The organism is Streptomyces sp. SX-6, assembly GCF_059089585.1.
This window is the reverse complement of sequence record NZ_JBTHHU010000005.1, coordinates 169,739-224,023: the sequence shown is the minus strand read 5'-3', so window position 1 is coordinate 224,023 and position 54,285 is coordinate 169,739. Positions and strand designations below refer to the sequence as shown.

At 69.4% G+C, this 54,285-nt stretch carries 60 protein-coding genes, 2 tRNA genes and 2 pseudogenes (1 of these 64 running past the window's edge); 35 read left to right on the top strand and 29 right to left on the bottom strand.

The window, feature by feature from the left end; genetic code table 11:
* The 3 genes from ACV530_RS08650 to ACV530_RS08640 form a co-directional block, all read right to left on the bottom strand.
* A protein-coding gene (locus ACV530_RS08650; RefSeq protein ID WP_494331696.1) for a HAMP domain-containing sensor histidine kinase crosses the window boundary here: on the bottom strand, positions 1 to 1,053 show its 5' portion. The gene continues 45 nt to the left of window position 1, outside the view; 1,053 of the gene's 1,098 nt are visible here — the first part of the coding sequence; it begins with the start codon at positions 1,051 to 1,053; the stop codon falls past the left edge of the window.
* Complete coding sequence (locus ACV530_RS08645; protein ID WP_494331695.1) at positions 1,050 to 1,787, bottom strand: response regulator transcription factor; 738 nt, start codon at positions 1,785 to 1,787, stop codon at positions 1,050 to 1,052. Before ACV530_RS08645 ends, ACV530_RS08650 begins: the two co-directional genes overlap by 4 nt.
* Positions 1,788 to 1,876: 89 nt before the next feature.
* Positions 1,877 to 2,554 carry a spermidine synthase family protein gene (locus tag ACV530_RS08640; protein ID WP_494331694.1) on the bottom strand — a complete coding sequence of 226 codons (678 nt, stop codon included), beginning with the start codon at positions 2,552 to 2,554 and terminating at the stop codon, positions 1,877 to 1,879.
* Between the two features lie 180 nt (positions 2,555 to 2,734).
* On the opposite strand from ACV530_RS08640, the gene ACV530_RS08635 reads away from it, so the two are divergent.
* Positions 2,735 to 3,502, top strand: a complete 768-nt coding sequence (locus tag ACV530_RS08635) for a rhomboid-like protein (protein ID WP_494331693.1) — start codon at positions 2,735 to 2,737, stop codon at positions 3,500 to 3,502.
* Between the two features lie 472 nt (positions 3,503 to 3,974).
* Here the strand turns inward: ACV530_RS08635 and ACV530_RS08630 are convergent, their stop codons facing one another.
* Positions 3,975 to 4,838 (bottom strand): NAD(P)-dependent oxidoreductase, encoded by an 864-nt coding sequence (locus tag ACV530_RS08630; protein ID WP_494331692.1) that lies wholly within the window; start codon positions 4,836 to 4,838, stop codon positions 3,975 to 3,977.
* 137 nt (positions 4,839 to 4,975) lie between these two features.
* Here ACV530_RS08630 and ACV530_RS08625 point away from each other — a divergent pair, with 137 nt between their 5' ends.
* Entirely contained in the window at positions 4,976 to 6,007 is a 1,032-nt protein-coding gene (locus tag ACV530_RS08625) for a helix-turn-helix domain-containing protein (protein ID WP_494331790.1), read from the top strand.
* A gap of 37 nt (positions 6,008 to 6,044) precedes the next feature.
* Positions 6,045 to 8,441, top strand: coding sequence for an endopeptidase La (lon, locus tag ACV530_RS08620; protein ID WP_494331691.1), 2,397 nt, complete (start codon positions 6,045 to 6,047; stop codon positions 8,439 to 8,441).
* A 64-nt stretch (positions 8,442 to 8,505) separates the two neighbouring features.
* On the opposite strand, the gene ACV530_RS08615 is transcribed toward lon, so the two are convergent.
* A complete protein-coding gene (locus ACV530_RS08615) occupies positions 8,506 to 8,949 on the bottom strand; it encodes a hypothetical protein (protein ID WP_494331690.1) in 444 nt (147 codons plus the stop codon).
* Positions 8,950 to 9,218: 269 nt separating this feature from the next.
* Between ACV530_RS08615 and ACV530_RS08610 the strand changes: the two genes are divergently transcribed.
* Entirely contained in the window at positions 9,219 to 10,460 is a 1,242-nt protein-coding gene (locus ACV530_RS08610) for a TolB family protein (RefSeq protein ID WP_494331689.1), read from the top strand.
* A 160-nt stretch (positions 10,461 to 10,620) separates the two neighbouring features.
* Positions 10,621 to 10,863: a cupredoxin domain-containing protein gene (locus ACV530_RS08605; protein ID WP_494331688.1), complete on the top strand. Its 243-nt coding sequence runs from the start codon at positions 10,621 to 10,623 to the stop codon at positions 10,861 to 10,863.
* Between the two features lie 9 nt (positions 10,864 to 10,872).
* Here the strand turns inward: ACV530_RS08605 and ACV530_RS08600 are convergent, their stop codons facing one another.
* The gene (locus tag ACV530_RS08600) at positions 10,873 to 11,298 is read right to left on the bottom strand and encodes a LysM peptidoglycan-binding domain-containing protein (protein WP_494331687.1); all 426 of its coding nucleotides are present in this window, start codon (positions 11,296 to 11,298) and stop codon (positions 10,873 to 10,875) included.
* Between the two features lie 259 nt (positions 11,299 to 11,557).
* Here ACV530_RS08600 and ACV530_RS08595 point away from each other — a divergent pair, with 259 nt between their 5' ends.
* The 3 genes from ACV530_RS08595 to ACV530_RS08585 all read left to right on the top strand — a co-directional run bounded on the left by ACV530_RS08595 (position 11,558) and on the right by ACV530_RS08585 (position 13,245).
* On the top strand, positions 11,558 to 12,061 hold the full coding sequence (locus tag ACV530_RS08595; protein WP_494331686.1) for a cupin domain-containing protein: 504 nt from the start codon (positions 11,558 to 11,560) through the stop codon (positions 12,059 to 12,061).
* A gap of 134 nt (positions 12,062 to 12,195) precedes the next feature.
* Positions 12,196 to 12,819 (top strand): hypothetical protein, encoded by a 624-nt coding sequence (locus ACV530_RS08590; RefSeq protein ID WP_494331685.1) that lies wholly within the window; start codon positions 12,196 to 12,198, stop codon positions 12,817 to 12,819.
* A 27-nt stretch (positions 12,820 to 12,846) separates the two neighbouring features.
* Complete coding sequence (locus ACV530_RS08585; RefSeq protein ID WP_494331684.1) at positions 12,847 to 13,245, top strand: hypothetical protein; 399 nt, start codon at positions 12,847 to 12,849, stop codon at positions 13,243 to 13,245.
* A gap of 12 nt (positions 13,246 to 13,257) precedes the next feature.
* On the opposite strand, the gene ACV530_RS08580 is transcribed toward ACV530_RS08585, so the two are convergent.
* Both ACV530_RS08580 and ACV530_RS08575 read right to left on the bottom strand, forming a co-directional pair.
* Entirely contained in the window at positions 13,258 to 13,473 is a 216-nt protein-coding gene (locus ACV530_RS08580) for a DUF7848 domain-containing protein (RefSeq protein WP_494331683.1), read from the bottom strand.
* A complete protein-coding gene (locus ACV530_RS08575) occupies positions 13,470 to 13,643 on the bottom strand; it encodes a hypothetical protein (protein WP_494331682.1) in 174 nt (57 codons plus the stop codon). The genes ACV530_RS08580 and ACV530_RS08575 overlap by 4 nt, the downstream gene beginning before the upstream one ends.
* Before the next feature lie 101 nt (positions 13,644 to 13,744).
* On the opposite strand from ACV530_RS08575, the gene ACV530_RS08570 reads away from it, so the two are divergent.
* The 7 genes and pseudogenes from ACV530_RS08570 (at position 13,745) to ACV530_RS08540 (ending at position 18,004) form a co-directional block, all read left to right on the top strand.
* On the top strand, positions 13,745 to 13,996 hold the full coding sequence (locus ACV530_RS08570) for a GntR family transcriptional regulator (protein WP_494331789.1): 252 nt from the start codon (positions 13,745 to 13,747) through the stop codon (positions 13,994 to 13,996).
* Between the two features lie 207 nt (positions 13,997 to 14,203).
* On the top strand, positions 14,204 to 14,431 hold the full coding sequence (locus ACV530_RS08565) for a hypothetical protein (RefSeq protein WP_494331788.1): 228 nt from the start codon (positions 14,204 to 14,206) through the stop codon (positions 14,429 to 14,431).
* Positions 14,409 to 14,933, top strand: a complete 525-nt coding sequence (locus tag ACV530_RS08560; protein WP_494331681.1) for a DUF6879 family protein — start codon at positions 14,409 to 14,411, stop codon at positions 14,931 to 14,933. Before ACV530_RS08565 ends, ACV530_RS08560 begins: the two co-directional genes overlap by 23 nt.
* Positions 14,891 to 15,160, top strand: a pseudogene (locus ACV530_RS08555) (helix-turn-helix domain-containing protein); the annotation flags it as partial. The gene ACV530_RS08560 and the pseudogene ACV530_RS08555, both read left to right, overlap by 43 nt.
* A 3-nt stretch (positions 15,161 to 15,163) precedes the next feature.
* On the top strand, positions 15,164 to 15,808 hold the full coding sequence (locus ACV530_RS08550; protein WP_494331787.1) for a DUF5753 domain-containing protein: 645 nt from the start codon (positions 15,164 to 15,166) through the stop codon (positions 15,806 to 15,808).
* A gap of 235 nt (positions 15,809 to 16,043) precedes the next feature.
* On the top strand, positions 16,044 to 17,219 hold the full coding sequence (locus tag ACV530_RS08545) for a methyltransferase domain-containing protein (RefSeq protein WP_494331786.1): 1,176 nt from the start codon (positions 16,044 to 16,046) through the stop codon (positions 17,217 to 17,219).
* A 14-nt stretch (positions 17,220 to 17,233) separates the two neighbouring features.
* Positions 17,234 to 18,004, top strand: coding sequence for a GNAT family N-acetyltransferase (locus ACV530_RS08540; protein WP_494331680.1), 771 nt, complete (start codon positions 17,234 to 17,236; stop codon positions 18,002 to 18,004).
* Here the strand turns inward: ACV530_RS08540 and ACV530_RS08535 are convergent.
* The gene (locus tag ACV530_RS08535) at positions 17,986 to 18,570 is read right to left on the bottom strand and encodes a nucleoside deaminase (RefSeq protein ID WP_494331679.1); all 585 of its coding nucleotides are present in this window, start codon (positions 18,568 to 18,570) and stop codon (positions 17,986 to 17,988) included. The two genes, ACV530_RS08540 and ACV530_RS08535, sit on opposite strands and share 19 nt — an antisense overlap.
* A 276-nt stretch (positions 18,571 to 18,846) precedes the next feature.
* Positions 18,847 to 19,170, bottom strand: a complete 324-nt coding sequence (locus ACV530_RS08530) for a hypothetical protein (protein WP_494331678.1) — start codon at positions 19,168 to 19,170, stop codon at positions 18,847 to 18,849.
* Between the two features lie 94 nt (positions 19,171 to 19,264).
* Here ACV530_RS08530 and ACV530_RS08525 point away from each other — a divergent pair, with 94 nt between their 5' ends.
* The 3 genes from ACV530_RS08525 (at position 19,265) to ACV530_RS08515 (ending at position 21,985) form a co-directional block, all read left to right on the top strand.
* Positions 19,265 to 19,759 (top strand): hypothetical protein, encoded by a 495-nt coding sequence (locus tag ACV530_RS08525; protein ID WP_494331677.1) that lies wholly within the window; start codon positions 19,265 to 19,267, stop codon positions 19,757 to 19,759.
* A 90-nt stretch (positions 19,760 to 19,849) separates the two neighbouring features.
* Positions 19,850 to 21,109 carry a M20 metallopeptidase family protein gene (locus ACV530_RS08520; protein ID WP_494331676.1) on the top strand — a complete coding sequence of 420 codons (1,260 nt, stop codon included), beginning with the start codon at positions 19,850 to 19,852 and terminating at the stop codon, positions 21,107 to 21,109.
* 42 nt (positions 21,110 to 21,151) lie between these two features.
* Positions 21,152 to 21,985 carry an SCO4651 family lipoprotein gene (locus ACV530_RS08515; protein ID WP_494331675.1) on the top strand — a complete coding sequence of 278 codons (834 nt, stop codon included), beginning with the start codon at positions 21,152 to 21,154 and terminating at the stop codon, positions 21,983 to 21,985.
* On the opposite strand, the gene ACV530_RS08510 is transcribed toward ACV530_RS08515, so the two are convergent.
* Positions 21,982 to 22,467, bottom strand: coding sequence for a cupin domain-containing protein (locus ACV530_RS08510; protein ID WP_494331674.1), 486 nt, complete (start codon positions 22,465 to 22,467; stop codon positions 21,982 to 21,984). The two genes, ACV530_RS08515 and ACV530_RS08510, sit on opposite strands and share 4 nt — an antisense overlap.
* A gap of 108 nt (positions 22,468 to 22,575) precedes the next feature.
* Between ACV530_RS08510 and ACV530_RS08505 the strand changes: the two genes are divergently transcribed.
* Entirely contained in the window at positions 22,576 to 23,205 is a 630-nt protein-coding gene (locus ACV530_RS08505) for a TetR/AcrR family transcriptional regulator (protein ID WP_494331673.1), read from the top strand.
* Positions 23,206 to 23,263: 58 nt separating this feature from the next.
* On the opposite strand, the gene ACV530_RS08500 is transcribed toward ACV530_RS08505, so the two are convergent.
* The 5 genes from ACV530_RS08500 to ACV530_RS08480 all read right to left on the bottom strand — a co-directional run bounded on the left by ACV530_RS08500 (position 23,264) and on the right by ACV530_RS08480 (position 26,877).
* Positions 23,264 to 24,337 (bottom strand): class I SAM-dependent methyltransferase, encoded by a 1,074-nt coding sequence (locus ACV530_RS08500; protein ID WP_494331672.1) that lies wholly within the window; start codon positions 24,335 to 24,337, stop codon positions 23,264 to 23,266.
* A gap of 7 nt (positions 24,338 to 24,344) precedes the next feature.
* A complete protein-coding gene (locus ACV530_RS08495; RefSeq protein WP_494331671.1) occupies positions 24,345 to 25,238 on the bottom strand; it encodes an RNA polymerase sigma-70 factor in 894 nt (297 codons plus the stop codon).
* A complete protein-coding gene (locus ACV530_RS08490; RefSeq protein ID WP_494331670.1) occupies positions 25,235 to 25,795 on the bottom strand; it encodes a carboxymuconolactone decarboxylase family protein in 561 nt (186 codons plus the stop codon). The genes ACV530_RS08495 and ACV530_RS08490 overlap by 4 nt, the downstream gene beginning before the upstream one ends.
* A 75-nt stretch (positions 25,796 to 25,870) precedes the next feature.
* Positions 25,871 to 26,500, bottom strand: coding sequence for a LysE family translocator (locus ACV530_RS08485; protein WP_494331669.1), 630 nt, complete (start codon positions 26,498 to 26,500; stop codon positions 25,871 to 25,873).
* Entirely contained in the window at positions 26,494 to 26,877 is a 384-nt protein-coding gene (locus ACV530_RS08480; protein WP_494331785.1) for a MerR family transcriptional regulator, read from the bottom strand. Before ACV530_RS08480 ends, ACV530_RS08485 begins: the two co-directional genes overlap by 7 nt.
* Positions 26,878 to 26,937: 60 nt before the next feature.
* Here ACV530_RS08480 and ACV530_RS08475 point away from each other — a divergent pair, with 60 nt between their 5' ends.
* Positions 26,938 to 27,837: an NAD(P)-dependent oxidoreductase gene (locus ACV530_RS08475; protein ID WP_494331668.1), complete on the top strand. Its 900-nt coding sequence runs from the start codon at positions 26,938 to 26,940 to the stop codon at positions 27,835 to 27,837.
* 121 nt (positions 27,838 to 27,958) lie between these two features.
* Positions 27,959 to 30,769 carry a M4 family metallopeptidase gene (locus ACV530_RS08470; RefSeq protein ID WP_494331667.1) on the top strand — a complete coding sequence of 937 codons (2,811 nt, stop codon included), beginning with the start codon at positions 27,959 to 27,961 and terminating at the stop codon, positions 30,767 to 30,769.
* A gap of 56 nt (positions 30,770 to 30,825) precedes the next feature.
* Here ACV530_RS08470 and ACV530_RS08465 read toward each other — a convergent pair whose 3' ends face one another.
* Entirely contained in the window at positions 30,826 to 31,620 is a 795-nt protein-coding gene (locus ACV530_RS08465; protein ID WP_494331666.1) for a lysozyme, read from the bottom strand.
* Between the two features lie 154 nt (positions 31,621 to 31,774).
* Here ACV530_RS08465 and ACV530_RS08460 point away from each other — a divergent pair, with 154 nt between their 5' ends.
* On the top strand, positions 31,775 to 32,239 hold the full coding sequence (locus ACV530_RS08460) for a MarR family winged helix-turn-helix transcriptional regulator (RefSeq protein ID WP_494331665.1): 465 nt from the start codon (positions 31,775 to 31,777) through the stop codon (positions 32,237 to 32,239).
* Between the two features lie 239 nt (positions 32,240 to 32,478).
* Here ACV530_RS08460 and ACV530_RS08455 read toward each other — a convergent pair whose 3' ends face one another.
* Positions 32,479 to 33,261 carry a hypothetical protein gene (locus ACV530_RS08455; RefSeq protein ID WP_494331664.1) on the bottom strand — a complete coding sequence of 261 codons (783 nt, stop codon included), beginning with the start codon at positions 33,259 to 33,261 and terminating at the stop codon, positions 32,479 to 32,481.
* Positions 33,262 to 33,478: 217 nt separating this feature from the next.
* Between ACV530_RS08455 and ACV530_RS08450 the strand changes: the two genes are divergently transcribed.
* Genes ACV530_RS08450 through ACV530_RS08430 form a run of 5 tightly spaced genes read left to right on the top strand, consistent with a single transcriptional unit; the run spans position 33,479 to position 39,080 of the window.
* Positions 33,479 to 36,265 carry a sensor histidine kinase gene (locus tag ACV530_RS08450; RefSeq protein ID WP_494331663.1) on the top strand — a complete coding sequence of 929 codons (2,787 nt, stop codon included), beginning with the start codon at positions 33,479 to 33,481 and terminating at the stop codon, positions 36,263 to 36,265.
* Between the two features lie 35 nt (positions 36,266 to 36,300).
* Positions 36,301 to 36,798 carry a roadblock/LC7 domain-containing protein gene (locus ACV530_RS08445; RefSeq protein WP_494331784.1) on the top strand — a complete coding sequence of 166 codons (498 nt, stop codon included), beginning with the start codon at positions 36,301 to 36,303 and terminating at the stop codon, positions 36,796 to 36,798.
* Complete coding sequence (locus tag ACV530_RS08440) at positions 36,795 to 37,187, top strand: DUF742 domain-containing protein (RefSeq protein WP_494331662.1); 393 nt, start codon at positions 36,795 to 36,797, stop codon at positions 37,185 to 37,187. The genes ACV530_RS08445 and ACV530_RS08440 overlap by 4 nt, the downstream gene beginning before the upstream one ends.
* A complete protein-coding gene (locus ACV530_RS08435; RefSeq protein WP_494331661.1) occupies positions 37,168 to 37,839 on the top strand; it encodes a GTP-binding protein in 672 nt (223 codons plus the stop codon). Before ACV530_RS08440 ends, ACV530_RS08435 begins: the two co-directional genes overlap by 20 nt.
* Positions 37,821 to 39,080, top strand: a complete 1,260-nt coding sequence (locus ACV530_RS08430; RefSeq protein ID WP_494331660.1) for a styrene monooxygenase/indole monooxygenase family protein — start codon at positions 37,821 to 37,823, stop codon at positions 39,078 to 39,080. The genes ACV530_RS08435 and ACV530_RS08430 overlap by 19 nt, the downstream gene beginning before the upstream one ends.
* Here ACV530_RS08430 and ACV530_RS08425 read toward each other — a convergent pair.
* From ACV530_RS08425 to ACV530_RS08410, 4 genes are all read right to left on the bottom strand, one after another.
* The gene (locus ACV530_RS08425) at positions 39,077 to 40,129 is read right to left on the bottom strand and encodes a C40 family peptidase (RefSeq protein ID WP_494331659.1); all 1,053 of its coding nucleotides are present in this window, start codon (positions 40,127 to 40,129) and stop codon (positions 39,077 to 39,079) included. The two genes, ACV530_RS08430 and ACV530_RS08425, sit on opposite strands and share 4 nt — an antisense overlap.
* 105 nt (positions 40,130 to 40,234) lie before the next feature.
* On the bottom strand, positions 40,235 to 40,522 hold the full coding sequence (locus ACV530_RS08420; RefSeq protein ID WP_494331658.1) for a DUF8847 domain-containing protein: 288 nt from the start codon (positions 40,520 to 40,522) through the stop codon (positions 40,235 to 40,237).
* 14 nt (positions 40,523 to 40,536) lie between these two features.
* The gene (locus ACV530_RS08415) at positions 40,537 to 41,307 is read right to left on the bottom strand and encodes a TetR/AcrR family transcriptional regulator (protein ID WP_494331657.1); all 771 of its coding nucleotides are present in this window, start codon (positions 41,305 to 41,307) and stop codon (positions 40,537 to 40,539) included.
* A 43-nt stretch (positions 41,308 to 41,350) separates the two neighbouring features.
* Positions 41,351 to 42,286 carry an AurF N-oxygenase family protein gene (locus tag ACV530_RS08410; protein WP_494331656.1) on the bottom strand — a complete coding sequence of 312 codons (936 nt, stop codon included), beginning with the start codon at positions 42,284 to 42,286 and terminating at the stop codon, positions 41,351 to 41,353.
* A gap of 233 nt (positions 42,287 to 42,519) precedes the next feature.
* On the opposite strand from ACV530_RS08410, the gene ACV530_RS08405 reads away from it, so the two are divergent.
* On the top strand, positions 42,520 to 43,629 hold the full coding sequence (locus tag ACV530_RS08405) for a ferritin-like domain-containing protein (RefSeq protein ID WP_494331655.1): 1,110 nt from the start codon (positions 42,520 to 42,522) through the stop codon (positions 43,627 to 43,629).
* Positions 43,630 to 43,780: 151 nt separating this feature from the next.
* The gene (locus ACV530_RS08400) at positions 43,781 to 44,599 is read left to right on the top strand and encodes a polysaccharide deacetylase family protein (RefSeq protein WP_494331654.1); all 819 of its coding nucleotides are present in this window, start codon (positions 43,781 to 43,783) and stop codon (positions 44,597 to 44,599) included.
* Here the strand turns inward: ACV530_RS08400 and ACV530_RS08395 are convergent.
* The 5 genes from ACV530_RS08395 to ACV530_RS08375 form a co-directional block, all read right to left on the bottom strand.
* The gene (locus tag ACV530_RS08395; RefSeq protein WP_494331653.1) at positions 44,580 to 45,431 is read right to left on the bottom strand and encodes an SAM-dependent methyltransferase; all 852 of its coding nucleotides are present in this window, start codon (positions 45,429 to 45,431) and stop codon (positions 44,580 to 44,582) included. The genes ACV530_RS08400 and ACV530_RS08395 overlap by 20 nt on opposite strands.
* Positions 45,432 to 45,469: 38 nt before the next feature.
* Positions 45,470 to 46,003 (bottom strand): AAA family ATPase, encoded by a 534-nt coding sequence (locus tag ACV530_RS08390; RefSeq protein WP_494331652.1) that lies wholly within the window; start codon positions 46,001 to 46,003, stop codon positions 45,470 to 45,472.
* A gap of 106 nt (positions 46,004 to 46,109) precedes the next feature.
* Positions 46,110 to 46,182, bottom strand: a tRNA-Arg gene (locus tag ACV530_RS08385).
* A 675-nt stretch (positions 46,183 to 46,857) separates the two neighbouring features.
* Positions 46,858 to 47,205, bottom strand: a complete 348-nt coding sequence (locus ACV530_RS08380) for a hypothetical protein (RefSeq protein ID WP_494331651.1) — start codon at positions 47,203 to 47,205, stop codon at positions 46,858 to 46,860.
* A gap of 91 nt (positions 47,206 to 47,296) precedes the next feature.
* A tRNA-Arg gene (locus tag ACV530_RS08375) sits at positions 47,297 to 47,366 on the bottom strand.
* 109 nt (positions 47,367 to 47,475) lie between these two features.
* Between ACV530_RS08375 and ACV530_RS08370 the strand changes: the two genes are divergently transcribed.
* Positions 47,476 to 48,402 carry a phosphotransferase family protein gene (locus ACV530_RS08370; protein ID WP_494331650.1) on the top strand — a complete coding sequence of 309 codons (927 nt, stop codon included), beginning with the start codon at positions 47,476 to 47,478 and terminating at the stop codon, positions 48,400 to 48,402.
* A gap of 24 nt (positions 48,403 to 48,426) precedes the next feature.
* Here ACV530_RS08370 and ACV530_RS08365 read toward each other — a convergent pair whose 3' ends face one another.
* Positions 48,427 to 49,812, bottom strand: a complete 1,386-nt coding sequence (locus ACV530_RS08365; protein WP_494331649.1) for a helix-turn-helix domain-containing protein — start codon at positions 49,810 to 49,812, stop codon at positions 48,427 to 48,429.
* Positions 49,813 to 50,067: 255 nt separating this feature from the next.
* Here ACV530_RS08365 and ACV530_RS08360 point away from each other — a divergent pair, with 255 nt between their 5' ends.
* Genes ACV530_RS08360 through ACV530_RS08350 form a run of 3 tightly spaced genes read left to right on the top strand, consistent with a single transcriptional unit; the run spans position 50,068 to position 51,269 of the window.
* On the top strand, positions 50,068 to 50,622 hold the full coding sequence (locus ACV530_RS08360; RefSeq protein WP_494331783.1) for a bifunctional DNA primase/polymerase: 555 nt from the start codon (positions 50,068 to 50,070) through the stop codon (positions 50,620 to 50,622).
* Positions 50,623 to 50,635: 13 nt separating this feature from the next.
* Positions 50,636 to 50,932, top strand: coding sequence for a hypothetical protein (locus ACV530_RS08355; RefSeq protein WP_494331648.1), 297 nt, complete (start codon positions 50,636 to 50,638; stop codon positions 50,930 to 50,932).
* Between the two features lies 1 nt (position 50,933).
* Positions 50,934 to 51,269, top strand: a complete 336-nt coding sequence (locus ACV530_RS08350) for a hypothetical protein (protein WP_494331647.1) — start codon at positions 50,934 to 50,936, stop codon at positions 51,267 to 51,269.
* Between the two features lie 194 nt (positions 51,270 to 51,463).
* Here ACV530_RS08350 and ACV530_RS08345 read toward each other — a convergent pair.
* Positions 51,464 to 51,690, bottom strand: a pseudogene (locus ACV530_RS08345) (winged helix-turn-helix domain-containing protein); the annotation flags it as partial.
* Between the two features lie 258 nt (positions 51,691 to 51,948).
* Between ACV530_RS08345 and ACV530_RS08340 the strand changes: the two are divergent.
* Positions 51,949 to 53,244, top strand: coding sequence for an AAA family ATPase (locus ACV530_RS08340; protein WP_494331646.1), 1,296 nt, complete (start codon positions 51,949 to 51,951; stop codon positions 53,242 to 53,244).
* The gene (locus tag ACV530_RS08335) at positions 53,241 to 54,086 is read left to right on the top strand and encodes a hypothetical protein (RefSeq protein ID WP_494331645.1); all 846 of its coding nucleotides are present in this window, start codon (positions 53,241 to 53,243) and stop codon (positions 54,084 to 54,086) included. Before ACV530_RS08340 ends, ACV530_RS08335 begins: the two co-directional genes overlap by 4 nt.
* Positions 54,087 to 54,285 lie beyond the last annotated feature (199 nt).

Below are 54,285 nucleotides of genomic sequence, written 5' to 3'. Positions count from 1 at the left end.
ACGGCAGCCCCGCGGGGATTCGGCCACCCCGATGCTCCCGCCGTGCAGACCGACCGCCCAGCGGGCGATCGCCAGGCCCAGGCCCGTACCGCCGTCGCTGCCCGGCCCCTGCTGTCCCGCCGAGCCCCGGTTGAAGCGCTCGAAGACCCGGTGCCGCTCGGACTCGGGGATGCCGGGCCCCTCGTCCAGCACCTCCAGCGCCAGCGACTGGGGGCCCTCGCCCCGGCGCGCGCGGATGGTGACCCGGCCGTGCGGGGGGCTGTGCCGGACGGCGTTCTCCACCAGATTCGCCACGACCTGGTGCAGCCGCTCCGCGTCCGCGTGCGCGGTCAGCTCCGGCGGCGAGACGTCCAGATGCAGATGGACGTCCTTGCGGACACGCGGCGAGCTGCTGGTGTCGCGGGCGATGCTCGTCTCCTTGAGCACCCCGGCCAGGTACGGCCACACCTCGAAGCGCCGCGCGCGCAGCGTCACCACGCCGTTGTCCAGCCGGGACAGGTCGAGCAACTGCTCCACCAGCCGCCCCAGCCGTTCCGTCTGCCGGAGCGCGGTGCGCATGGTCTCCGGGTCGGCGGCCGAGACCCCGTCCACCACGTTCTCCAGCACGGCCCGCAGCCCCGCGATGGGGGTGCGCAGCTCGTGCGAGACATTGGCGACCAGCTCCTTGCGGTGGGTGTCCACCGCCTCCAGGTCCGCCGCCATCCGGTTGAAGGCGTCGGCCAGGGCACCGAACTCGTCCCGCCGCCCGGCGCTCACCCGCCGGGTGTAGTCGCCGTGCGCCATGGTCCGGGTGACCTCGGTCATCTCGTCCAGCGGCGCGGTCAGGCCGTGCGCGACGAACTGGGTGATCAGCAGCGAGGCGATGATCGAGAAGACCGTGATCACCCGTAAACCGGTCGCCGAGTGCATCGCCACGAAGACCAGGAACGTCGTGATGACCACCGAGCCGATCACCAGCGCGCCCAGCGCGGCCTTCACCGACCGGTAGGGGTCCAGGGGGCGCAGCGCCTCCCAGACCCTGCTCCACAGGCCCGCCGCGCGTGCGTCGTTCACGTGGTCGGCGTCTCCAGCGCGTATCCCACCCCGTGCACCGTACGGATCCGCTCCGCCCCGATCTTGCGCCGCAGCGCCTTGATGTGGCTGTCCACGGTCCGGGTGCCGGAGGCGTCCGCCCAGTCCCACACCTCCGCGAGCAGCTGCTCGCGGGAGAGGACGGCGCGCGGGGTGTTGGCCAGGCAGACGAGCAGGTCGAACTCGGTCGGGGTCAGGTGCACGTCCCCGCCGCGCACCCGCACCCGCCGCTGGGCGTGGTCGATCTCCAGCTCGCCCAGGCGCAGGATGCCGCTGCGCGGCGTATGGGCGGCCAGCGTCGCCCGTTCCACCCGGCGCAGCAGCACGTGCACCCGCGCGGCCAGCTCGCGCATGGAGAACGGTTTGGTCATGTAGTCGTCCGCGCCGACGCCCAGCCCGACCAGCATGTCGGTCTCGTCGTCCCGCGCGGTCAGCATCAGCACCGGCACCGGCCGCTGTGCCTGCACCCGGCGGCATACCTCGAGGCCGTCGTAGCCCGGCAGCATCACGTCCAGTACCAGCAGGTCCGGCTGCCATGCCTCGTTCGTGTCGACCGCCGCGGGCCCGTCGCCCGCGGTCCGTACCTGAAAACCCTCGGCCCGCAACCGTGCCGCGATGGCCTCGGCGATGGTCCGGTCGTCCTCGACGATCAGTACCCGCCGCTGTGCTCCGGCAGAGGCCGTCGCGCCACTTGGGCCGATGTGTGTCTGCTCCATGCGCCCGCCCCCAGCGTCTTTCCATGCCGTGATCGCTGCCAGCCCTCCGGCCGGTGGCAAGCAGGGTACGGGCAGGTGGAGGGGCACGGCTACGCGGCGCGGACCGCGAGGTGGACGACGTCCGGGACGCCTCGGGCAACGGCGATCTCTTCGGTGGTTACCCCGGCGAACCCGGCATTCCGGAGGGCGTTCTCGAACTCCGGGGACGGCTGCGCGGACCACACGGCGAGCACTCCGCCGGGCGTGAGCCGCTCCCGGCACGCCGCCAGTCCGGCGGGGGAGTACAGGCCCTCGTTGTCCTCGGTGACGGTCCAGCCGGGGCCGTTGTCGATGTCGAGGCAGAGCGCGTCGTGGCGCTCGGGCGCGGTACGGACGTACGCGACCAGGTCCGCGGGCACGACCTCGGTACGCGGATCGGCCAGCGCCTCCCCGGAGATCGCGGCGAGCGGGCCCGCCCGGTGCCAGTCGACGACCGCCTGCTCGCGCTCGACCACCGTGATCCGCCCCCACCGGGGCTCCGCCGCGGCCCGCGCCAGCGAGAAGCCCACGCCCAGGCCGCCGATCAGCACGGACGGCTCCCGGCGCCCCGGCGGCAGCGCGGCGAGCGCGGCGTCGACCAGCAGCCGCTCGGAGCGGCCGTCCGAAGTGTCCATCAGGAAGCAGCCGTTGGCGATGATCTCGTAGCGGTCACCGCGCTGTCTGAGGACCACCTCTCCGTGGGGACCGTGACGGCGGTCCAGGGTGACGGGATCGTGCGGAATGGTCATGCAGGCCTCCGGAGATCATTGATGTTCGACGGACGCACCTGAAGGTTAAGAGGTTGACAAGGGTGGCCCGAGTCACGGCAAGAAGGTGATTCACCGGGGGCCCGTGCCCCGTAATCTTCGTAGTGCGCGGCCCTTCCGGCCGGTCCGCACCGAGAAATCCCGGCGGAAGGGGTTGCCCGAGTGACCGCGGTTGACCCCGCCCCCGGCCGCCGGTGGCTGCGCAGCCTGTGGCGACTGGTCCCCACCCCCAGGGCGACCCCCTTCACCTTCTGCTACGGCCTGGTGCTGCTGGCCACCGCCGGCTACGCCGAGTTCGGCGACGAGGCCACCGTCAACCAGCTGCTGCGCGACTCCAGTACGGACGCCGCGCACCTCGCCGACCGTCCGCTCGTCGTCCTCGTCGCCAGCGCGCTGTGGATAGCCGGCGGGCTCTTCTCCTTCTACGGCCTCGCGTTCGCCCCCGTCCTCGGGGCACTCGAGCGCCGCGTCGGCGGGGTGCGCACCGCCGCGGTCTTCCTCTTCGGCCATGTACTGGCCACCCTGGCCACCGAACTGCCGGTCGCGGGCGCGGTCGCGGCGGGCGGCCTCCCGGTGGCCTCCCTCCACCGCCTCGACTACGGCATCAGCTTCGGCTTCATGGCCTGCCTGGGCACGCTCGCGGGGCTGCTCCCGCGTGTGTGGAAGTGGGGCGTGCTGGGCGCCGCCGGGCTGATGTGCGCCCAGGATCTCGTCGAGTTCGCGGATCCGCTGGCCAGTTGGGGGCATCCGATCGCGCTGCTGACGGGCATCGCGTGCCAGGTGCTCGTCCGGGACCGGGTACGGCCGGTCGCGGTTCCGGCTCATACGGAGCCGGAGCCCGAGCCGGAGCCCGTTCCCGGGGAGGACGCGGTGGTGACGGCACTCACGCCGCGCCCCCGCCCCGACGAGCCCCGCTCTCGCGCGGGGTAGGCCGCCTGGTGGCCTTGGGGGGTGACTGCCCCGGTCCCGCCCTCTCGCCGTCTCCTGGGGCTGCGCCCCAGACCCCGCTGTCGCGGCTCCGCCGCTCGTCCTCAATCGCCGGACAGGCTTGATAGTGCCGGGCCAGGCTGGATGGTGCGGCTCGCACGCCGCGTGGTCCGCGCCGCGCTGGATTTCGCGCTTGCGTTGAAATCCCAGCGCTGGGCGCGAAAATCCAGCCCGGCCCAGTACCTTTCCAGCCTGTCCCGGTACCTTCCGGCGCGGCCCGGCGCTATTCAGCCCGTCCGGCGTTTGAGGACCAACGCGGCGAAGCCGCGTTGCGGGGGCCAGGGGGCTTCGCCCCCGGACACTGCGCGTCAGCGCGGTTCGGGGCCCGGGGCGGAGCCCCGGAGGAGACGGTGAGAGGGCGGGGCAGGGGCGAACTCGACGGCCAGGGCAGCCCAGCCGGTGGAGGCGAGGGCGCTCAGGCCGCTCCCCCGTCCCGGACGAACTCGATCAGACGCGCCCAGCTGTCGCGGCCGTGGCCGGCCTCGGTCCCGCGCCGGACGAGGCCCGCGAAGACCTCCGGCAGACCAGTGGTCACCCCGCGCGCCGAGCTGGCATGGACCAGGTGCCCGATGGCCGCGAGGTGGACGTCCAGGGAGGCGTCGTCGCCCGGGTACTCGCCCGAATCCACCTGTGGGGCATAGGTGTTCATGAAGAAGCCGACGGCCTGCATCCACCGGCTCGCGACCTCGGTGAAGGCCACCGCCTCGCCCCGGCCGCCGGCCAGTGCCGTCCCGTGCAGCCAGCCGGTCAGGGTGGACCACATCAGGCCGAGCAGCGCGGTGTCGTACAGCGAGGCCAGCGCGGTGTCGGTGCCCAGGTGCAGCGGGTCGCCCAGAGCGGCGAGCGTGTCGCGGTGGGCGTCGAAGGCGTCACGCGCACCGCTGTAGAGCAGCATGAAGTCGGGGTTCCCGACGCCGGGCGGGGTGGTCATGATCGCACCGTCGAGGTAGCCCGCGCCGTGCCGCTCCGCCCAGGCCGCCATCGCACGCGCCTCCTCCGGCGAGCCGGAGGTGAGGTTGACGAGCGTACGGCCCGTCAGACGGCCGGCCTGCGGGTCGAGGACCTCGTGCACGGTCTCGTACGTCGCCAGGCAGACCACCACGAGCGGGCTCGCGGCCACCGCGTCGGCGGCTGTCGCCACGGGCACCGCGCCCTTCGTGGCCAGGGCGTCCGCCTTGCCGGGTGTCCGGTTCCATACGGTCGTGCGGTGACCGGCGTCCAGCAGCGCACCGGCGAGGGCACTGCCCATCGAACCCAGGCCGAGAACGGTCACATCCATCGGAAGCTCCTTGCGTGGTAAGGCGGTTGATCAAGCAAGATCAACGGTCGCAGGGCGCCTCCGCCGGAAACAGTGGCAGGACTGACCGCCTTCGCAAAATTCCTGCCACTAGGGTGGTGATCATGAGCGCTGGATCCGTGGCCGTGGCCGTGATCGACGACGACGTCCCCTTCTGGGACCTGTACGAACTGGGCGTGGTCTGCACGGTGTTCGGCATCCCGCACCCCGACCTGGCCGACCCCTGGTACGACCTGCGCCTGTGCGCCGCCGGGCCGGCACCGCGGGAGCCCGCACCCTTCGGCTTCACCCTGCACACCCCGTACGGCCTGGACGCGCTCGCGGAGGCGGACACCGTGATCGTCCCGTCCGTGCCCGAGGCGTGCATCGACGGTGAACGCGAGCTGCCCGGCGAGCTCCTCGCGGCACTGCGCGAGGCCGCCGCCCGCGGCGCCCGTATGGTCTCGCTGTGCGCCGGGGCCTTCGCGCTCGCCGCCGCGGGCATCCTCGACGGCCGCCGGGCCACCGCGCACTGGATGCACACCGAGGCCCTGGCCCGCCGTCACCCGGAGGTCGAGGTCGACGACTCGGTGCTGTACGTCGACGACGGCTCCGTGCTCACCAGCGCCGGGGTCACCGCGGGCCTCGACCTGTGCCTCCACCTCGTCCGCCGGGACCTGGGCGCGACTGTCGCCAACCAGCTCGCCCGGCGCCTCGTCGTGCCTGCGCACCGGCCCGGCGGCCAGGCCCAGTTCGTCGACGTCTCCGTCCCGGCGGCGGACGACGACGGCCTGGCGCCCGTGCTCCAGTGGGCCACCGAGCGCCTCGATGCGCCGCTGACCGTCGACGAGCTGGCCGCCCGCGCCGGGATGAGCCCGCGCACCTTCTTCCGCAGGCTCCAGGCCGCCACCGGGACCACGCCCCTCCAGTGGCTGCTCGCCCAGCGCCTGGCCCGCGCCCAGTCCCTGCTGGAGTCGACCCGGCTCTCCGTCGAGCGGGTCGGGCAGCTCAGCGGCCTGGGCACGGCGGCCAACCTGCGCCGCCACTTCACGCTGCACTTCGGCGTCACCCCGACGGACTACCGCCGTTCCTTCCCGGCCGCGCGAGGCGCCCATGGTGATCGCTCACAGCGAACACGGCGCCGGGAACATTCGCACCCTCCCAAGCATTGAGTCGGCATAGCTCAACTTGCCTGCCGAAGGGGAGATCATGGCTTCGACGTCCGTACCGCTCACCCTGCCCGTGCTGCCGCTCGACGACGAGGTGGTGCTGCCCGGCATGGTCGTGCCCCTGGACCTGACCGACACGGAGGTCCGCGCCGCGGTCGAGGCCGCACAGGCCGCGGCACCCCCCGGCACCAAACCCCGCGTGCTGTTCGTTCCGCGCATCGATGGCACCTACGTCGGCGTCGGCACCCTCGGCAGCGTCGAGCAGGTGGGCCGCCTCTCCGACGGCGACCCCGGCGCGCTCATCCGCGGCGTCCGCCGCGTGCGGATCGGGGCGGGCACGACAGGCCCCGGCGCCGCCCTGTGGGTCGAGGGCACGGAGATGCAAGAGCTCACCCCCGACCCCCTCCCCGGCTCCGTCATCGAGCTGATGACGGAGTACAAGGCCCTCGCCACCACCTGGCTGCGCAAGCGCGGAGCCTGGCAGGTCGTGGACCGCGTCCAGCAGATCGACGACGTCTCCCAGCTCGCCGACAACTCCGGCTACTCGCCGTTCCTCACCGTCGCGCAGCGCGTCGAACTCCTCGAGACCGCCGACCCGGTGGCCCGGCTCAAGCTCGCCACCACCTGGCTGAGCGAGCACATCGCCGAGCAGGACGTCGCCGAGTCCATCGCCAAGGACGTCCAGGAGGGCGTCGACAAGCAGCAGCGCGAGTTCCTGCTCCGCCGCCAGCTCGAGGCCGTCCGCAAGGAGCTCGCCGAGCTCAACGGCGACCCGGCCGACGAGACCGACGACTACCGCGCCCGCGTCGAGGCCGCCGACCTCCCCGAGAAGGTCCGCGAGGCCGCCCTCAAGGAGGTCGACAAGCTCGAGCGCGCCTCCGACCAGAGCCCCGAGGGCGGCTGGATCCGCACCTGGCTGGACACGGTCCTCGAACTCCCGTGGACCGAGCACACCGAGGACTCCTACGACATCGCGGGCGCCCGCGCCGTCCTCGACGCCGACCACGCGGGGCTCGACGACGTCAAGGAACGGATCACCGAGTACCTGGCCGTGCGCAAGCGCCGCGCCGACCGGGGACTGGGCGTGGTCGGAGGGCGGCGCGGGGGCGCGGTGCTCGCGCTCGTCGGCCCGCCCGGCGTCGGCAAGACCTCGCTCGGCGAGTCCGTCGCCCGGGCCATGGGCCGTAAATTCGTCCGCGTCGCGCTCGGCGGCGTGCGCGACGAGGCGGAGATCCGCGGCCACCGCCGCACGTACGTCGGCGCCCTGCCCGGCCGCATCGTGCGGGCCGTCAAGGAGGCCGGTTCCATGAACCCGGTCGTCCTCCTCGACGAGATCGACAAGGTCGGCTCCGACTTCCGCGGCGACCCGGCGGCGGCCCTGCTCGAGGTACTCGACCCGGCGCAGAACCACACGTTCCGCGACCACTACCTCGAGGTCGAACTCGACCTGTCCGACGTGGTGTTCCTCGCCACGGCCAACGTCCTGGAAGCCATCCCCGAGGCCCTGCTCGACCGCATGGAGCTCGTCCGCCTCGACGGCTACACCGAGGACGAGAAGGTCACCATCGCCCGCGACCACCTGCTGCCCCGGCAGCTCGAGCGCGCGGGCATGGAGCCCGGCGAGGTCGTCCTGACCGACGACGCCCTGCGCAGGCTCGCCGGCGAGTACACCCGCGAAGCGGGCGTCCGTACCCTGGAGCGCGCCGTCGCGCGCCTGCTCCGCAAGGTCGCGGCCCGGTCCGAACTCGGCGAGCAGGAACTCCCGTTCACCATCGGCGCGGAGCAGCTGCGCCCGCTCATCGGCCGCCCGCGCTACACGCCCGAGTCCGCCCAGGACCCGGCCGAGCGCCGTACGGCCGTCCCCGGTGTCGCCACCGGCCTGGCCGTGACGGGCGCGGGCGGCGACGTCCTGTTCGTCGAGGCCTCGCTCGCCGACCCCGAGACGGGCGGCGCGGGCCTGACCCTCACCGGCCAGCTGGGCGACGTGATGAAGGAGTCCGCGCGGATCGCCCTCTCCTACCTCCGCTCCCACGGCGCCGAACTCGAGCTCCCGGCCGGTGACTTCAAGGAGCGCGGCGTCCACCTCCACCTCCCGGCGGGCGCCATCCCCAAGGACGGCCCCAGCGCCGGCATCACCATGATCACCGCCCTGGCGTCCCTGCTCTCCGGCCGCCAGGTCCGCCCGGACGTCGCCATGACCGGCGAGGTCTCCCTCACCGGCCGCGTCCTGCCCATCGGCGGCGTCAAGCAGAAGCTGCTCGCCGCGCACCGCGCGGGCATCACGACGGTGATCATCCCCAAGCGCAACGAGCCCGACCTCGACGACGTCCCCGCGGAGGTGCTCGAGAAGCTGGACGTCCGCCCGGTGTCGGACGTACGGCAGGTGCTGGAACTCGCCCTTCAGCCCGCCGCCGTGGAGGTCGCGGTCGCGGCGTGACGGACGCGACCGCAGTACGGCGCCCCGGCCCCCGCCCTTCCGGCGGAGCCGGGGCGCCGGCGTGTCAGGTGCAGGACCCGTTGCCGTTGGTCAGGTGGCAGGTGAGGATCTTGGTCACGGTGACGTTCTCGGCGGTCTGGTTGGACTGCCTGTCGTTCACCGAGACATCCGCGGTGTCGTTGTTGCCGACGGTGCCGTTGTTGAGGCTGATGGGGATCGTGTAGGACTCCGTCCCGCCGTTGCCGGTCTCGCTGGTGGTGCCTTCGGAGAAGTCGGTGTCTACGGTCACCGCCACTCCGTTCAGGGATTCGCGGTCTCCGGACGCGGTGTTGGTGAGGGTGCCCGTGATGTCGGTCGGGATGCCGTTGGTGACGTCGAGCCGCGTGATGGTGAGGCCGAGCGCGTCCGCGGCGTGGGCGGAGGCGGGCTGGGTGAGGCCGAGCCCGGCGGCGGCCAGGCCGAGGGCCAGGGCGGCGAGTCCGGCGAGGCTGGAGCGTACGGTGCGCATGGCACGGTCCTTTCCTGCCTGCGGTGCCGGGGTTCGAGGTGCTGCGAATGGCACCGCAGTGCTCGGAGTGTTGCGCCGGTGCCCGGTTGCCGGACAGGGCGGTTCCGGTAGCTATGGGGGCATATATCAGGATGGCGGATATGTATGCGCGCCCGGTGGGCCACGGGTACCGACGGAGTGCGACAACCGGCTGCGGCCGGAAAAGGACACCGGACGGCCGGCCTCAGCCCGTAACGTCCTGCCTGACAACAGGACTTGGGGGCCGGACCATGAGAAGACCGAAGCGGGGCCAGCTGTCCGCCATCGCCGCCCTGGCAGCGGCGGCCGCACTCCTGGCCCCGGGCGGCCAGGCATCCGCGCAAGCCGATGCGCAGCGGCAACCGCGCACGGAGCTCGTCAGCGTCGCCGCCGACGGCACGCTGAGCAACAACCTCTCGGGAGAACCGCAGATCAGCGCGGACGGCCGCATCGTCGCGTTCTACTCCGAGGCCACCAACCTGGTTCCGGGCGGCGGCGAGCCGTACCAGAAGAACGTCTATGTACGTGACATGCGCGGCCGCAAGCTCACCAAGGTGAACGCCCGCGCCCAGGGAGCCCCGGCGGACGCCGAGGCCCACGAACCCGCGCTCAGCGCGAACGGCCGCCAACTCGCCTTCACCTCCTCGTGGCACGACGCCGCGCCCCAGAAACTGAGGGCCGACGTCTACGCCCGCGACCTGCGCACCGGCCGCACCGAGAAGCTGAACGTGGGCCTCGAGGGCACCGACCGCGACGCCGAGACGCCGTCGATCAGCGCCGACGGCCGATACGTCGCCTTCGCCGCGGGCAAGGACCTGTACGGGGAGGGCCGGCACATCTACGTACGCGACCGCTGGACCCGCACCACCCGGCGGATCAACGCCCAGCCCGCGTACTACGGTTCCGCGCTGTACCCGCGGATCAGCGCCGACGGCCGCGGAGTCGCCTACTGGGGCGTCAGCCGCGACACGGCAGGCGGCCCCTTCCGCGCCAGCGCCGCCTTCGTATGGCACCGCGCCAACGGCCGCACGGAACAAGTCGATCTCCCGTACAACGGCCCCGCGAAGAAGCACTACACCTCCCCGCCGTCCCTCAGCCCGGACGGCCGGTACGCGGTCTTCGGCGCGTTCCCGCTGGCCACCCCGCAGTGCCCGGGCGACGACTTCCGGAAGTTCTACATCCGTGACCTGAAGCGACGGACCACACAGTGCGGCCCCACCGGCGTGCTCGGGGGCCAGTACACCGCCGACGACCGCTACTTGCTGTACACGGCCCCGGAAGCGGTCCACCTCTACGACCTCCGCACCGGCAACGACCGCCCGGCGAGCCTCCGCCACGACGGGACCCCGGTGGACACGTACGACTCACCGGCCGCCGATGCCCACGGCCGCACCGTCGCGTTTGTCGCCGGGAGGCCGGACGTGGTGCCGGGCAACCCGGGCCGCACGACGGACGTCTACATCACCCACCTGCCTCCCCAGCGCGACCAGTAGCGCATCAAGTGCCCCAAAAATAACTGGCGTTACTCGGTTCTCGCTCGTTCGAGTGAGTCCGGGGATATGTCACCTCATGGTGGGGATTTCATCTGTAGTCGGCGTATTGGCCGGTCTCCGCGGAGCCAAGGGGGGCGGATCAATGAACACAGTTTCCATCGTGAACTTCGCGTTCCAGCCACAGGTGTTGAACATTCTGCCGGGCGATGTGGTCACTTGGGTCAACAATGACACCGTCGACCACACCGCAACGTCCAACACCGGTGTATGGGATTCTGGCGTGATCAGTCCGGGCCAGAGTTTCCAGTTCGGTTTCACGGAGGGTGGGCAGTACGACTACCACTGCACCATCCACCCGGTGATGACGGGGACCATCAACGCCGGCCTTCCCGCTGACGGGTAGCCGCCTCGCTCACCCGGGAATGGTCAGCACCATGCCCGGCTGAATCAGATCGGGATCGCCGCCGATCACCTCACGGTTGGCCTCGTAGAGCTCGTCCCAGCGGTCTGCGTCGCCGAGTTCGCGCTCCGCGATGTCGGACAGGCAGTCGCCGCTCCGGATCGTGTAGGTGCGGGGTTCGGGGTCCGGCTCCGGCTCTGGCGACGAGGAGTCGTCTGCCGAGGAGTCGTCTGCCGAGGAGTCGTCTGCCGAGGAGTCGTCTGCGGACGAGTCGTCCCAGGAACCGTCCGAGGACTCGTCCCAGGAGTCGCCGGAGGAGTCGTCGGAAGACTCCTCCGAGGAGTCGGCTGAGGACTCAGGGGCCTCCTGTTCCTCATCGTCACGCTCTTCCTCGTCGTCATCGTCGTTCCGTCCCAGGAGCGAATCCCATAGACCCATGGCCACAGCCTTCCTGATGCTCGTCGGTCACGCTTACGGCTACCGTTCGCCCGGCTCCGTCAAACGGGGCGTGTTTGGCTCCTGGTTGCACTGGACCGGCGCGCAGCTCGTGGGCGGATGCGACCGCACGGCACCCCGGAGCCCAGGAATTGACCCATCAAACGGTGCATAGATTGCACCATCTGCATGGTCTTTCGGCTTCCTAGAGTTGATCTCACAACGACCGCGAACGCCGCGCAGAACCAAGGAGATCAACCCCGTGAGCACCCAGAACGCCAAGGCCGCCGACTTCACCGCAGTCCTCACCCGGGCCGCCGAGGCCGAGACCACCAGCGACCCCAGCAGCGTCATGACCCTGCTGGCCGACTCAGACACCACCGGCGGCCTGCTGACCAGCTACCGCTCGACGTTCGCCAAGGGTGCCGTCGGTGCTCCGGCCCACTTCCACACCCGTGCCGCCGAGCTCTTCTTCGTCATCGACGGCTCGCTCCGAGTGCTGGTCGGCGAAGAGGTCACCGTGCTGAACGCCGGGGACTTCCTCGTCGTCCCGCCGAACACCCCGCACGCCTTCGCCGCCGCCCCGGGCTGCGAGGCCGACGTCCTGTTCGTCTTCACGCCCGGCATGGCGCGCTTCGACTACCTGCGGCTGCTGGGCCGGGTCATGCGGGGTGAGGCGAGCCCCGAGGAGATCAAGGAGTCCTCCGAGCGCTTCGACAACCACTATGTGGACAGCCCGGCTTGGCGCGCGGCGCTCGCCGGCTGAACCAGCCGCCTTTGACGGTCTCTTGACACCCGGTGTGTTCGATTCCCCTGTACGGTGCATGCCTCGGCCGTAGGGGGACGGCTCGTGCGGCATCCTCCTGCGACGGTTCTGCGAACAGTCCAGGAGGTCTCTCCATGCGCAGAATTTCCCGAATCCGTATCGCTGCCGCTGCCACCGTATGCAGCGCCGCGCTGGCGTTCACGACGGCAAGCAGCGCCGGCGCCGCCACCCGCCCATCGGTTTCTCAGTCCGACGACACCGAAATAGCCGTAGCGCTCCAGAAGTTGCGGGAGAGCGGAATATCCGAGGGCGGCGGTGATACGGACCCCGTCCCATCGGCCGTCGCCGCCAAGCTCCGGGACGACCTGGGCCACCGGGCCCCGGCCGCGTCCGCACTACTGCCGAAATGCAGGGGCGTCTTCCGGCACTACACGGCCATTGTGAACCTGCAGGAGTCCATGAAATACGGCATTCCATGGAAGGTCTCCCTGACCGCCCGCAATGCCAACATGTTCATCGTCACCCTCAACGCGCAGATCTTTGCCGACGGCCACCAGGCCAACGTCTACCGGCCGCACACCCAGCTGTGGAACTACGCTTTCCACGGCCCGCTCCCGCGCTCCTTCCAGCAGATCGGCAGCAGCCGGCCGTACACGATGCACCGTGGTTCGGAGGTGTCCTTCCTCTGGACGTGGCGGTCCAGGCATGATCCGCGCAATGGCGGCTACCGTTTCGTCAACTGCACCTTCAAGCCGTAGAAGTAGAAGTAGAAGGAGGCGGGAGGGATGACTCCCCAGCCGGATCCCGACGAGGCGTTCGCCCCCATCGCGCACGACTTGCGGGCCTGCGGGATGACGTACCGCCTGAAGTACGCAGCCCCCGACGGCGAGAACCCCGAACGCTGGCGGACACTCGTGGTCGAGGGCGTCCGCACCGGCTACCTGGACTTCCCTCCCGACCTCACGCCCGCCGAGCAGACCCACGCACTGGCCTTCCACGCACAGGCAGCAGTCCTGGAGAACCTCCAGGCCCTCCCGCTGGACCTGCCCTGGCCCAGGTGCGGGGCAGGTCACCCGCACCCCATGGACCTCGCCTGGGAGGGCGGGGACGCGTGGCCCTACTGGCGCTGCCCGGCAAATGCGGCGTACCGGTGGCCGGTTGGCGAGCACCCGGGGGCCGGGTAGGTCGTGGTGAGTTCACCGCGCGGGCGTGGCCTGCCAGTGGCGGTGGATGACCTCGCGGTAGCGGGTGTGGGCGGGGTTGCCGCTCCGGTGGGCGAAGACCCAGTCGTGCGCGACGTCGAATTCGGGCCCGGGTGTGGACGCGGCGCCGCACGCGGTGCAGTGCATCGCGAAGGTCACGGGGACGTCGACCTCGGCCTCCGGCCGGATCGTCCAGCCCGTGCGGATCATTTGCCGGACACCTCCGCCGAGTTGGCCGGCCGTACGGCGTCCACGTCCGCATCCCACTCGAGCCCGCCCCGGGGCGGACGGAGCTGGAGGCAAGGGCCTTCGCGCCCTATGACCTGGCCGAGCTTGCCGGTTCGGGTGTCGATGACGAACGAGCCGATTGCTGGGGTCATGGGGCTCACGATAGGGCGACCCATCCACACCTGTCCATGCCTGGGCAAGCCCGGGCTTGTCTATGTTCGAATGAATATCAGTGCGTAGGGTCACCCTCGTGATGGAGTTCAACCCCACGCGCCCGAAGTGGGTGCAGATCGTCGAAGTGATCCGCGAGCGCATCGAGACCGGCGAGTACCCGCCGCATCACCTGATCTCCGAGATGCGGATGGAACAGGAATTTGGCGTAGCGCGTGGAACGGTGCGCAAGGTCACCGCCGCACTCCGCGAAGAGGGGCTGATCATCACGACCCAGGGCATGGGATCCTTCGTCGCCAAGCCGGAGGATCGAGGCTCGGGCAAGGCGCAGTGATGCTGCCGCTGAGTGCCACTGTCACGTGGGGACGCTACGGAGCGCGGTAGCTGCGAACCAACGTTCTTGCGGGAGGTTGCGCGGTCGCTCGACCGGCCCGACGTTCCCTCGACGAGCTCGCAAGTTCATGCAAGTTCGGTGCGCGACAGCATCGGTTGGGGGCAAGCTCATCCGCAGCGTTCGTCGGCTCCAACCGAGGAGGACGGCATGGCTCTGCACAAGTTGGGCAAGGACCCCGAGAGTAAATCGGGTGGCTCTCCGACGGTCTACATGGATGACGAGACCGGCAACTATCTGGTCCAGGGATGGAAGGTGCTGGACAGCGAGCGTCTGTCCAGGATGGAGATCCCCGATCACGAGACCGTAGTCGAGATCCCGCGACGGATGGTCCAGTTCTTCCTGGAGATGAGGCGTGACGAAGGCACCGACGTTTGAGGAACTGCTGGCCTCGGCCCGGCACTCGGCTGTGCATCTGGAGATGCGCGACGGCTACATGACATCGGACCCTGCGTACATCTCTTGGAAGGCGGGCACCCTGGATGACCCCGTGGGTGATGACGCAGAGTTCCAGCAGTGGTTGACGTGGGTCCGGGCGGCGACCGACCGTGGCGTCTCGATCCGTCGGGCGAGGGTTTTCTCCGTTCCGGAGTCGGACTACATCAGGTTCGAGCATTACGTCTCGGACGCCAACGTGGCGGCGGGGGAGCAGATCCGTTGGCTGCCCCGCCGCCAGGCGACGGAAATCGCCTTCCCCGGCAACGACTTCTGGGTCTTCGACAACGAGCTGGTCCTGGTGCTGCATTTCACCGGTGAAGGGGAGATGGCGCGGGACGGGATGGAACTGACGGAGGATCCGGCGACCAGGGACCTCTGCGTGAACGCGTTCGAGGCTGTATGGAACCGCGCCACCCCGCACGCAGAGTATCGGCCGTCCTGAGACGGTCCAGCGACAGGGAAGCAGTGGCACCCTCACCGTCATCTGCCGTCCGGCAGGCCCGGCAGGGCTTGGGTAGGCGGCTTCGTGAGATCCGTAGAGCAGCGGGCTTCAAGACGGCACGGGCCTTCGCGGCTCGTGCCGGTTGGAGCGAGTCGAAGACGTCTCGTATCGAGAACGGCATCACGGCCCCGGGTGAGGACGATCTCCGCCAGTACGCGGTGCTCTGCGGCGTGCCCGAGATCTATCCGGATCTGGTTGCCGCGTCGGACAGTATCGCGGACATGTATGTCGAGTGGCGGCGATTGCAGCGAGATGGGCTGAGGCCAGTCCAGCAAGCGCATGTGCCGCTGTACGAACGCACCGGACGCTTCCGTATCTACGAGCCCGGCGTGATTCCGGGCCTCTTGCAAACGGCTGACTACGCTCGCTCGATCATGGGCCGCATCATCGCTTTTTGGGGTATTCCCAACGACGTTGAGGCCGCAGTGGAGGTGCGGATCGACAGGCAGTGGGTGCTGCGTGATGCCGGCCGACGGTTCAGCATCCTGCTGGAGGAGACCGCCCTGCGGTCAAGGTTCGGCGATGCCTCGATCATGGCGGCGCAGCTGGGACACCTGCTGAAGGTCGCCTCACTGCAACAGGTCAGCTTGGGGGTTGTGCCGACAACTGCCGACCGTGCCATGTGGCCGCTCGAAGGGTTCTGGATCTTCGATGACGATCAGGTGATCGTTGAGCTGGCCACAGCGCAGGTGACTGTCAAGCAGCCGAGCGAAGTCGCCACGTACTCACGCATGTTCGCGAAAATCGCATCGATGGCTTGTTATGGAGGGCAGGCTCGCTCCTTGATCGCACAGGCAATTGCCTCGCTCGAGTGAGCTGCATGGCGTTGATGCCTTGAGACACACGTTGTGTCCTGGGCTTTGGGTGCGGAGTCATTTCTGAACAACTCCCGTACAACGGAACAACCGAAAGGGAGGGGCCAACGATGACGGGTCCGATCGTGAGGAACGGGGACGACAAGGACAAGGCTCCCGGTCAGCCTTGGACGCCGCCCCCGCCGCCGCCCCCGGATGGTGAGATGCCGGAAGGCGACGGGAAGCACCGCAAGTGATGCTCTCCCATGGGCAGGACGGCCGCGCCGGTGATGTGCTGGCGCGGTCCCTGATCGAATCCGGAGCCCTGACGCCGGAATGGGCGGAGACGTTCAAGGCCGTACCGCGCTCTCTCTTTCTGCCGGACCTTGTCTGGTCGCACGACATGGCCACTGGCCGCAACGTGCCCGCCTCCCGCTCGGACGACGCCGAGGCATGGAGCCGAGTCGCGTACGCGAATGTCCCTCTCGTCACCCAGTGGGACGATGGGCAGCACAGTGGTATCGAGCCCGGAGCCGTCCCGACAAGTTCCGCCAGCATGCCGTCGGTTGTGGCCGCCATGCTCCGCGACTTGGACGTACGCGATGGTATGCGGGTACTCGAAGTCGGCACTGGCACCGGCTGGAACGCCGGGCTCCTCACCCACCGGCTGGGCGGTTCCAACGTGGTCAGCGTTGAGATCGACCCTGCTGTTGCCGAGCAGGCCCGTGCAGCATTGAAGCGCGCGGGCTTCAGCCCCGAAGTGGTCCACGGGGACGGCCGAGACGGGTGGCCGGACGGGGCGCCGTTCGACCGCGTGATCGTCACGGCAGGGGTACGAGCTGTCCCGCACCAGTGGTTGGAGCAGACGCGTCCCGGCGGGGTCGTCCTCGCTCCGTGGGGCACCCACTACAGCAATCAGGACGCGTTGGTTCGGCTGACCGTGGGCAAGGACGGTCTGGCATCCGGGCCGTTTCTGCGCATGGTCGAGTTCATGAAGCTGCGGGATCAGCGTCTCGACTGGAAGCAGTTCGGCGAATACGTCCCGGCCTTCCCCGGCGATGCCGACGTGTCCCGTACGCAGCTCACACTGGCGGACCTGGGGGACCGCTACGAGCCCGCGTGCTTTGTGGTGGGGCTCTGCGTGCCCGATTGTGCCCACGTCGTCAACCAGACGGGTCGTGAGACGGGTAAGGCATGGTTCTTCGATCTGACAAGCCGCTCTTGGGCCGCTGTCGAGTTCACCGCCGACGAGCCGTACGCCACGGTCCACCAGTCAGGGCAGCGACGGCTGTGGAACGAAGTGGAACGAGCCCTGAAGTGGTGGGAAGCCCAGGGCAGGCCCGGCGTCGACCGGTTCGGTCTCACGGTCGGCCAGGACGGGACCACTCGTGCATGGCTTGACCACCCAGCGGACGTTCTGGCATTCACCTGAGAGAGGTGGCGCTAGTGGCGGTCTCGCCTGCCATGGCCGGCCCGGAGATGATCAGGGGCTTGCAGGAAAGGGCGGCTCGAGCCCTGCCCGCTGTGCACGTCGAGCACGTGGACGGATGGTGGCTGCGGCACGCTCCCCGTTGCTCCTGGTGGGTCGGAACGGTGCTGCCCCATGGTGAGGCCGGGCCGGGCGAGTTGCTGGCCCGGGTCGTCCGGGCCGAGGAGTTTTACGCCGCACGCGGCGCGGTCGCGCGGGTGCAGGTCACCCCGCGCGTGTGCTCGCCGGGACTTGACGCGCTGCTGGCAGAACGCGGCTACCGCGCGGAGAGCCCGGTGTCGTTGCGGGTGGCCTCATCCGCGCGAGTTGTGGACCGGGCATCGGAGGGGCCGCTCCGGGCCGGCGTCGACGATCACCCGACAGCCCCGTGGTTCGACGTCTGGCACGCCGTGAACGGAGGAGAACCGCAGCCCGCACGGGACTTGCTCACCCGGCTGGAGCGGCCGTGCGGCTACGCCCGAGCGGCCATCGGGGACGAGGTCGTCGCGGTGGGCCGCGCAGTCGTCGACGACGGCTGGGCCGGGGTGTTCGACATGGCGGTGCTTCCCCGGGCGCGTGGCAGAGGCGCGGGTCGCCGCGTGCTCGCGGCGCTGGCCCGCTGGGCGGAGGCCCACCGGGCCGCACACATGTATCTGCAGGTGGAGTGCGACAACCTCCCCGCTCTCCGGTTGTACGAGAAGGCGGGCTTCACCGAGGCCAGCGCCTACCACTACCGCACGGCGGTCTGATCGCGCCGTCGTTGCGCCTCTTCGAAGAGGCGATCCGTGCAGTCTGCGAGCACGCCGCCCAGGAGCAGGTCCGGGGTGTAGATGGACCGCGCGGAGGCAGCCACTTCCTGTGGGGACAGGGCGATTTGGTCGAGCCCGGTGCGGCGGATCCCGTCGATCGAGGTTCCCCAGACGATGCGCGGCAGCTGTGCCCAGACCATCGCGCTCATGCACATCGAGCAGGGCTCGCCCGTGGTGTAGAGGGTGGTGTCGGCCCAGCCGTGGTTGCCGTGCCGGCGCACGTAGTCGTTCATGGCGGCGATCTCGCCATGCAGGACGGGGTTGTCCTTCGAGTCGTTGACCCCGCCTGCCAGGACGTCGCCGGTACGGGTGTGGACGATCACCGCGCCGAAGGGGTAGAAGGGATTGTTCCGGGCCTGGTCGATGGCCAGTTGCATGAACCGCTCATGGCCGGTGCGGTCAGGGTTCTCCTGGATCACCTGCCGAGGGCGGGTGTACGGTGCCGCGGCTCCCGCCACCGCCGCGCCGGCCAGCCCGCCGAGGAACCGGCGTCTGTCGAAGTGCATATGGGTCTCCTCGTCGGGAGGTTCTGTGGGCAGATCACATCCTGCACGGCGCATGACGGTTCCGGGGAAGGACCGATCCTGTCCACTCGGACGAGGCGTTACACGCCACTTGATGGCCTGGTCGAAAGCTTGCGCGGGAACAGATGTCCGCCCGTATGGGGATCGACGGCAGCGTAGCTTTCTGATGATGCGTCAGCGGTGAGTTGGTGACGTTAAAAAACGGGTGAAGCCGACATTTTAACGTCACCAACTCACCGCTGCCGTAGCGCTATGCCGTCAGTCGCTGGTGACCCAGCCCCGGTTCACCGCGGTCCCTGCCGGGCAGTACACCCATACCTCCTGGAAGCTGGTCATGGGGCCCGCGTTGCTGACGGTGCCGTCCGAGCAGGCGGCGTGCGCGTACCAGGTCGTCTGCCCGATGACGCCGCACTGGACGTGGTAGAAGGGCTGGCCGTTGTTGAAGCCGATGTAGTTGTTCACGCAGTTGAGGCCGCCTTGGGCACCCTGAGTGGCGGCCTGGGCGGACGGGGCCGCCGCGAACAAGGCTCCGGTGAGGGCGAGTCCGGCCACGGCAAGGCTGCCCGTTATGCGCCGACGCATTGCTGAATCCGATCTTCCGGGGACTGCGACGGCGCTGATCATGTCAGGGCGGTGCTGTGGCAACCAGGGAGGTTCCGGCCATTAACCTGCATGGATGCCCTACGACATCACCTTCGTCCAGTGTCTCCCCGGTCGTACCCTCCTGGAGACACTGGAAGAGCGCGCTGCCGCGTACGACGGCTTCGACTGGGACGCCGAACCGGAGCGGATGCGGCTGACCGTGGAGCAGCAGGCTGCGTGGGGGCGGATCGTCCGGCGGGTTGCCGAGGAGGTCGGGCCCATCGAGTCGCTGGAGGAGTACCCCACCACCTGGACCTTGTGCCACAACAGCCCTGCAGGTCGCCTTCAGTTGGACTACGACGGAGACTCGGCCAACATCGAGATCCCCTACCGCTATCCGGGAGAGGAAGCCCTGCCGATCACCGCCGGGGCGTACTGCGTCGCACGCATCCTCGAGGAAGAGACCGGGCTCCAAGGATTCGACTGCCAGACCGAGCGGCCCATCGCCGCCAGCGATGCCGAAACGACCGCTGCCATGCTCGGCGCCGTGGCCCGCTGGGCCCAGGATCACCTGGCAAAAGGGGGTTAGCCCCACCCCGGAGAGGCTGGCCCTCCGGATGGCGACCGTACCCGCGCCCCAGCAAGCTTGACCCCGATCGCTTCGACCGACGGGGGAACCATGAATCATCCAGCCGGAAACGCTCTCAGCCGCCGCACGCTGCTCGGCGGCGCAGCCGCAGCCATTGGGGCCGGAGTTGTGTGGGGTGCACCCGGGACGGCTGTTGCCGCAGGGCATGGTCAGAGAACCGTGGATGCCGAAGTGGCTCGGCTGGAGCGCTCGCTCGTCGCGTTGCGGCGCGACATTCACCGGCACCCCGAGGCGCCCGGGCAGGAGCAGCGAACCGCCGACGTGGTGGCGCGCAGGCTGCGGGCGGCCGGGCTGGAGGTCGTCACGGGGGTGGGCGGCGGGCACGGTGTGGTCGGGGTGTTGCGCGGGGCGCGGCCGGGGCGGACGGTCGCGTACCGGGCGGACATGGACGCGGTGCCGCCGGATTCGATCGTCGGCGGGGGAACGGCGACGGCGCACGTGTGCGGGCACGACATCCACACCACGGTGGGCGTCGGTGTCGCGCACGTACTGGCCAGCTTGCGGCGGCAGTTGAGCGGCACCGTGGTGTTTGTCTTCCAGCCCGCCGAGGAGAGTCTGGCCGGGGCGCGCGCGATGATCGATGCCGGGGTGCTGGAGAGCCACGGGGTCGAGGAGATCCATGCGCTGCACTGCGGGCCGTTCCCGGTGGGGCAGTTCGCCCTGACGCCGGGCTTCGGGCTGCCGGGGCAGGATCGTGCCGACATCACCCTGCAACGCCCGGAAGACGCTCAGCGGTTGGCGGACGAGATCGGTGCGCTCGCCACCGTGACCCAGCCGAAGACACCCGCCGAACTCGAGCAGATGGTCACCGACCTGCGGGCGCCCAACAGCCCGCTGGCCCGGTTCGTGGCGGTGCGGGCCATGGCACGGGATGCGCATGTGCGCGTGTCGTACCGCTGTTGGCCGGAGGAACGGTACGTGGAGGTGCGCGAGAACATCCGCCGGCTGGCCGCGAAGTACCCCGCATCCACCGTGAGTTTCCCCGCCGACCCGTTCCCGGCCATGGTCTGCCCCGAACGCGACGCCCAGGTCCTGGCCCGGCACCTGCGCCGTACGCTCGGGCGCGGCGCCGTCACCACGATGCACGCCACCATCCCCTTCAGCGGCGAGGACTTCGCCCTCTATCTGCGGCAGGTTCCCGGGACTTACACCTTCCTCGGCGTCCGCGCTCCCGGCGCGCCGGTCACGGCCGCTTACCCGCACTACCCGGACTTCACCCCGGACGAGCGGGCCATCGGCCTCGGTGTACGGGGGATGGCGGGCTGGATCGCCGAACGGGCGCGCGGCTGACCGGATGTACGATCGAAGGTCGTTCCGGATCTTGGGGGAGAAATGCGGCGTTCCGCTGTCCTTGTCAGCGCCCTTGCCGTCCTGCTGTGTTCGGCATGTTCCTCGGGGTCGGGGGGATCGGAGGGCAAGGAGAGCAAGTCATCACAGTCCGCCGCGGAGACATCCGCCGATCACGGGCGGGCGGTACGGGACGCGGTGGCCGCGACGTCGAAGACCGCGGCCCGTGTCGAGCAACGGGTCGAGGTGGGTGACGACAGCACCCCCGGCGCGGCCTTCACCGTGTCCGCCAAGGGCGGCTTCGACATGGCCCGCCGAAAGGGGAAGCTGGCCGTCAAACTCGAGGGCGGTGCGATGTCCGTTCCCCTCGAGGAGATTTTCGCCGACCGTACGGTGTACCTCCGGATGCCCGACGAGACCGTCGGCGACAATGCCTGGCGGTCGATCCCGCGGGACCAGGCCGAGGTGCACTACCTTCTCCGTTCACCCGTGAACGACCCCGAACACGTCCTGCACCAGGTGGCGCGAATGCGCAACGCCACGAAGGCCGGTGAGGAGAACGTGAACGGTGCGACGGCCGCGCACTACCGCGGCACGTTGGACTTCGACACGCTCACGCTCCGGATGGCGGCCGGCATGCGCGGCAAGCTCTCCCCCATGCGGCAGAAGCTGGGCGGGGAGATCCCCGTTGTCGCGGACGCCTGGGTCGACCGGAACGGGCGCGTCGTCCGTACGCGCTTCACCCTCAACATAGGGCAGGCGGGCGTCACGTCCACGATGAACCTGAAAGACCTCGGCAAGCCGGTAGCGGCCCCGGCCCTCCCGAAGGCCGCCGAGGCCGTACCGGCGAAGGCGATCAGAGGCCCGCTCCCGGGCTAGGCCTGGTCCAAGGTCATCGTGCCCGTGGTGTATCGCATGCCGTATTTCTCGCCGATGACGTTGACCTTCTCCAGGTCCATCGCGCCGTCGGCGGTCCTGATGGCGGGGCCGGCTGCGAAGACGTCCTCCATGAACCGGTCCCAGCCGCCCGGCGTGGAGATCTGCAGGGCCCGTGCCGGAGGCTGGGAGGCGTTGCGCATGGCATGCGGGACGCCGTGCGGCAGCAGCGCGCACATACCGGGCGTCAACCGGTATGTGCTGCCCTGGAAGTCGATCTCCATCTCGCCATCCAGGACATAGACGAACTCGTCCATCAACTCGTGCACATGGGGCGGAATATCGACGTCCAGGCGGTTCTCCAGGACGGCGAGCCGGCCTTCGCTGTCAGTGGTGGCGACCTTGACGCCGAAGCCGGGCGGCAACGGGACCCGGGTCTGCCGGGTCTCTCCGGGCTGTAGCAGGACAAAGCGGTCAGCGGACATGGCTGCTCCCTCCCTGTCGGCCGCGCGGGCCGAGTGGCGACTGCGTCTCACCCTACGCCTGAAACGGAGAAAATTCTCCGGTTGGCTTCGATCGCCTACGATCGCCATGTGACCCCCGAGCCACCCCTGCGCGCCGACGCCCAACGAAACCGGGAGAAGATCCTTGCCGCCGCCTGCGAACTCTTCCGGGAGCAGGGCACCGCAGTGGCACTCGACGACATCGCACGTCGCGCCGGAGTGGGCCCCGGCACCCTGTACCGTCGGTTCCCCGACCGTGACACGCTGATCCGGCAGGTCGTCATCGACGGCTTCGAAATCTGCCTGGCGGCCGTGGAAGCGGCCCATGAGGAACTCGCAGACCCAGCCGGGGCGTTGGGCCGTCTGTTCCTGCGGGTGATCGAACAGCGCGAACGCCTCGTACTCCCACTGGCCGGTGGCCCGGTCATACGCGATCCGCGGGTTCAGGAACTCCAACACACCATCCGCAACGCGGTGGAGGAGATCCTCGTGGCCGGCCGGGCTGCCGGTGTTGTGCGGGACGACATCACCGCGGAGGACCTGATTGCCGCCGCCGCCCTGGTCTGCCGCCCGATGCCGCACCTGCCGGCGGAAGTGAGCGCAGCTCTCGCCACCCGGCATGTCGCCGTCTACCTGCACGGGCTGCGCCCCGAAGGCGCCCTTCCGCTGCCGGTGGCCACTTCCTCCCCCGAGGACATCGGCCGACACGTCGCCATGTAACCGGGGCGGGTGTGCGCCGGGCGGTGCCGTGCGGCGATCCCGGCCGCCTGGCCATCTGTCAGAACAGCTCCAGACGGGCGTGCGTCGCGTCGTCGAACAGCTTCAGCAGCACCCGCCCGACGGGATGCGCGCCGGACAGGAACGCGCTGCGTCGCGCACGGACGACCAGAACGTCGTGGGAGTCGAGCAGATCGGAGAAGCCCCGATTCTCGATGATGTCCCACAGGGCGTCCAGGCTCCGGCCCTGCCAGTGGTGCAACGCCTCGTGGTTGACCGCGACGAGCGCCGCACGGAAGTCCATCAGTGACTCGACGGGGTGCTCCCGCACATCGACCAGCAGCTCGCTCTTCGCCACGGTGCCAGTACGGCTCCGCGCGAGGTAGAGCCCCGTCGTGGTCGTCAGCTCCACGCGCCCGCCGTGCGCGTCCACGACGCGGGCGACGTCCGTGAACAGTGCCTCGCGCGTGGCGTCCGGAAGCATCCGGCAGGCGGAGAGCGAGGTCAGCAGGTCGAGCAGGCCGGACGTGGAGCGTTCGTGCGCGGAGACGTACTCGCGGTAGACGGGGGCGGTGAAGCCGCTGTCGGCTTCCAGCTCCTCCGGGACCCAGTCGTCGTCGCGCGGGCGGGTCTCGAGGATGCCGTAATCCGGGAGTTCGGGCAGGTGGCGTTCGTGCACCGCGGTCAGGTCCTGGCGGATGGCGTCCGAGGTCACCAGCCAGTCGTTCCAGAACAGGGCGAGGGTCCCGCCCGGCACCAGCACGGACCGGGCGCGTGACCACCGCACCGCAGGGTCGACCCAGTGCCAGGCCTGGGCGGAGAGTACGAGGCCGAAGTGGTGCTCGGGGAGGTTCCCGGTCTCGAAGGACGTCTGCTCCACCCGCACAGTCGCGGTCGCGCAGTTGCGGGCCAGTATCGCGGCCATGCGCGGGTCCGGCTCGAGGCAGGTCAGCGGGATGCCGCGCGCGGCGAACGCGAGCGTGGCCTTGCCGGTGCCCGCGCCGACCTCCAGGGCGGCGGACACCGGGCCCGCGAAGTCCAGTACGTCGTCGACGAGTTGCTCCGGATAGCCCGGCCTCGCCGCGTCGTACTGTTCGGCGGCCTCTCCGAACACGGTGCGCCGATCGCGCTCCATGGCCTCATCACCCCTGTATATGGCGCAACTTGTCCGGGTTGCGGATGACTCGTACCGCCGCGATGCGGCCGTCGGCGACGTCGAAGCAGACCACAGAGTCCACTTCCCCGCTGTCCCTGAGGAACAGCATGCCCGGTGCGCCGTTGACCTCCACCGGACGGATCTCCATCGCGGGCAGCGACGGGTCCTTGGCCAGGACTCCCAGGGCGAACCGGGCCACCTTGTCCGCGCCGTGGAGCGGGCGCAGGGCGGCGCGGAGCTTGCCGCCGCCGTCGGTCCAGGCGGTGACGTCGGGGGCGAGGAGCTCCATCATGTGGTTGAGGTCGCCGCCCAGGCAGGCCGTCATGAACTCATCGGTGACCTGCTTGCGCGTCTCGGCGTCAGCGTCGAAGCGGGGCCGGCGGGCCTGGACATGGGACCGGGCGCGGTGGCCGGTCTGGCGTACGGACACCTCCGTGCGGCCGAGGGCCTCGGCGATCTCCTGGTACGAGAAGCCGAACACCTCCTTGAGCACGAAGACCGCCCGCTCCAGCGGGGACAGGCTCTCCAGGACGACGAGCATCGCGAGCGAGACGGATTCGGCCAACTCCGCACCTTCCGTGGCGTCCGGCATGGTCAGCAGGGGCTCGGGGAGCCAGGGGCCGACGTACGACTCGCGCTGCACGGCGGCCGAACCGAGGCGGTTCAGCGAGAGGTTGGTGACGGTACGGGCGAGGTACGCGCGGGGGCTGGTGACGGTGCCGGTGGCGGCCGTGCTCCATTTCAGCCAGGCGTCCTGGAGGATGTCCTCGGCATCGGCGACGCTGCCCAGCATGCGGTAGGCGATGCCGAACAGCATGCGCCGATGCGTTTCGAAGATGTCAGTGGCGGTGTCTGTTCTGTCCCCGAGGTGCTCCGTCATACCGCCGACGGTACGGCACAGTGGTCGGAGAACCCCTGGCCGGTCAGGCCGAAGGCGTGGTTCATGCGCGAGCGCAGGTTCTCGACCGCGACCATCCCGGTCAGTTCGACGAACGCGGGCTCGCCGAGCCGGCGGACGAGCTGCGACGCGAGCTCGTCCGTGACGGCCGGCGGGGTCTCGGTCATGGCCTCGGAGTACTCGAGGACGAGCCGCTCGAGCTCGGTGAAGGCCTCGGGCTCGTCGCGCCACGCCGGCACCTTGCGGATCTTCTCGAGCGAGAGGCCGAGCTCGTTCGCCTCCCAGTGGCCGAAGTCGATGCACCACGAGCAGCCGATCCTCACCGAGGAGGCCATCACCGCAAGGTGCTTGAGCCCCTTGTCGAGACTCCTGCACTTCGCCAGGCTCAGCTCGAAGACCGAGTCCGCGAGCATGAACCTGGGATTGTGCCCGAACGCCTTGAGCGGGTCGATGACCTTGCCGCCGTAGTTGCGCTTCGAGTACCGCTCGGCAAAGCGGTAGAGCAGAGTGCGCGGGGGGTTGAGCGAAATGCGGGCCATGGTCCTGTCTCCTGGTCGGTGGTGGTGCCGTCATCAGGTGGGACAGGGCAGGGCCCGCAGATGTGACATGCCGCCTCAGCCCTCCACGGCCATGCGCACCCCGAGGGCCAGCAGCACTCCGCCGGAGATCTGCTCGAGGCGCCTGCGCACCGAGCTCCGGGAGATGACCTTCCGCAGCCGGGCCACGAACCATACGTACAGCCCGTAGTAGCCCACCTCGAACAGTGCCCATATCGCCGCCAGGCCGGTCATCGTGGCCAGGTGAGGGGCACCCTCGGGTACGAACTGGGGGAGGAAGGACATCGCGAACACCGCCGCCTTGGGGTTGGCGAGGTTCGACAGCAGGCCCGCGCGGTAGAAGCTCCACCCCGAGCGCTCCGGCTCGGTCCCGTTCCCGTTCTGCGATTCCGGTTCGGTCTTGGCGCGCCGGGTGTCCCAGAGGGTCTTGGCGCCGAGGAAGACCAGGACCGCGGCGCCGGTGATCCGCATGATGTCGTACGCCAGTTGGGAGGCCTGGAGCAGGGCGGTGAGGCCGAGGGCGGCGGCGATGCCCCAGATGAAAACGCCGCTCTCGTTGCCCAGGACGGTGAGGAAACCGGCGCGCTTGCTGCGCAGTGACTGGCGGATGATGAGCATGGTGCCGGGCCCGGGCGAGGCGGCTATCACGAGGCAGGCGCCCAGGAAGGCGGCGAGGGTGCTCAGCACGGGACCACCTCCGCGGTGGCGGCCCGCTCGGCGGACCGGTCGATGAGGTCCTGCAACAGACCGAGCGCGTCCTGGAGTTCGCGGATGGAACCGCTGATGCGGTCCCGTTCCTTGAGCACGCCTTCGGTCAGCTCCGAGCAGGGGGCCAGCACCAGTCCGTCCTCGTCGGTCGTGCAGGGCAGCACCTCGGCGATGACCGTGGTGCCCAGGCCGGCGGTGAGCAGGGTGCGGACGTTGCGCACGGTGCGTATGTCGGACTCGCTGTATTCGCGGTAACCGCTGGTCAGGCGCTCGGGCTTGAGGAGCCCCTGTTCCTCGTAGTAGCGCAGGGCGCGTTGGCTGATGCCGGTACGGCGGGACAGTTCTCCGATGCGCAAGGTGACCCCGATCACGAGCGGTTGACCTTCACGCCGACGTGAAGGTTTAGCTTCGCCAGCATGACGATCAACAACGGGAACGGCAATGAAATTGATCGCGCACCGGTGACGGTCCTCGGGCTCGGGCCCATGGGCCGGGCGCTGGCCGGTGCGCTGCTCGCGGCGGGTCACCCCACCACCGTGTGGAACCGCTCGGCGGGAAAGGCGGACGAACTGGTCGAGCGGGGCGCGGTCCTCGCGGGGACGGCGGAGGAGGCCGTACTGGCAAGCCCATTGGTGATCGTGTGCGTGATCGACTACGACGCCGTGCACGCGATCCTCGACCCCCTGGCCGAAGGTGCCCTGCGCGGCCGGACGGTGGTGAACCTCACCGCCGACTCGCCGCAGCGCGCCCGGGAGGCGGCGGAGTGGGCCGCCGGGCACGGCATCGGCTACCTCGACGGTTCGATCATGACCCCGACCCCGACCATCGGCACGGACGCGGCCGTCGTCCTCTACAGCGGACCGAAGGACCTCTACGAGACGCACCGCCCGACGCTCGCACACCTGGGCGGCACCGCCGACCACCTCGGCACGGACCCGGGCCGGGCGGCGGCGTACGACGTGGCGCTGCTCGACCTCTTCTGGACGACGATGAGCGGCTACGTCCACGCGCTGGCCATGGCCCGCGCGGAGAACGTCACGGCCGCCGAACTCGCGCCGTACGCCCAGGGGATCGTGGGCCTGATGTCCGGCATCATCCCGGCCTACGCGAAGCAGGTGGACGAGGGCAGCCACCCGGGCGACCAGTCCGCGATCCTCTCCGCCGCGGCGGGCATCGAGCACATCGTCCACGCCGCCGAGGCGCGCGGCATCGACGCGGGCATGCTCAGGGCGGCGCATGCGGCCGCCCGCCGGGCGATCGACGCGGGGCGGGGGAGCGACAGCTTCTCGCGGCTGGTCGAGGTCTTCGGCGGCTGAGGCGGCTGAAAGTCGACTGTCGACTCCTTGGCACCGTTGAGTAGTTAACACATCACCGCTTGCATTGCTCTGCCCAAAACTCTTCCGGATTCAGGCGTGTCAGTGCCATGAAGGGGATGCCTTGCGTAAGTCCAGAGCACAGAGCGGGATAACCGGTGCGGCGGCGCTTCTCGGCGCCGCCGCACTCGTCGTCGGTGTCGCTCCGGCGGCGCCCGCCGCATCCGCCCCGGGACCTGTGGAGGTGATCCCGGGGAAGGGAACGGCAACCCCCGCCCTGGTCGGCGGGATTCGCGAGTCGGTGACAGCCGGGGGGAGCGCGGCCGACGCGGCGCGCGGGCACCTGGCGGACAAGGAGAGCCGCTACCGCATCGCGAACCCGGGCCGCGACCTGAAGCCCGTGCAGACGCTGGCCGTCGGCGACACGGAGACCGTCCGGCTCCAGCAGAAGTACCGCGGTGTCGACGTCCTCGGCGGCCAGTACGTCGTGCGGATGGAGAAGAAGGACGGCAAGCGGGTCGTCACCGGCACGTCCGGCCGCTACTTCACCGCCCTGAAGGCCGACATCAAGGCCGATGTCAGCGAGGCCACGGCCGTTCGCCGGGCGGTCGCCGCCACGGCGGCGCAGCTGGGCGGCGCGACGCTGGGCAAGAAGGACGTCGTCCCGTCCAAGGGGTCGAAGACCGCGGCGGCCAAGGCGCTCACCGGCACCGCGCGCGGCCTGGTGGTCCTGCCCCGGGGTGCGGGCGTGCTCACGCACCACGTGACCGTACGCGGCACGGACCCGGCCACCGGCGCGCCGGTGCTGCGCGAGGTGTACGTCGACGCCCGGGCCGGCTTCCCGGTGCTGCAGTACAGCGGTATCAAGACGTTCGCCGGGCCGTCCAACGCGCCGTCGGGCGCTGCCCGTACGGGCGGGCAGAGTGCTCCGGCAGCCGCGGCGGCCGGTGACACCCCCGGCGTCACGGGCTCCGGCGTGAAGTACGACGGGCAGACGGTCGGCCTCGGCCTGGAGCTGGACGCGTCGCGGGGCGAGTACGTCATGCGCGATCACGCGCACATGGCGGCCACCTCGAAGAACCTGATCGCCACGTGGGACGCGCGCAGCAAGACCGTCAGCGATGTGTCCGGACGCTGGCCGGACGGTATCAAGGAGTTCGGCTCGAAGACGCCCGCGTTCGGCAAGGACGCCACCGAGTCGGGCGCGGTCGACGCGCACTGGGCGGCGGGGCAGGTCTACGACTACTACAAGACCATGCACCAGCGGGACAGCCTCGACGGCCACGGCATGACCATCAACTCCCTCGTCGGCGTGAGCGACTTCGGGATGCCGTACGTCAACGCCTTCTGGGACGGCACCAAGATGGTGTACGGCGGGGGCGACAAGGAGTACCGCACGCTGTCCGCCGCCCTCGACGTCGTGGGCCACGAGATGACGCACGGCGTGGTCGAGAACTCCGCGAACCTCGTCTACGCGGGCCAGTCCGGCGCGCTGAACGAGGCGCTCGCCGACTACTTCGGCAGCGCGATCAGGGTGAACGCCCACGGCATCTCCATGGACGACCCGGACTCCGGGCTGCTGGGCGGCGCGCTGTGCCGGACGAAGTCCGCGCGCGAGTGCGCCTTCCGCGACCTGAACGACGGCAGGACGACGTCCAAGAGCTTCCTCGGCGTGGGCTTCGGCACGGACAACGGCGGTGTCCACCTCAACTCCACGATCTTCTCCGGTGCGTTGTGGGACATGCGCAAGGACCTGGGCCCCACGCTCGCCGACAAGATCGTCTACAAGGCGCTGACGCAGTACATGACCCCGCTGGACGGCTTCACCGAGGGCCGTAACGCGGTCATCGCCGCGGCGGCCGACCTCAGGGTCTCGGCGCGGGCGCAGAACGCCGTCAAGCGCGACTTCAACGCCCATGGCATCGTGCCGGACTGGGAGCTCGCCCTCGGAGTGGACTCCGACCAGCTGCTCGGCCGCCTCAACACCACCGACTCGGCCGTCGGCGCGGGCGGCGGCTGGTGGGCCGCGGCCAAGTCGAACGACGACGGCACCGAGGCGTACTCGGTCTGGGCGGGCCACACCAACGGCACCGGCACGCCCAAGCTCATCAGCCCCAACGACGGCCGCTACCACGTGAATCCGGCGACCGACGGCAAGACCGTGGTGTGGATCGCGTACGACGCCAAGGGCATCGACGTCCTGTCGCGGCCGCTCGCGGGCGGGCCGATCAAGAAGCTGTACTCGTCGACGGCGGGCATCACCAAGGTGCGGGTGTCGGACCGGGCGGTCGTCTTCGAGGTGTCGGAGCCCTTCGGCGGACGGCACGTGGCGTACCTGCGCACGGGCGACAAGGCCCCGACCTTCGTGGACGGCGGGCGCGACGAGCAGTCCTCCGCGCTGCCGTCGCTGAGCGGTGAGCGGATCGCGTACGCCAAGTCCTACCCCGAGGGCGACGGCTACCGCTTCGGCACCGAGGTCCTGGACCTGAAGACGGGCAAGAAGACGCTGATGGCCCAGGTCGGCACGCCTTCGGGCATCGGCCAGACCGGCATCGGCCACAAGTACGTCTTCTGGCTGGCCGACAAGGACGACAAGGGCACGATGGCCGTCCGCCGCGCGAACCTCGACGGCACGGACGCGGTGGACCTCGGCAAGGACACGCGCGCCGCCGCGCTGCACCCCTTCGACCTCACCGCGACCGAGGACGCCGTGACGGTCACCTCCGAGGTGCCGGACGTGACCTACCGCAACGAGTCGATGGCCAAGCTGTGGCAGTTCAGCGTGGACGGCTCCCGTCTCGGCCGGGTCTCCTGCAACCGCGGTGAGCAGCTCTCCGCGGCGGCCGTGAGCGGCCGGCAGGTGGTGTGGATCGACAGCACGACCGGTTACAGCGACCTGGTGACCCGTACCCGCCCGGCGGGCAACTGCGGCTGATCTGTGATCTGTTGATGTGCCCCGGCGCGCCGATGCTGCGCGCCGGGGCACAGTCGTCATCCGTGCGCGAGTGCCTTGAGGCGGGCGTACGAGCCGTTGAAGCGGTCGCGGTCGCCGACCACCGGGCCGGTGTCCGTGTACTGCCACACGGTGTGGAACCGCCAGCCCGCCGGGAGCGGGCCGGGCGAGGAGCCGTAGCGCGGGATCCACAGCGGGTTGGCCGAGCCGAAGCCGGCGTTGTTGCCGGTGCACTTCTTCCACCAGTCGGTGGTCGTGTAGATGACCGCGTCCCGGCCGGTGAGCTTGCGGTACGTGGCGAAGAAGTCCGCGACCCAGTCGGTCAGGTCGTCGGCGCTCATGCCGTAGCAGGTGTCCCCGTAGGGGTTGTACTCCAGATCCAGCACGCCGGGCAGCGTCCTGCCGTCGGCGGACCAGCCGCCGCCGTGCGCGACGAACCAGTTCGCCTGGTCCGATCCGCTCGAGTTGTCCGGCAGGGCGAAGTGGTACGCGCCGCGGATCATGCCGGTGCCGTACGAGCCGTCGTACTGCTGGGTGAAGTACGGGTTGGTGTAGCTCGTGCCCTCGGTGGCCTTGACCCAGGCGAACCGGGCGCCGGAGTCCCACAGGTCCGACCAGGGGACGTTGCCGTTGTGGCTGCTGACGTCCACGCCCTCGACGGAGGCCGCGACCGGGTTGCCGGGCCGGCCGCCGTGGCCGCCGCCCTCGTGGGCACGGACGGTGGACCCCATCCAGTCGTGGCCGGGGTGGAAGTTGTCCCCTGCCCGGGCGGTGGTGGAGAGGGCGAGGAGGAGGGGCAGTAAGAGGACGGGCAGTAAGCGGTACGCGCGCATGGAGTGCCTCCGGTTCGGTGGGGGAGGAGGTCGGGCCAATGGCGTGGTCATGACATGAATACCCGGAATACCCGTGTGCGGTGCTGTTCCTGGCCTTGACGTGAGAAATACTGGCGGGGAAGTTTTGGCAGCGGGACAGCAGAAGAGGGCCCACGTGCAGCAGAAGAGCACTCCGCCGTCCGGGGCGGGCAACGAGTTCCTGGCCCTTGAGCGCGAGCTGGCGGTGTTCCTGCGGCGAGCGCGTGCGTCGTCCGGCGAGATGGCGCGTGAGGTCCATCCAGAGCTGGAGGCGGCCGCGTACGGTCTGCTCGTGCGGCTCGAGGACGTGGGCGCGCAGCGGGCGACGGACCTTGCGTGCTACTTCGGGGTGGGCAAGGCGACGATGAGCCGGCAGTTGCGGGCGCTGGGCGAGCTGGGCCTGGTGGCCCGCACGCCCGATCCCGCGGACGGTCGCGCCTCGCTGGTCGAGCTCACGGATGAAGGGCGTGTGCGCTTCACGCGCGTGCGGGATGCGCGGCGCGCGCAGTACGTCCGCAAGCTCGCGGACTGGGACCGCGGGGAAATCGCGGAGCTCGCGCGGCTGCTGCACCGCCTGAACGTGTCGGCCGCCCGCCCGTAGGGAGGTCGCCCCGGCCCCACCCTTTCACCGTTTCCCGGGACTCCGCCCCCGGACCCCGCTTGTCGCGGCTTCGCCGCTCGTCCTCAATCGCCGGACGGGCTAAAAGTCAGCCCGTCCGGCGTTTGAGGACAACCGCGCGGAGCGCGGTTTCGGGGGCCCGGGGGCGTAGCCCCCGAAGCGGGGTCCGGGGGCGAAGCCCCGGGGAACGGTGGAAGGGCGGGACCGGGGCACCCTCCCCCTCACAGCTCCACGTACACCACCGCCGCATCGTCACGCGTCTTCCCCCGGCGGAAGGCAACCCGCCCCGGATCCGCCGCCTCGGCGACCCGCACGCGGTCGATCAGCCCATCCGGGCCCCCCTTCGCCAGAAGGGCCACGCACTCCGTCCAGTCGCCCTCCCCGAACACCTCCACCCACCGCGAAGCCCCATCGCTGAGCGCGGCCAGCGCCCGCACGTCCCCGCGCGGCACCGCGCCGACGACCGCGTGCCGCGCGACGGACGGATCCGCGGCGGCCGTGAAGAAGCCGCCCTCCGCATTGCGCTGGGCGTCCGTCACGGGCCCCAGCGCGGCCAGCCGCCCGATGCGGTCGTCGAGCACGGGCGTCGTCACCCCACCCGCACCCGCCGCACCCGCGAGCAACAGCACGGAGTCGGACAGCACCAGATACTCCACCCGCTCCGCGTCCCAGCGGGCGAGGACGACGGTCGCCTGCGGCGTGCGGCGGTGAGCAAGGTCACACGTCGCGGCGTGGCCGCGAGCCGTACGGGCGATTGCGTCGGACAGGCACTCCCGCAGCGTCATGTCCTGCCGCGCCGCGCACAGTTCGACGAGCGCACCGCCGAGCCGCGCCGTGAACCAGGGAACGTCGTGCGTACAGCCGGTGCCGCCGGAAGGCGGCGGCGTCACGCCGTCCAGCAGCACGATCGCGCCACCCTGCCCCGAAGTGGGCAGGACCGCCGACACGAAGTCCTCGTTGGGCCGTTCGGGATCGCCCGCCAGCGTGGAGAGTTCGATGCGCATGGGGCCAGTGTGCACGAACCCTGATTTCAGAGCGTGTTGGCGCGCATCCTTCCGGCGGGCCCGGCGGTTTACCTGGTGGCGGTCGCCGGTGGGTCATTCCACGCCGCCGGGCCACTCCTTCGAGTGGCCCGGCGAACGAAGCGCGAACGCCGCGCAGAGGTGCTGAAAAGGTCACATCGGCACCAGGGGTGGGTACGGACGAGAATGGTGAGCACCGGTGCGGAAGAAGCGGCTTCGGGGCGGGCAGCGCGAGCAGCAGGCGGCGGGAGTGCCGGAGCGCACCGCTCGCGTACGCAACCGGCTCATCGCCGCCGTGGCCGTCGTCTCGCTCACGGTGCTCGGCGCCGGAGCGCTCGGCCTCGCCGACGCCGTACGCGACGTCAACGACTCCGAGCGGCTCATGCCGTTCGCGAAGACCGCCGCAGGCGCGGTCTCCCTCGCCCACACGCTCTCCGACGAGCGCGACGCGATGACGGAGTACGTGGCGGCCGGACGCGGCAGCGTCCCTGCCGAGCTCACGATGCGACGCGCCCAAGTGGACCGCAAGCTGCGGGCGTTCACCGCCGCCCCGGCCACCCGCGCCTCCCTCCCCGCCGCCGTGCGCGTCAAGCTCGACGGCCTCGCCGAGGCGCGGCGCAGGGCGCTGGCCGGGCCCGGCGAGCCGCTCGCCGTGTTCACCGTCTACACCGCCACCGTCCAGGCACTGCACGGCGTGGCCGGCACCCTCGCCCTACGGCTGTCGCCGCGGGCGGGCGCGGCCGACGCCGCCGCCGTGGCGCTGCTCGGCCGCGCCGTGGAGGAGGCGTCCGCGACCCGCGGCCTGTACCTCGGCGCGCTCGCCGCCCACGGCACGCGGCCCGAACTCGACGCCGCCGCCCAGCAGACGGCCTTCCGGGAACAGGCGGCGCTCGCCGACTTCGCCCAGCTGGCACCGGCCAAGGCCCGCGACGCCTACGCGAGTACGGTCACCGGTCCCGATGTCACCGCGGCCGACGCCCAGTTGGTGCGAATCACGGCACGCCAGCCGCAAGGCCAAGGCGCCACGGACGCCGAGTCCGTCCGCAAGGCGCTCACCGCCCGGCTCGACCTGATGCGCGGCGTCGAATCCGCCCTCGCCACCGCCGAGTCCGCGCACCTGGCGCGGGTCCGCGACCGGGACGTCACCGCGCTCGAGGCGCGCTGCGCGCTCGCCGTGCTCTGCTTCCTCGTCGCCCTGGCGGCCGGGATCCAGTCCGCCCGCTCCATGACCCGCCCGCTCGCCGCCCTGCGGCTCGGCGCCCGCCGGGTCTGCGCGGATCCGGTGTCGCGGGACCCGGTGTCGTTCAAGGGGCGCGACGACGAGTTCGCCGAAGTCGCCCGGTCCGTCAATGTGTTGCACGGCACGGTCGTCCGCCAGCGGGAGCGCATCGCGCTCCTCGAGGGCGAGCGCACCCGCCTCGACGGCGCACGCCAGGACCTCGCCGACGAGCGCGACGCGCTGCGCGTCCGCGACCAGGAGCTCAGCGCACGCCTGGCCGGGCTCACCGGCCAGGCGCACACCACCTGCGCCAGCCTCTCGCTGCGCACCCTCGGACTGGTCGAGCGGCAGCTGACCGTCATCGAGGCCCTGGAGGCCCACGAGGCCGACCCCGACCGCCTCGAAGTGCTTTTCAAGCTCGACCACTTGGCCACCCGGATGCGCCGCCACAGCGAGAACCTCCTGGTCCTCGCGGGGGCGGAGGCGGGCGGCGGGCATGTGGGGCCCGTCTCCCTGCTCGACGTCCTGCGCGCGGCCGTCAGCGAGATCGACCGCTACGAGCGGGTGCGCATCCACTCGCTGCCCGCCCGCGCGCAGGTCGCCGGGTTCGCGGCGGACGACGTCAGCCACCTGGTGGCCGAACTGCTCGAGAACGCGACCGTGTTCTCGCCGCCCGACGTGCAGGTGCAGGTCTCCGGCTGGCTGCTGGAGAACGGCGACGTGATGCTCTCCGTCCAGGACGAGGGCATCGGCATGGCCCCCGACCGCCTCGACGAGCTCAACTCCCTGCTGGCGCAGGAGGACCCGGAGCCGAAGAGGGGTGTGGTGGGGCGGGAGGAGCCCGGTGACGACGCCGTGATGGGGCTCGGGCTGTACGTGGTGGCGCGGCTGGCGGCCCGGCACGGGGTGCGCGTCCAGCTGCGCGAGCAGCGGCCCGGCGGGATCACGGCCGTCGTGGTGCTGCCCGCCCGTCTGCTGCCCGCCGAGCCCCCGGCCGCCGCCGCTCCCTCGTCCGCCCCGCCCGAGGCGGGCGGGACCGTACCGCCCGCCCGGTTCCCGGGGGCGGTCGCCGAGTCCAACTCGCACGTACTGCAAGGGCGTGCGCGCCGTACGTCCAGCGTCGGCCCCCGGCCCGCACCGCCCGGCGTGCAGCAGGACGACCCGACCATCGAGCTGATCCTGCCGTCCGAGATGCGGCCCCCGCTGGGCCGCCACGCCCGCCCCCCGGCCCCGCGCCGCCAGGCGCCCGCGAAGGCGCCGAGCCCCGCGCCGGAGCGCCCGGCATCGCAGCGCCCGGCACCCGCGCGTCCGGCACCGGAACGCCCCGCGTCCGAGCACCCCGCACCGGAGCGTCCTGTGCCCGAGAGCCCGGCATCGCAGCGCCCCGCACCGGAGCACCCGGTACCGCAGCACCCCGCACCGCAGCACCCCGCGTCCGAGCGCCCCGCGCCCGCGCCGCGTCCCGGGTCGCCCCCGCAGTCCCCGCAGCCCGCGCCGCGGCCTGCGCGGCCCGGCGGCGTCACCGGCACGGGCCTGCCCAAGCGGACCCCCACCCCGCGGCCGCTCGCACAGAAGCCCCCCGAGCGGAGCGTGCGCAAGGGCGTGGACGCGGACGCGTTGCGGCGCAAGCTCGCCGGGTTCCAGCAGGGAGCGCGCGACGGACGGCGCGACGTGGAGGCGGAGTTGACCGGATGTGACAGTGGCAGTGATCAGCGCCGAGCGGGGGCGCTGGACGAGGGTGGCAATGTCGAGGAGGCACGCGGTTGACTGCAATTTCCCGGGGGGCGACCCCCGTCACCCCCATCGGCACCCCCGGCCCCGCGGAGGGGGCCGGGTACGGGCTGAGCCATGAGGCCCGCAATCTGCACTGGCTGCTGACGGACGTGGTCGACGAGGTGCCCGGAGTCAGGTCGGTCGCCGTGGTCTCCTCCGACGGCCTGCTGCTGCTCTCCTCCGACCCCGGGCACGTCACCCGTGGCGGGGACCACCCGCAGCAGGAGGGGCCGCGGAACTCGACCGCCGACCTCGCCACCATCGTCGCCGGGCTCGGCAGCCTGACCACCGGCGCCGCGGCCCTGATGGACGGGGGCACGGTCAAGCAGACGATGGTCGCCATGGAGGAGGGAAGCCTGTTCGTCATGACCATCAGCGACGGCTCGCTGCTGGGCGTCCACGCCGCCCCCGACTGCGACATGACCGTCGTCGCCTACCACATGGCGCTCTTCGTGGGCCGGGCCGGACACGTACTGACCCCCGAACTCCGCAGAGAGCTGCGGCAGTCGGTGGAGGCGGTCAGATGAGCCGCGTGCTGTTCGACCGCGGCCGGGGAAGCGCGCGGGTACGCCCGTACTCGCTCACCGGCGGTCGCACCCAGTGCGGGCACCTCCTGCTCGTCGAGAGCTTCGTCGGGTCGCTCGACGGCTCCGGCGAAGCGGAAGCCGCACCGGCCCCCGGCGGGCCGGCGCCGAAGGTGCTGCCCGAGGCGCGCGCCATCGTGGGGCTGTGCCGCAGGCTGCGCTCGGTCGCCGAGGTGTCCGCGCTGCTGAAGATGCCGCTGGGCGTCGTGCGCGTCCTGATCGGCGACTTGGCCGACCAGGGACGAATCCGCGTCTACGGCACCGGTCACGGCACCGGACGGCCCGACCGTGCGCTTCTCGAAAGGGTGCAGTGTGGACTTCGCAGGCTCTGAGACGATAGCGGGACACCCGGCCGGCCCGGACGAGGCGCAGAGCTGGCAGACCGACCGGACCCGGGCCCCCTCCGCCACGAAGATCGTGGTCGCGGGCGGCTTCGGCGTCGGCAAGACGACGTTCGTCGGCTCGGTCTCCGAGATCACCCCGCTGCGCACGGAAGCCGTGATGACGGTCGCCGGCCAGGCCGTGGACAACGCCGTCGAGGTCCCGGAGAAGGAAACCACCACCGTCGCCATGGACTTCGGGCGCATCACCCTCGAACCCGACCTGGTGCTCTACCTGTTCGGCACCCCCGGCCAGAAACGGTTCTGGTTCATGTGGGACGACCTGGTGCGGGGCGCGATCGGCGCGGTGGTCATGGTCGACACCCGGCGGCTGGAGGACTGCTTCCCGGCGCTCGACTACTTCGAGAGCAGCGGGATGCCGTACATCATCGCCGTCAACCACTTCGAGGGAACGGCCCGTTACGAGGCGGAGGAGGTGCGCGAGGCGCTCTCGCTGACCGAGGAGGTGCCGGTGCTGGTCATGGACGCCCGCAAGCGGATCACGGTCGTCGAGTCCCTGCTCACCCTCGTGGGCCGGGCCCTGGACATCACCCCCGAAGCACGGCGATGCGACGGATTCCCACAGTGCGACGGATTCTCATAGTCGGCGCCGGCCAGTCCGGCCTCCAGCTCGCCCTCGGCCTCCAGGCCCGGGGGTACGACGTGACCGTGATGTCGCCCCGCACGGCCGACGAGACGCGGCGCGGACGAGTCACCTCCACCCAGGTCATGTTCGCCGGCGCGCTGCGCCACGAGCGTGAACTCGGCCTCAACTTCTGGGAGGACCGCGCCCCGCGCGCCGAGGGCCTCGGCCTGTCGGTGGCCGCGCCCGCCGACGCGCCGGGCCGGGGTGTGCGGCGCATCGTCGACTGGGTGGGCCGCCTCGACGGCTACGCGCAGTCCGTGGACCAGCGGCTGAAGATGGCCGGCTGGCTCGACACCTTCGCCGCGCGCGGAGGCCGGCTGGTCGTCCACGCCGCCGCGGTCTCGGACCTCGACCATCTCGCGCCCCGCTACGACCTGGTGCTGGTCGCCGCGGGCAAGGGCGAGCTGGTGTCCGTCTTCGGCCGCGACGCCGCGCGCTCGCCGTACACCAGCCCGCAGCGCTGCCTCGCGCTCGCCTACGTCCACGGCCTGGGCCCCCGCCCCGAGCACCCGGAGTACGACGCGGTCCGCTGCAACATCGTCCCCGGCGTGGGCGAGTTGCTGGTCATCCCCACGCTCACCACCTCGGGCCGGGCCGACATCCTCTTCTGGGAAGGCCTGCCCGGCGGGCCGCTCGACACCTTCCGGGACGTCCGCGGTCCCGGCGAACACCTGGCCAGGATCCTGGAGCTGCTGGAACGGTTCACGCCGTGGGAGTACGGGCGCGCCACGCAGGTCGAACTCACCGACGCGAACGCCACGTTGGCCGGCCGCTACACGCCCACCGTGCGCGAGCCCGTCGGCCGGCTGCCGTCCGGCGGTCTCGTCCTCGGCGTCGCGGACGCCGTCGTCGTCAACGATCCGGTCACCGCCCAGGGCGCCAACTCGGCGGCCAAGTGCGCGGCTTCGTACCTGGACTCCATCGTCGAGCGCGGCGAGGAGCCGTTCGACGCCGCGTGGATGCGGTCGGCCTTCGACCGCTACTGGGCCGTCGCGCGGCACGCCACGAGGTGGACGAACGCGATGCTCGCGCCGCCGCCCGGGCATGTCCGGCGGCTCATCGGCGCGGCGGCCGGCCTGCAGCCGATCGCCGACCGCTTCGCCAACGGCTTCGACGACCCGTCGGACTTCGAGCACTACTTCTTCGACCCGGCGAAGACGGATGCGTATGTGAGGCGAGTGGCTGCCGCTTCTTCCTAGTCCTCGTCCTCCGCGGAATCGGGGCGTACCGCGCCCAGGACCGGGTTCGCGGCGATCGGGGAGACCTCCACGAACCCGCCCGGGTGGGGCGCGTGCACCACGAGCCCGTCCCCGAGGTAGAGCCCGACGTGGGTCGCGTCCCCGAAGTAGACGATCAGGTCGCCGGGCCGCAGCTGGTCGAGCGGCACGTGCGGCAGTCGCTGCCACTGTTCCTGGCTGGTGCGCGGGATCGGCTTCCCCGCGTGGGCCCACGCCTGGGAGGTGAGCCCGGAGCAGTCGAAGGAGTCGGGCCCCTCCGCACCCCACACATAGGGCTTGCCGAGCTGCCGGTAGGCGAAGTCCAGGGCCTTGCCGCCGCCGTCGGACGCCGGCGGCGCGGCACCGCCCAGCACGCCCGAGGCGAGCAGCTTGCGCTGGGCGTCGCCCGTGTCCTTCTGGTCCGCGCGCCGGAGTTCGGCGAGCTGTGCGCCGCTGAGCGAGGCGAGCAGCCGGTTGACCTCGGACAGCTGCCCGCGCACCGCGTCCCGCTGCTTGCGCTGCGCGGCGGCGAGGGCCTGCTGGGTGTCGAGGGCGTCCCGCGCCTGCCGGGCGAGTACGGCCGTATGCCGCTCGCCGTCGGTGAGCCCGTGGATCGCGGCGGCCCGGAGCCCGGCGGCCCGCCGGTACACGCGCTCCTGGTCCTGTGCCACCCGGGCGTCGCCGCCGAGCAGGAAGACCACGGTGGGGGAGAGCAGGGAGAACGCGCCCCGGTACTGCTCCCGCGCGAGCTCGCCCGCCGCCTCATGGCTGCCCGCCAGCGAGAGGCGGGCCCGGGCCAGCGCCTCGTCGGCCCTGCCGACGACGGCGCGCTGGCGGCGCAGTCTCTCGTCGGCCGCGTTGTACGCCTCGGTGGCCGCCTCCGTCTTGCGGTAGAGCGAGCGCAGCCGCTCGAGCAGCCCGGCGACCTGCCGGTCCGGCGGGTCCGCGGAGGCGGCCGGCACCGGTGCCGCGGTGGCGGCAGCGGCGACGAGCGCCAGGGCGCAGACGCACCGCGCGAACCGTCCCGACACGGGCTCACCTCCGGGGCATGATCGGGCCTCGGAAGGATCGTGTCCGGCGCGGTACTACTTATGACGGCCGGGCGGGCGAAACCGCCCGATCCGCCGATCTTCCGCTCAGCCGTGCGGACGCGATTGCCGTGACTGCCGTGACCACGGCCACCGCAGGCCGCTGCCGGGCTTGCCCTCGGGGTCGTACTCGTACTTCCAGCCCCTCGGCAGCCCCAGCCGGCGCGTCGTGCCCCCGGTGGCCCGCCGGTAGACGTACACGGTCGGCGGCCCGCCGTCCGCGTCCGGCACCGGGACCTCGTAGGTCTTCGGCGGCTGTCCGGTGGCACCCAGCAGCACGGGCAGCACCCGCCCGTCCAGGGGTCCGCCCACGAAGGGCACGTCCTCGCTTCTCACCCGACCAGTGTCGGTCAGGGTCCGTCCTGATGCGGAACGAGGGGGTGGTCCCCCAGGTCCCCCAGGTGCCCCGCCTCGGCGAAGACGGGGAGTACGCGGCGCGCCAGGCGTGCCACCGGGCCGTCGGCGGGCTCCGTGGCCAGGGCCGCGCGGGCCACCCGGTCGGTCTGCTCGTCGCTCGCGGCGGTCGTGACGAGCAGCGCCACGAAGTGGTCCACCAGCCAGTCCCGCAGCTCGGCCTGCGGGGGCTGCTTCTGCTCGTCCAGCCAGGTCAGCGAGGCGCCTTCGACCGCTGTGATCCAGCTGCGCACCATCATGCGCAGCCGCACCCCGGGCTCCGGGACCTGGAGGTGGGCGAGGATCTGCGCCGCCGCGGCCCGGCGCACCCGGTCCACTATGGCGCCGGTCCGGGAGGTCTCGACCACGCTGCCGCCCTGGAGCAGGGCGCTGAACCCGGTGTCGTGCTCGTCGACGAAGGCGAGGTAGCGGTCCAGCACCGCCGCCAGGCGGCCGGTGAGGGTGCCGGTCTGCGGCTCGGCGAAGCACAGTTCGAGGTCGTCGGCGGCACTGCGCAGGGCGGCCTCGTACAACTGGGCCTTGCCACCGGGGAAGTAGCGGTAGACGAGCGGCCGCGAGACGTCCGCCGCGGCGGCGACATCGTCCAGCGACACCTCCTCGGGCGCACGGTGCGCGAAGAGGCCGAGCGCGGCGGTGAGCAGCTGCGCGCGGCGCTCGGCGACGCCGAGCCTGCGGTAGGAGGCGGTTCCGCTGCCGGTGCCGGTCATGCCAGGCAGCGTAACGGGACGGACCCCGGGCCCGGGCGGTGGATCAGGCGAGCAGCCCCGAGCTGCGCCACAGCCGTCCGCCGGCTCCCTCCAGCAGCCCGACCTCGCCGAGGAAGTCGGTGAGCCGCTTCGCCCCCGCCCGCATCACCTCGCGGCGGTGACCGCTCGCCCTCACCTGGGCGACGGCCTCGCGGCGGTCGAGCCCCACGTTGGTGTACACGGCGGGGTTGATGAAGGCCCGGGAGAAGACGCGGGCCGCCTCGCCGCAGCTGACCCGGGTCAGATGGGCCTCCCAGCGCGGGCAGTTCACCATCTGGCGGCGCAGCTCCTCCCGCGCGTACCGCACGTGCCGGGCCTCCTCGACGACGTGGATGCGGGTGACGCCCCGTACGAGGGGCTGTATGCGCTCGTCCGGGAAGGTCAGCCGCTGCATGTAGTCGAGGATCTCCTCGCCCAGGAGGGTGCAGGCGAAGGAACCGGGCGTCGTGGACACGGTCTTGAGGAACCGGCCGAGGTTGTGGTGGAGCCGCGAGACGGGGTACGCGGGGCCGCCGCCGTGCTCGATCAGGCGGGCGAACATCTTCGAATGCCGGCACTCGTCGGCCAGCTCGGTCAGCGCATAGCGGACGTGCGAGCTGGTCGGGGGCTTGTCGTAGATGTGACGGACCAGCAGCTGCATCAGGATGAGCTCGAACCAGATCCCCAGCGAGGCGAGCGCCGCGGCCTCGTGCCGGGCCAGCTCCATGCGCTGCTCCTGTGGCATCCGGCGCCACAGCGGGGTCCCGTAGAGGGAGACCAGCTCCGGCGGCCAGTACCACTTGCCCTGCTCGGGCGGGGCGTCCCAGTCGAGTTCGGTGTCCGGGTCGTAGGAGTGCCGGGCGGAGGACTCGAGCAGCCGGAGCGCCAGCTGCTCGCGGTCCTTGAGCGGGCCGAGTGCGTCGTACGTCTCGCCGTACGTCTCGGTCGTTCTGTCTGCCATGGCCGTTCCCACCTCAGTCGGCACCGGGTCACCGCTTATGAGACTCCTTGTCAGCAAGCCAGTCAATCCCCTGGGACGCATGCGACACGAGCCCGGGACGCGAGCCCGCGACACGAGCCCGTGACCGCTCATTGACCCGGCGGTAACCCGCGTGTGAGCCTGCAATTCCGGAGTCTGCTCGGAGCGCTGCTTCGGAGTGCTGCTCCGGAGCGCTGCGAGGTAAGGAGGCGTCGATGACGACGCGACAGCTCTACGCACGCGACCCCGCCGAGTCCCTCTGGGAGGTCCCGGCGAGCGGTGCCGCCCGCTTCGGATGGGAGTACGAGGACGGCCGCGAACGCCTCCTCGCCCTCTACCAGAAGGGCAAGGACAAGCAGTGGGACGCCGGCAAGCGCATCGACTGGGACCTCGAGGTCGATCCGTACGACCCGCTCGGCGTCCCCGACAAGAACCTGACGCTCTACGGCACCCGGTACTGGGACATGATGAGCGAGGCCGAACGGAACGACCTGCGCCGCCACTTCGCCTCGTGGCAGTTCAGCCAGTTCCTCCACGGCGAGCAGGGCGCGCTGGTGTGCGCGAGCCGCATCGTGGAGTCCGTACCGGACATGGACGCGAAGTTCTACTCCGCGACGCAGGCCATGGACGAGGCGCGGCACGTGGAGATCTACAGCCGCTTCCTCCACGAGAAGGTCGGGATGCTCTACCCGATCAACGACAACCTCCAGTCGCTGCTCGGCGACACCCTGCGCGACTCCCGCTGGGACATGCCCTACCTCGGCATGCAGGTCCTCATCGAGGGCGTCGCCCTCGCCGCCTTCGGCATGCTGCGCGACAGCACCGACAGGCAGCTGCCCAAGCAGATCCTCACGTACGTGATGCAGGACGAGGCGCGGCACGTCGCCTTCGGCCGGCTGGCGCTGCGCGACTACTACAAGCAGCTGACGGACGCGGAACGCCGCGAGCGCGAGGAATTCGTCATCGAGGGCTGCTACTTGATGCGGGACCGGCTCCGCGGCGAAGAGGTGCTGAAGAACTTCGGCGTCGGCGACGCCGAGGCCGGCGAGCTGAGCGAGCAGTCGGAATTCCTCCAGGTGTTCCGCAAGCTGCTGTTCAGCCGCATCGTGCCGTGCGTGAAGGACATCGGCCTGTGGGGCGAACGGCTCCAGCAGGCATACGTCGACATGGGCGTCCTCGAACTGGGCGACGCCAGCCTCGACAAGCTGATGGCCCACGACGAGGAACTGGCCGACCAACTCGACGCCCAGCGCTTCGCCATGGAGGAGGAGGCCCGCAAGGCGGAGGTCGCACAGGTGATTGAAGAAGGAGGAACGCTGGAGTAACTATGGAGCAATCATGGACTTTTCACGCACTTGACGCCTGTTTTGTCACCGTTTTGTGAGCTCTGACGCATAACGGAACGCCTTGCGGTACAAGGACGTCTTCGCGGAGAGAAGGAAGAAGACGCAGGCGTATGAGGGAGTGGGGACGTCCATGGCTGAACTTACCGGACGGAGGCGGCACATCGCGGTGGCGGCCGGTGCGGGGCTGGCACTCGCCGCGGTGATAGGGGGATCCGTGGCCATGGCGACCCAGGACTCCCACGACTCCCGGGACCAGGTCGCCGCGAACACCGACGCCCGGCCCCCTCATGAACGCGGCAAGGCCGCCGCGCCGGATCCGTCCGGTTCTGGCTCGACCGGCCCGGTGTCCCCCGAGATCTCGCACGACAGCGAGACCGAGGGGAAGGTCGTCAACATCACCATCGACGACGGCCCGGACCCGGTCTGGACCCCGAAGATGCTGGAACTGCTGAGGAAGAACGACGCCAAGGCGACGTTCTGCATGATAGGACCGCGGGCCAAGGAGCACCCGGACCTCGTCAAGCAGGTCGTCGCCGAGGGGCACCGGCTCTGCGACCACTCCATCGACCACAACACCGCGATGGACAAGCGTCCCGAGGACTACCAGAAGCGGCAGATCCTCGACGCCCAGAAGATGATCGAGGACGCGGCGGGCGACGGCACGAAGGTGCGGTACTACCGCGCCCCGGGCGGTGCCTTCACCCCGTACAGCCGCGAGCTCGCCGCCGAGCACGGCATGCGCCCGCTGGGCTGGCAGGTCGACTCCCGTGACTGGCAGCGCCCGGGCGTGATGCGCATTGAGGAAACGGTCAAGCGCGAGCTCCGCAACGGCCCGACGATCCTCTTCCACGACGGTGGCGGCGACCGGAGCCAGACGGCCGCCGCGCTTGGCGAAACGCTTCCCTGGCTGAAGCAGCAGGGCTACGGCTTCAGTTTCCCGAAGATCTGACGCCGCCGCCCGTCTTCCGCCCCACGCCCCCGTACATCGCCACGTCCTCGCTCTCCTCGCTTTCCGCCCCGGCCCGCCAGCGCGAGCAGGACACCACCCCCGGCTCCAGCAGCTCAAGCCCGTCGAAGAACCGCGCGACTTCGGCGGGCGTGCGCTGGGTGAGCTTCGGCGTCCCGTTCTCGTTCCAGAACGCGACCGCGGCGTCCACGTCGTCGAGCCCCGGACCGGTGATGGTGTGTGAGAGGACCAGGTAACTGCCGTGGGGCAGCGCCTCCATCAACCGCCGTACGACGCCGTACGCTTCATCGTCGTCCTCGAGGAAGATCACCACACCGAGCAGCATCAGCGCGACGGGCTCACCGAAGTCCAGGGTCTTGGCGGCATGTTGGAGGATGTGTTCCACATCCCGCAGGTCGGCGTCGAGGTAATCCGTCACCCCCTCCGGCGTGCTGGTGAGCAGCGCCCGCGCATGGGCGAGCACCAGCGGGTCGTTGTCGACGTAGACGATCCGCGACTCCGGCGCCACCCGCTGGGCGACCTCGTGCGTGTTGTCCGCGGTGGGCAGCCCGGTCCCGATGTCCAGGAACTGCCGGATCCCCGCCTCCTCGGCCAGATACCGCACCGCCCGCCCCAGGAACGCCCGGTCGGCACGCGCGTACTCCCCGATCCCCGGATGCAGCCGCCGAATCCCCTCACCGGCCTCGGCATCCACCGGGTAGTTGTCCTTGCCGCCCAGCCAGTAGTTCCAGATCCGGGCCGTGTGCGCCCGGGAGGTGTCGATACGACTGCCGATCCGCTCGGCGGCGTCATGGGTCGTTTCAAAGTCGGTCACACGGCTAAACCTAATACTCCCCGGTAACGCGAACTCCCTTACCCGACCCAGTTGGTGGCGGCGACCACCTCCCGCGCGATGTCCGCGACGCCCCGTCCGTCCGTCACCACTCGCACGGTATCCGCGGAAACCCGCTGGTCCAGGAACCGCGCCTTGCGCACCCCGCCCTCCACCTCCCGCTCCAGCCCGGACCCGAGCTCCCGTCCCGCCAGCCGCTCACGGGCAGTGGCATCGGAGGCGGTGAGCAGAACCCGGGTGATCCGCACCCCCGCCCCCAGCGCACGCTCGAACATGCCCGTCGTCTCGGGCAGCACGCTCATGGTGTTCGTGTAGACCAGGCGCCGGTAACCGCGCCCGGCGAAGTTCGCCCACACAGCGGTCAGATTGCTCTCGGTGATCTCCGATCGATGAGGATCCCCCTCCGGCGCCGGATGCACCTGCCCCATAAAGTCACCCTCGATCACCGCATGAGGCACCTCCGCCGCACGAAGCAGCTCCGACACCTCCCACCCCACGGTCGTCTTGCCGACCCCGGCCCGCCCTCCGATGAGCAGCACTTCCGCATGATCCATGCCACCCAAGCTGCCAGCCCACGACCGCCCCGCGCGACCCGATATCGAACCGCCCGGAACATGCCGAAGGCCCGCCCCGAATGATCGGGGCGGGCCTTCGCTACTGTGCGCTCGGCAGGATTCGAACCTGCAACCTCTTGATCCGTAGTCAAGTGCTCTATCCGTTAAGCTACGAGCGCTTGTGCCTGTTGGAGTGGGGTTCCCCGCTCCGTCGGGCTTGCGGAAACAAGACTACACGGCCGAATGGCCTGCGATGACCATGTGCCTGTGCGTGCAGAGTCCGTTACGTTCGGTCCCCGGTGGGTCAGTGCGGCTCTTCGGGGCCTCCCGGAGTCGGCCCGACTATCGGTGCTGCTACTTCGGGAGGCAGGGCCCCGGCCAACTGCCTGGTCACGACCTCGGTTTCCTGGCGCGATGCCTCGGCCTCTCTGCGCGCCACCTGGCCGGTCTGCGCTCCGAAATATGCGCCGACCACTACTCCGATGACACCGGTGACGCCGGAAAACATCCCTGGCACGTCATTCCGGTCTGCAACCCAGAGAGTCAAGCCATACGCAATGAGAATCGCAGCGAGGCCGCCCACCGCCACCCAGAGCCCGTAACTCCAGCGCCCCGAGTCGGGTGAGCCGTCTGGCTTTGTGGTGCGTTCTTGGTTTGTTTCGGATGCCGACATCATGGGTCAGCTCCTTCTTGCGACCTTCTTGCGCGAGGGCGTTCATTTCCCAGTCTCGGCACTGCCTGCGCACAAGGGCAACCGCTGGTCGTGCGAGCAAGGAAGCTGATGAAGCCTCGTCCGCCGAGGACGTCGAACTCCCGTAGTCCGCCTTCCCAGTTGGCCGGCCAAAACCACTTGGTTACAGCCCGGCCTCTGCCTCGGCCGTCTCCCGGATGCTACGGATCTCGGTCATCGCCGCCGCCGGGTCCCCTTCGCCCGAGTCCACGATCTGCTCCAGTTCGCGGAATCGCGCGGCGCGGACGGGATGTCGCTGGATGGCGACGAACACGGCCCATGAGTGGATGAAGGCTCTCAGAGGCGCGAGGCTCTGTGTCTGCTGGGCGTTCGTCGTCGCCTCGAACAGATGCTGGGTGAGCCCGGGGATCTTGCTGGGCGCGATCCGGGCCACGGCGGCTCGCAGGGCGTCGGGGGTGAGTTCGGGCATCGGGATCAGTGGCCCGTACGAGTCTTCAGGCTGTGCGCTCATGGTGCCCTCCGGGGTGGTTTTGGCCCGTACGCCAAAACCCCACCGCAGTGTTTCCACTGTCGGCGGGGTTTTCACGGCACTTCCTACGAAGTGCCCCCGGCAGGATTCGAACCTGCGCACACGGCTCCGGAGGCCGCGTGTGCCGACAGCGTCCCGACGGCGTTGACCTGGCGACGAAGCGGGTCGGACGACTTTCCGTGAGGAAGCTATCACGCTATTACAACGTGGAGGGGCTGACGTTGAGGTGAAGCGGACGATAGCGTCGATCGCATGATCTCGGACGAGGGCGGGGCTCGAGGCGGCATGACCGACTTCACAGAGCAGAGGGCGGGGATCGCTCTCGAGGAGGCCTGCACAGCCGCCGGTCTGGTGACCTCGGGTGCCGAGCTGGTGAGGCTGGGATCCAACGCGGTGTACCGGCTGGCTGCCGACCCGGTGATCGTCCGGATTGCGCGTGATCCTCATGCCCTCGAGGAGATGCAGCGGGCCGTACGGGTCGCGCGGTGGCTGGAGACGGAGGGCTTCCCCGCAACGCGTCTGCTGCCTGGCGTGCGGCAGCCCATGACGGCTGGTGGCCGGGTCGTCACGTTCTGGCAGAGCGATCAGGACCGCGAGGAGTACGCCACCGTGGAGGAGCTGGCGGATCTGCTCCGTCGGCTCCACTGGCTGGAGGAGCCGGAGGCACTGGGGCTGTCGTACTTCGATCCGTTCGCGAAGGTGTGGGCCTCGCTGCAGAACCTGGATGGCGTGCCGGCAGACGACCGGGCGTTCCTGGAGAAGCGGGCCGCCAAGCTGAACAAGGACTACGACCAGCTGGACTTTGTCCTGCCCTTCGGCGTCATCCACGGGGACGCGAACATAGGCAACGTGCTGCGAGGGCGGGACGGCCAGGCCGTGCTCATCGACCTCGACGGGTTCGCCCTCGCGCCTCGCGAGTGGGACCTCGTACTCACTGCGATCTACTACGACCGGTTCGGGTGGCACAGTCGGCAGCAGTACGAGGCCTTCGTCCACCGTTATGGGTTCGACGTCATGAACTGGCCGGGCTATGAAGTGCTCGCCGATGTCCGAGAGTTGATGATGGCGCTCTGGATTGGGCACCAGGTCTCGACGAGCCCGAAGTCGGCAGAGGAGTTCAATCGGCGCGTGAACGCGCTGAGGACGGACGGGAGTCGGAAGGACTGGCGGGCGTTCTAGCGACGTGCCTCACCAACCAGGTGGTCACCTGCGCTGAGCGCTGGCCGCAGCCCATAGACGGTGCTCGGCCACCTGGCCGTAGAAGTCGCGGATGCTGGACGTTTCTCCGCAGGAGGCAAGATGGCTTCGGAACTCGGCCAGGTAGGCGACGCAGCGCGCCGACTTGAGTTGCTCCCCGAGGTCCAAAGCATCGACGGCGACACGGCAGGCTTCCTCAGGCTCCCCCGCGCGGAGGTGTGCATCCGCCAGGACCATCGTCGCGAAGAAGTCGCTGCGTACGTGCTTACCGCTCATTGCCTGCTCGGCATGGGCCACCGCTTGACGTGCACTGTCGACGTCGCGGAAGCAGTGGGCGGCTTCGGCGGCAAGCTCGGCTTCGTCGAAGTACGTGATCCACTCCGGCTCGTCTCCGTCGTTCCGACTCTCCAGGGCTTTCGTGGCCTCGGACAGAGCCAGTTCGCATGCACGCGTGTCGCCGATGCGGGCCAGCGCGCGAGCCTCCATGGCGTGGAACTGCGCCATGAGCGTGGGGGTAGCCACGCCGGAGATACCCATCCGTGCCGCGCGGGCGAGCGTTGCCCCCTCGGTGAAGTGACCGAGGAATGTTGCTTGATGGCTCATGGCGGACAGGATGCTGCCAGCCAGTCGGCGGTCATTGCCGTCCTGGGCCAGTCGGAGGGCTTGGAGTAAGTACCGCTGAGCCAGCCCGTGATGGCACGCGTCGTAACACATCCACCCTGCCAGAAGAGTGGACTCCGCAACGGTGGCGAACAGGGCACGGCCTACGGGTTCCGAGTAGCGGCCCCGGAGCAGTGGGGCGACGTCACGGCTCAGGTACTGCACGAGTGACTGCCGTGCGTGATCACCGCCGAAGCGGTCGTCCAGTTGGGCAAAGACACCAGTGGTCGTCTTGATTGTCGCCACGTCTGCGAGCCCTACTCGCGCGTCGGCGCTCTTAGCAGCCGCAGGGAACGAAGGGGCCGGTGCCACAAGCCAACGGAGGGAGGCTTCGTTCCACGCGGGCGCAGACGGCTCAGACATGATCAGCGGCTCGAAGCCATGCACATCTGCCCGCCAGAGTTGATCAACGGCACTGATCGCAGCTTCTGGGCTCGGAGGGTAACTGGTCTCCAGAAGCTCGGCGTGGTTGCTCGAGATGTGGTGTAGCCCGAGCTCGGCAGCGGTCACGCCGAGCGCTTCGCAGATGATCGGCCCGTAGAACTCGTCCGGGATGCTGTGCTCGTTCTCCCAGCTGGCGACCCGGCGCTTCACGCCCTCATCGGAGGGCAGGGACTTGCCGTGCCGCGCTGCGGCAGCGCGCATCTCGGAGATCAGACGTAGCTGACTCCAACCACGGCCTTTACGGGCCTCCCGCAAGCGCACCCCGAAGGGTTGTACGGGATCAGTCATGGCCGGCTCCATCGGTGGGGCCCAGTACCTGTGACCGTCACCTCACTCAATGTACGCACGTGAGGCCCGTTGTATATGCCATTCCCCAACAACACCCCTGGCTGCGAGGGAGGATGGGGGTGACGTGTTGGAGCGAGCCACGTCACCCCACGTCACCTCTCGTCATCTGCCCTGGCCAGGGCCTGGCGACGAGGCTGGTCACACGGCGGCTGGATGGCCGTCGTCGTGTTCCAACTGAGGTGAGACGACGTGCAGATGATGACCAGGCGCGCGCTCGAATGGCTGTCTGCGGCGGCTGCCAAGCCGGGGGAGTGCCGTGAGATCTGGGCGGACGACCCGCGTAGGCCGTTCGCTCTTGAGGCCGGGACTCTCTTCGACGTGGTGGTGGTCAACCAGCGTCTCGGTATGGAGGCCTTCGACCAGCTTGACCGCAGGAGGCTGCCACTCGGCCCGGTTGAGATCGATCGGGCGGCGAAGAAGGTGGGTTTCTTCCTGCCGCCGAATTCGCGGGAGTGGTTCCGCCTCCAGGTGACCTGCGAGACGGAGGATCCTCCTGACTATCGGTACCTCGACGCCGACTTCGACTGCACGGTGGTGGTTCCCGGCCCGATGTCGCTGTCTGGTGATCGCTACGAGTGGTTGTGTGCGCCGTCACGGCAACCGGACGAGAGCCCGGTCCGGGCGATTGCCCTTGCACTGATGCTCGTGTCCGCGGCTGAACTGCTCGCGCGAGCGGACCGATACGGCGACGAGCAGGTACGGGCCCCAGAGCTGGAGAGCACGAAGCCGGCGGTGCCTGATGGAGCGTGAAGGTGACGACCTCATGGACGGCGCACGCTGGTCGCCGATCGACAGCACCGAGTGGTACGCCGCGCGCGAAGCGACTGCTGCACTGCGAGATGTGCTGATCGCAGCTGAGCTGGAGAAGGGCTTCCCCTACTTGCGGGCTGACCTCAATGCGTTCGGGCATGGGCTCGTCGAGCTGGGGCGGATCTCACCAGAGACGGCTGAGCGGCTGGCGCAGCTGTTGAACCTGGCACTGCACTGTCCGCATGACTTCCACGAGATGGACGACGCCTGCGAGGCACAGCCCAACGAGCCCAGCCGGAGGAGGCACTGACGTGACGGACCCACGAGGTGTGTGCGCAAAGCGGGCCGAAGCGCTCGATCCTGGGGTGCCCTACGTACGGGGTTGGATCGCGGCAAGGCGCGGGGCTGATGCGCTCGCGGAGAAGCTGCGGCTGCTCGGCCTGGAGTCGGACTTCCCGATGCTGAAGGCTGACGTGAACGTTGGCGGTGACGGCATCGTCCAACTCGGCGCCGTACGGCCCGAGGTGGCGCGCTTGCTGGTCGAGCTCATCACCGTCGGCCTGACGATGGAGATGGCTGCACAGCCTGGCCTGCGCCGTCTGACATCGAGCCTCGGGACGCGCCGGCGTCCTGATTCCCTCCCCTGAACTTGGTCGCCTCGAGCTGCTCCGCTGAGGCGACCGAAGCAAGCCCGGCCCTGTACGCCGTTGCCTCCCCCTTCGGCGTGTGGGGCCGGGCGGTTGTGTTGGTGTGGGCAAGACTGGTTGATCACCGCTTTAGGAGTTGGGCTTGTTCCGCTTTGACGGACACATTGGTTGTGTCGGTCAAAGCGGAACAAGCCCAGCTTGCACACCCCTTGAGTTGTGTAAGTCGTGTGGAACCGCCGCCTGATCACGGTCTTGACCCGGGCCAGCGTCCAGCGCTGGTCGGGCTAGCCATGAGCCACAGGCCCCTGACCAGCTTCCGCTCCAGCACAGCGGACTGGGCCTCGTCCGGTCTCGGCAACGAGGCGGGTCCTTTGGGCCGCAAGGCTCTTGGGCCTCCGGCCCGCCAGTCCTTGCGCCACCGATCGCACATGGACTCGTAGCCCTTCGCGAGATGCGGTGCAGCCAACGCCCAGTGGAAGCGATCCCGACCAGGGCCGGTAGCCACCTCTGGTGCCGTCAAAGCTCGCCTCCAGACGGCGACCAGCCGAACCGTGGCAAAGAGCTGACCGTGCGCAACATGACGTGACACACTACGCCTAGCTGCAAATTGCCACTTGGAGTAATTATGAGACTGTCCCGCGTGCAAGTCGAAGGACTTCTTGGGCACTTCAATCACGTAGTGAAGTTCGACGATGCCCAAGACTTCGTTATCCTGTACGGCCCTAATGGGATCGGCAAGACGCGGTTGCTCGAACTAATCAACTTCACTTTCAAGGGAAGGATCCTAGCTGTTGACCGCGTGCCGTTCGAAACGGCCACTTTTGAATTCGACGACGGTTCCGTATTGACTCTATCGCGAGAGGGGCAGGGCACTCTCTTTGATAGGGCGGGTGATGATTCGATGCGGAACCTTGTGATTTCCCTTAGAAGTCCATCGGGCAGGGAAATCACCTGGCATATGGGTAAGTCGAAAACGCAAACACCCGTCTCTCGGATGCTGCGCCTTATTGAACAGGAGGCGCCCGTAAGTAGAGTGGGTCCGGACGAGTGGCATGATCTGATTCATGAGGAAATCGTTTCTCGCGACCAGCTAATCGACCGGTATGGTTCACACTTGCCGGCCAGTATGCGACTTTATGAGCTCCCGGAAGGAATACAAGAATTCTTCAACGGACTGGAGTCGCACCTAATTGAGACGCAGCGCCTTCTGCGCGACACCTCGCGACCTAGGCCCGCAGCGCGTTCAATGGAGCGTCCTTCTAAGTCGACGGTTGAAATTTTCTCGCAGAACTTCTCTGAGCAAATGGGCAAGGTTCTGGCTCAGAACTCTCGCACATCCCAAGAGCGCGACAGGACATTTCCGCGACGGCTCCTTTCGTATGGCGGGGTTCCTGGCGGGGCAACAGAGGAAGCAATCAGACTCCGCTATGAGCAGCAAAGTCAGCTGCGTGCACGTCTGGCAAGAATTGCGCTACTGGAGCAATCATCAACCGATCTCCCCCTCCCGGACAGGGAGCTTGAGGATTGGGAGCGGCTCGTTCTGTGGACCTACCTCGACGATTCCGAAGACAAGCTCGCCAATCTGCAGAATTTTCTAGAGAGAGCTGAGCTCTTTACTGGCATCATGAATTCTCGCCTGGAATACAAGCAGCTTCACCTGAGCCGTGAAGGCTTCACCGTCGTAAGCGACTATGGCCAGGACATTCCGGTAGCTAGCCTTTCTTCCGGTGAGCAGCATGAGCTAGTGCTTGCGTACGACCTGCTCTTCAACGTGAACCGCGGGGCGTTGGTCCTCATTGACGAGCCTGAGATTTCCCTGCATGTTGCATGGCAGCAAGAATTTATGAACGATATTGCAAACATTGCGAGTACCGCCTCACTGCGCTTCATTGTCGCAACTCACTCTCCTCAGATTATTCATAAATGGTGGTCGCGCGCTGTGAGGTTGGGGCCGAATGTAGAGGGTGGGGAATGAGGGAGCTCCTTACGGCTGATGATCTTTTTGCTCATTTGATGATTCTCCGGGGGGTTAGCAGCAAGAAGTTCATTCTCGTGGAAGGTGACGATGATTTCGGGATGCTGGATCCGCATTTGGATGATGCCGTCTGCGAGACGATCCCTACCGGGGGAAAGACCGTTGCGCTTGAGGCGGCAAAAATTGCCCAGCGGCAAAATCTCATCGATGTTGGCGTGGTCTTGGATCTGGACTGGGCGGATCTTCTGTATCCGAGGGTTTGCCTACCGCACGTCTTCTATACCGATTTCTACGATATTGACGCGACTGCATTCGCGCCACGGCAGGCTGTCGTTGGGTTGATAACAAATAATGTGAAACGCGACAGGCTGCGTGAAGTCTCCCAAGCTGGGGCCACAGGGCTGCTAGATCATATAGTCGCAGCCGCCAAGCATGTCGGAGTATTGCGCTTCCTGTCGGAGAAGAATAGATGGGAATTGAACCTACGGGAATTTCCAGTGCACTTGATAATTGGGGAGGGATTCACCGTTGATCTTGGGAAGTTGGCTGATGTGGCCCTGAAGAGATCTGCCAGGGCCACAGTGGGGTATGACGAGATCTTGTGTGAGGTGCGGTCGCTCTTGTCTGAAATCGTAGACCCCTATAGATATTGCTCAGGTCATGACCTTCTTTCGGTGACCGCTGCGATCATCAGGAGAATAGGGGAGCAAGTCAGCTCGAAATCGGTTGGGGCTTCCTTGCGGGCTTCGTTTAGTTGCCATGATGTGGCGAAATCGCAGCTTTTTTCTGACATCTCTACATGGGGTAGAACACTAGGCAGTGAGCTACTCACCTGTGCTTAGCCTCAATGCTGGTGACTTGCTGACCCGGCGGGTAAGGGGATCTTGTGGCGTAGGACGAATCGGGCCTTGGCCACAGAAAGTCAGCCACGATGGCGGGTGCTTGGCGACGTGCCCGCCACGTGTGCCTCCATCAGCCCACCGCCGGCAGCAACCACTCTTCTGCGCTCCTGATTGTCACGGTTGGCATCACCCGGGACGC

Bases quoted from the DNA above. Each gene is read 5' to 3' on its own strand.
- ACV530_RS08490 (WP_494331670.1), bottom strand. From the start codon at position 25,795: ATGGCCCGCATTTCGCTCAACCCCCCGCGCACTCTGCTCTACCGCTTT.
- ACV530_RS08535 (WP_494331679.1), bottom strand. From the start codon at position 18,570: ATGCACTTCGACAGACGCCGGTTCCTCGGCGGGCTGGCCGGCGCGGCG.
- ACV530_RS08335 (WP_494331645.1), top strand. From the start codon at position 53,241: ATGAGGGAGCTCCTTACGGCTGATGATCTTTTTGCTCATTTGATGATT.
- ACV530_RS08640 (WP_494331694.1), bottom strand. From the start codon at position 2,554: ATGACCATTCCGCACGATCCCGTCACCCTGGACCGCCGTCACGGTCCC.
- ACV530_RS08600 (WP_494331687.1), bottom strand. From the start codon at position 11,298: ATGGGTCTATGGGATTCGCTCCTGGGACGGAACGACGATGACGACGAG.
- lon (WP_494331691.1), top strand. From the start codon at position 6,045: ATGGCTTCGACGTCCGTACCGCTCACCCTGCCCGTGCTGCCGCTCGAC.
- ACV530_RS08405 (WP_494331655.1), top strand. From the start codon at position 42,520: ATGACGACGCGACAGCTCTACGCACGCGACCCCGCCGAGTCCCTCTGG.
- ACV530_RS08590 (WP_494331685.1), top strand. From the start codon at position 12,196: ATGCGCAGAATTTCCCGAATCCGTATCGCTGCCGCTGCCACCGTATGC.
- ACV530_RS08495 (WP_494331671.1), bottom strand. From the start codon at position 25,238: ATGACGGAGCACCTCGGGGACAGAACAGACACCGCCACTGACATCTTC.
- ACV530_RS08465 (WP_494331666.1), bottom strand. From the start codon at position 31,620: ATGCGCGCGTACCGCTTACTGCCCGTCCTCTTACTGCCCCTCCTCCTC.
- ACV530_RS08520 (WP_494331676.1), top strand. From the start codon at position 19,850: ATGAATCATCCAGCCGGAAACGCTCTCAGCCGCCGCACGCTGCTCGGC.
- ACV530_RS08575 (WP_494331682.1), bottom strand. From the start codon at position 13,643: ATGACCCCAGCAATCGGCTCGTTCGTCATCGACACCCGAACCGGCAAG.
- ACV530_RS08515 (WP_494331675.1), top strand. From the start codon at position 21,152: ATGCGGCGTTCCGCTGTCCTTGTCAGCGCCCTTGCCGTCCTGCTGTGT.
- ACV530_RS08370 (WP_494331650.1), top strand. From the start codon at position 47,476: ATGATCTCGGACGAGGGCGGGGCTCGAGGCGGCATGACCGACTTCACA.
- ACV530_RS08510 (WP_494331674.1), bottom strand. From the start codon at position 22,467: ATGTCCGCTGACCGCTTTGTCCTGCTACAGCCCGGAGAGACCCGGCAG.
- ACV530_RS08455 (WP_494331664.1), bottom strand. From the start codon at position 33,261: ATGCGCATCGAACTCTCCACGCTGGCGGGCGATCCCGAACGGCCCAAC.
- ACV530_RS08630 (WP_494331692.1), bottom strand. From the start codon at position 4,838: ATGGATGTGACCGTTCTCGGCCTGGGTTCGATGGGCAGTGCCCTCGCC.
- ACV530_RS08410 (WP_494331656.1), bottom strand. From the start codon at position 42,286: ATGGCAGACAGAACGACCGAGACGTACGGCGAGACGTACGACGCACTC.
- ACV530_RS08610 (WP_494331689.1), top strand. From the start codon at position 9,219: ATGAGAAGACCGAAGCGGGGCCAGCTGTCCGCCATCGCCGCCCTGGCA.
- ACV530_RS08570 (WP_494331789.1), top strand. From the start codon at position 13,745: ATGGAGTTCAACCCCACGCGCCCGAAGTGGGTGCAGATCGTCGAAGTG.
- ACV530_RS08440 (WP_494331662.1), top strand. From the start codon at position 36,795: ATGAGCCGCGTGCTGTTCGACCGCGGCCGGGGAAGCGCGCGGGTACGC.
- ACV530_RS08500 (WP_494331672.1), bottom strand. From the start codon at position 24,337: ATGGAGCGCGATCGGCGCACCGTGTTCGGAGAGGCCGCCGAACAGTAC.
- ACV530_RS08525 (WP_494331677.1), top strand. From the start codon at position 19,265: ATGCCCTACGACATCACCTTCGTCCAGTGTCTCCCCGGTCGTACCCTC.
- ACV530_RS08645 (WP_494331695.1), bottom strand. From the start codon at position 1,787: ATGGAGCAGACACACATCGGCCCAAGTGGCGCGACGGCCTCTGCCGGA.
- ACV530_RS08390 (WP_494331652.1), bottom strand. From the start codon at position 46,003: ATGGATCATGCGGAAGTGCTGCTCATCGGAGGGCGGGCCGGGGTCGGC.
- ACV530_RS08565 (WP_494331788.1), top strand. From the start codon at position 14,204: ATGGCTCTGCACAAGTTGGGCAAGGACCCCGAGAGTAAATCGGGTGGC.
- ACV530_RS08365 (WP_494331649.1), bottom strand. From the start codon at position 49,812: ATGACTGATCCCGTACAACCCTTCGGGGTGCGCTTGCGGGAGGCCCGT.
- ACV530_RS08530 (WP_494331678.1), bottom strand. From the start codon at position 19,170: ATGCGTCGGCGCATAACGGGCAGCCTTGCCGTGGCCGGACTCGCCCTC.
- ACV530_RS08380 (WP_494331651.1), bottom strand. From the start codon at position 47,205: ATGAGCGCACAGCCTGAAGACTCGTACGGGCCACTGATCCCGATGCCC.
- ACV530_RS08545 (WP_494331786.1), top strand. From the start codon at position 16,044: ATGCTCTCCCATGGGCAGGACGGCCGCGCCGGTGATGTGCTGGCGCGG.
- ACV530_RS08580 (WP_494331683.1), bottom strand. From the start codon at position 13,473: ATGATCCGCACGGGCTGGACGATCCGGCCGGAGGCCGAGGTCGACGTC.
- ACV530_RS08475 (WP_494331668.1), top strand. From the start codon at position 26,938: ATGACGATCAACAACGGGAACGGCAATGAAATTGATCGCGCACCGGTG.
- ACV530_RS08415 (WP_494331657.1), bottom strand. From the start codon at position 41,307: ATGACCGGCACCGGCAGCGGAACCGCCTCCTACCGCAGGCTCGGCGTC.
- ACV530_RS08355 (WP_494331648.1), top strand. From the start codon at position 50,636: ATGGACGGCGCACGCTGGTCGCCGATCGACAGCACCGAGTGGTACGCC.
- ACV530_RS08615 (WP_494331690.1), bottom strand. From the start codon at position 8,949: ATGCGCACCGTACGCTCCAGCCTCGCCGGACTCGCCGCCCTGGCCCTC.
- ACV530_RS08585 (WP_494331684.1), top strand. From the start codon at position 12,847: ATGACTCCCCAGCCGGATCCCGACGAGGCGTTCGCCCCCATCGCGCAC.
- ACV530_RS08360 (WP_494331783.1), top strand. From the start codon at position 50,068: ATGATGACCAGGCGCGCGCTCGAATGGCTGTCTGCGGCGGCTGCCAAG.
- ACV530_RS08400 (WP_494331654.1), top strand. From the start codon at position 43,781: ATGGCTGAACTTACCGGACGGAGGCGGCACATCGCGGTGGCGGCCGGT.